General features: G+C 72.3%; 52 protein-coding genes and 3 pseudogenes (1 of these 55 running past the window's edge). 29 read left to right on the forward strand and 26 right to left on the reverse strand.

The genetic code is table 11. The features are described from left to right. From AN216_RS29790 to AN216_RS20750, 4 genes and pseudogenes are all read left to right on the forward strand, one after another. Nucleotides 1–1,519 (forward strand): annotated as a pseudogene (locus AN216_RS29790) (hypothetical protein); the annotation flags it as partial. Nucleotides 1,520–1,742: 223 nt separating this feature from the next. Continuing rightward, entirely contained in the window at nt 1,743–3,212 is a 1,470-nt protein-coding gene (locus AN216_RS20740) for a N,N-dimethylformamidase beta subunit family domain-containing protein (RefSeq protein WP_070198230.1), read from the forward strand. Nucleotides 3,213–3,345: 133 nt separating this feature from the next. Beyond that, on the forward strand, nt 3,346–4,257 hold the full coding sequence (locus tag AN216_RS20745) for a phosphoribosylaminoimidazolesuccinocarboxamide synthase (protein WP_070198231.1): 912 nt from the start codon (nt 3,346–3,348) through the stop codon (nt 4,255–4,257). A gap of 373 nt (nt 4,258–4,630) precedes the next feature. Beyond that, a complete protein-coding gene (locus tag AN216_RS20750; protein ID WP_139140969.1) occupies nt 4,631–5,377 on the forward strand; it encodes an SLATT domain-containing protein in 747 nt (248 codons plus the stop codon). Nucleotides 5,378–5,414: 37 nt separating this feature from the next. Here AN216_RS20750 and AN216_RS20755 read toward each other — a convergent pair whose 3' ends face one another. The 3 genes from AN216_RS20755 to AN216_RS20765 all read right to left on the reverse strand — a co-directional run bounded on the left by AN216_RS20755 (nt 5,415) and on the right by AN216_RS20765 (nt 8,483). Beyond that, on the reverse strand, nt 5,415–6,065 hold the full coding sequence (locus tag AN216_RS20755; protein ID WP_070198232.1) for a hypothetical protein: 651 nt from the start codon (nt 6,063–6,065) through the stop codon (nt 5,415–5,417). A 181-nt stretch (nt 6,066–6,246) separates the two neighbouring features. Further along, nucleotides 6,247–7,095, reverse strand: a complete 849-nt coding sequence (locus AN216_RS20760; protein ID WP_070198233.1) for a GntR family transcriptional regulator — start codon at nt 7,093–7,095, stop codon at nt 6,247–6,249. After that, complete coding sequence (locus tag AN216_RS20765) at nt 7,092–8,483, reverse strand: aspartate aminotransferase family protein (protein ID WP_070198234.1); 1,392 nt, start codon at nt 8,481–8,483, stop codon at nt 7,092–7,094. Before AN216_RS20765 ends, AN216_RS20760 begins: the two co-directional genes overlap by 4 nt. Nucleotides 8,484–8,796: 313 nt before the next feature. Between AN216_RS20765 and AN216_RS20770 the strand changes: the two genes are divergently transcribed. The 7 genes and pseudogenes from AN216_RS20770 to AN216_RS20800 all read left to right on the forward strand — a co-directional run bounded on the left by AN216_RS20770 (nt 8,797) and on the right by AN216_RS20800 (nt 18,924). Further along, complete coding sequence (locus AN216_RS20770) at nt 8,797–10,734, forward strand: serine/threonine-protein kinase (protein ID WP_070198235.1); 1,938 nt, start codon at nt 8,797–8,799, stop codon at nt 10,732–10,734. Nucleotides 10,735–10,994: 260 nt separating this feature from the next. Continuing rightward, on the forward strand, nt 10,995–12,782 hold the full coding sequence (locus tag AN216_RS20775) for a protein kinase domain-containing protein (RefSeq protein ID WP_070198236.1): 1,788 nt from the start codon (nt 10,995–10,997) through the stop codon (nt 12,780–12,782). Between the two features lie 36 nt (nt 12,783–12,818). Beyond that, nucleotides 12,819–13,878: pseudogene (locus tag AN216_RS30345) on the forward strand (serine/threonine-protein kinase); the annotation flags it as partial. Between the two features lie 9 nt (nt 13,879–13,887). After that, on the forward strand, nt 13,888–14,727 hold the full coding sequence (locus AN216_RS31120) for a DUF4328 domain-containing protein (RefSeq protein WP_420855781.1): 840 nt from the start codon (nt 13,888–13,890) through the stop codon (nt 14,725–14,727). A 314-nt stretch (nt 14,728–15,041) separates the two neighbouring features. Then, nucleotides 15,042–16,298, forward strand: a complete 1,257-nt coding sequence (locus AN216_RS20790; protein ID WP_212732736.1) for a macrolide family glycosyltransferase — start codon at nt 15,042–15,044, stop codon at nt 16,296–16,298. A 286-nt stretch (nt 16,299–16,584) separates the two neighbouring features. Beyond that, the gene (locus AN216_RS29795) at nt 16,585–17,877 is read left to right on the forward strand and encodes a TIGR03086 family metal-binding protein (RefSeq protein WP_212732737.1); all 1,293 of its coding nucleotides are present in this window, start codon (nt 16,585–16,587) and stop codon (nt 17,875–17,877) included. Nucleotides 17,878–18,099: 222 nt separating this feature from the next. Next, on the forward strand, nt 18,100–18,924 hold the full coding sequence (locus tag AN216_RS20800; protein ID WP_070198240.1) for a methyltransferase domain-containing protein: 825 nt from the start codon (nt 18,100–18,102) through the stop codon (nt 18,922–18,924). 130 nt (nt 18,925–19,054) lie between these two features. Here AN216_RS20800 and AN216_RS20805 read toward each other — a convergent pair whose 3' ends face one another. The 4 genes from AN216_RS20805 to AN216_RS20820 all read right to left on the reverse strand — a co-directional run bounded on the left by AN216_RS20805 (nt 19,055) and on the right by AN216_RS20820 (nt 23,058). Next, on the reverse strand, nt 19,055–19,288 hold the full coding sequence (locus AN216_RS20805; protein ID WP_070198241.1) for a hypothetical protein: 234 nt from the start codon (nt 19,286–19,288) through the stop codon (nt 19,055–19,057). A gap of 7 nt (nt 19,289–19,295) precedes the next feature. Further along, nucleotides 19,296–20,246, reverse strand: coding sequence for a hypothetical protein (locus tag AN216_RS29390; RefSeq protein ID WP_070198242.1), 951 nt, complete (start codon nt 20,244–20,246; stop codon nt 19,296–19,298). Between the two features lie 101 nt (nt 20,247–20,347). Then, nucleotides 20,348–22,012, reverse strand: coding sequence for an ABC transporter permease (locus tag AN216_RS20815; RefSeq protein WP_070198243.1), 1,665 nt, complete (start codon nt 22,010–22,012; stop codon nt 20,348–20,350). Then, complete coding sequence (locus tag AN216_RS20820; RefSeq protein ID WP_079166798.1) at nt 22,009–23,058, reverse strand: ABC transporter ATP-binding protein; 1,050 nt, start codon at nt 23,056–23,058, stop codon at nt 22,009–22,011. The genes AN216_RS20815 and AN216_RS20820 overlap by 4 nt, the downstream gene beginning before the upstream one ends. Before the next feature lie 92 nt (nt 23,059–23,150). Between AN216_RS20820 and AN216_RS20825 the strand changes: the two genes are divergently transcribed. Further along, the gene (locus AN216_RS20825; RefSeq protein WP_244502561.1) at nt 23,151–23,744 is read left to right on the forward strand and encodes a GbsR/MarR family transcriptional regulator; all 594 of its coding nucleotides are present in this window, start codon (nt 23,151–23,153) and stop codon (nt 23,742–23,744) included. A 38-nt stretch (nt 23,745–23,782) separates the two neighbouring features. On the opposite strand, the gene AN216_RS20830 is transcribed toward AN216_RS20825, so the two are convergent. Continuing rightward, complete coding sequence (locus AN216_RS20830; RefSeq protein WP_070198244.1) at nt 23,783–25,009, reverse strand: hypothetical protein; 1,227 nt, start codon at nt 25,007–25,009, stop codon at nt 23,783–23,785. Nucleotides 25,010–25,321: 312 nt separating this feature from the next. On the opposite strand from AN216_RS20830, the gene AN216_RS20835 reads away from it, so the two are divergent. Then, on the forward strand, nt 25,322–26,608 hold the full coding sequence (locus AN216_RS20835; RefSeq protein ID WP_070198245.1) for an adenylosuccinate synthase: 1,287 nt from the start codon (nt 25,322–25,324) through the stop codon (nt 26,606–26,608). A gap of 93 nt (nt 26,609–26,701) precedes the next feature. On the opposite strand, the gene AN216_RS20840 is transcribed toward AN216_RS20835, so the two are convergent. The 3 genes from AN216_RS20840 to AN216_RS20850 all read right to left on the reverse strand — a co-directional run bounded on the left by AN216_RS20840 (nt 26,702) and on the right by AN216_RS20850 (nt 30,675). Beyond that, nucleotides 26,702–27,625 (reverse strand): aminoglycoside phosphotransferase family protein, encoded by a 924-nt coding sequence (locus AN216_RS20840; RefSeq protein WP_244502562.1) that lies wholly within the window; start codon nt 27,623–27,625, stop codon nt 26,702–26,704. Nucleotides 27,626–27,709: 84 nt separating this feature from the next. Continuing rightward, entirely contained in the window at nt 27,710–29,734 is a 2,025-nt protein-coding gene (locus AN216_RS20845) for an FtsX-like permease family protein (RefSeq protein WP_079166799.1), read from the reverse strand. 140 nt (nt 29,735–29,874) lie between these two features. Then, nucleotides 29,875–30,675 carry an ABC transporter ATP-binding protein gene (locus tag AN216_RS20850; protein WP_079166800.1) on the reverse strand — a complete coding sequence of 267 codons (801 nt, stop codon included), beginning with the start codon at nt 30,673–30,675 and terminating at the stop codon, nt 29,875–29,877. Between the two features lie 118 nt (nt 30,676–30,793). On the opposite strand from AN216_RS20850, the gene AN216_RS20855 reads away from it, so the two are divergent. From AN216_RS20855 to AN216_RS20865, 3 genes are all read left to right on the forward strand, one after another. Then, nucleotides 30,794–32,038 (forward strand): sensor histidine kinase, encoded by a 1,245-nt coding sequence (locus tag AN216_RS20855; RefSeq protein ID WP_244502563.1) that lies wholly within the window; start codon nt 30,794–30,796, stop codon nt 32,036–32,038. Further along, nucleotides 32,035–32,769, forward strand: a complete 735-nt coding sequence (locus AN216_RS20860; RefSeq protein ID WP_070198246.1) for a response regulator — start codon at nt 32,035–32,037, stop codon at nt 32,767–32,769. Before AN216_RS20855 ends, AN216_RS20860 begins: the two co-directional genes overlap by 4 nt. Nucleotides 32,770–32,873: 104 nt before the next feature. Continuing rightward, nucleotides 32,874–33,269, forward strand: a complete 396-nt coding sequence (locus tag AN216_RS20865) for a DUF3592 domain-containing protein (protein ID WP_070198247.1) — start codon at nt 32,874–32,876, stop codon at nt 33,267–33,269. A gap of 38 nt (nt 33,270–33,307) precedes the next feature. Here the strand turns inward: AN216_RS20865 and AN216_RS20870 are convergent, their stop codons facing one another. Together AN216_RS20870 and AN216_RS29395 are read right to left on the reverse strand one after the other, a co-directional pair. Beyond that, nucleotides 33,308–33,850, reverse strand: a complete 543-nt coding sequence (locus AN216_RS20870; RefSeq protein ID WP_070198248.1) for a GNAT family N-acetyltransferase — start codon at nt 33,848–33,850, stop codon at nt 33,308–33,310. A gap of 162 nt (nt 33,851–34,012) precedes the next feature. Continuing rightward, nucleotides 34,013–34,363, reverse strand: coding sequence for a DUF4333 domain-containing protein (locus tag AN216_RS29395; protein ID WP_070198249.1), 351 nt, complete (start codon nt 34,361–34,363; stop codon nt 34,013–34,015). A 171-nt stretch (nt 34,364–34,534) separates the two neighbouring features. On the opposite strand from AN216_RS29395, the gene AN216_RS29400 reads away from it, so the two are divergent. Next, nucleotides 34,535–35,038: a hypothetical protein gene (locus AN216_RS29400; RefSeq protein ID WP_070198250.1), complete on the forward strand. Its 504-nt coding sequence runs from the start codon at nt 34,535–34,537 to the stop codon at nt 35,036–35,038. 115 nt (nt 35,039–35,153) lie between these two features. Here the strand turns inward: AN216_RS29400 and AN216_RS20885 are convergent, their stop codons facing one another. Further along, a complete protein-coding gene (locus AN216_RS20885; protein ID WP_070198251.1) occupies nt 35,154–35,510 on the reverse strand; it encodes a MerR family transcriptional regulator in 357 nt (118 codons plus the stop codon). A gap of 62 nt (nt 35,511–35,572) precedes the next feature. Here AN216_RS20885 and AN216_RS20890 point away from each other — a divergent pair, with 62 nt between their 5' ends. From AN216_RS20890 to AN216_RS20900, 3 genes are all read left to right on the forward strand, one after another. Then, a complete protein-coding gene (locus AN216_RS20890) occupies nt 35,573–36,685 on the forward strand; it encodes an alkene reductase (RefSeq protein ID WP_070198252.1) in 1,113 nt (370 codons plus the stop codon). Between the two features lie 222 nt (nt 36,686–36,907). Beyond that, the gene (locus tag AN216_RS20895) at nt 36,908–37,495 is read left to right on the forward strand and encodes a chloramphenicol phosphotransferase CPT family protein (protein WP_070198253.1); all 588 of its coding nucleotides are present in this window, start codon (nt 36,908–36,910) and stop codon (nt 37,493–37,495) included. 60 nt (nt 37,496–37,555) lie between these two features. Next, nucleotides 37,556–37,987: a PPOX class F420-dependent oxidoreductase gene (locus tag AN216_RS20900; RefSeq protein ID WP_070198254.1), complete on the forward strand. Its 432-nt coding sequence runs from the start codon at nt 37,556–37,558 to the stop codon at nt 37,985–37,987. Between the two features lie 122 nt (nt 37,988–38,109). Here AN216_RS20900 and AN216_RS20905 read toward each other — a convergent pair whose 3' ends face one another. Together AN216_RS20905 and AN216_RS20910 are read right to left on the reverse strand one after the other, a co-directional pair. Beyond that, entirely contained in the window at nt 38,110–38,547 is a 438-nt protein-coding gene (locus AN216_RS20905; protein WP_070198255.1) for an SRPBCC domain-containing protein, read from the reverse strand. A 3-nt stretch (nt 38,548–38,550) separates the two neighbouring features. After that, a complete protein-coding gene (locus AN216_RS20910; RefSeq protein WP_070198256.1) occupies nt 38,551–38,874 on the reverse strand; it encodes an ArsR/SmtB family transcription factor in 324 nt (107 codons plus the stop codon). Between the two features lie 171 nt (nt 38,875–39,045). On the opposite strand from AN216_RS20910, the gene AN216_RS20915 reads away from it, so the two are divergent. From AN216_RS20915 to AN216_RS20930, 5 genes are all read left to right on the forward strand, one after another. Then, nucleotides 39,046–39,270 carry a ribosomal protein L7/L12 gene (locus AN216_RS20915; RefSeq protein WP_079166803.1) on the forward strand — a complete coding sequence of 75 codons (225 nt, stop codon included), beginning with the start codon at nt 39,046–39,048 and terminating at the stop codon, nt 39,268–39,270. Nucleotides 39,271–39,367: 97 nt separating this feature from the next. After that, nucleotides 39,368–40,219 (forward strand): Scr1 family TA system antitoxin-like transcriptional regulator, encoded by an 852-nt coding sequence (locus AN216_RS20920; RefSeq protein ID WP_070198284.1) that lies wholly within the window; start codon nt 39,368–39,370, stop codon nt 40,217–40,219. Then, on the forward strand, nt 40,107–40,421 hold the full coding sequence (locus AN216_RS30355; protein WP_079166804.1) for a DUF397 domain-containing protein: 315 nt from the start codon (nt 40,107–40,109) through the stop codon (nt 40,419–40,421). The genes AN216_RS20920 and AN216_RS30355 overlap by 113 nt, the downstream gene beginning before the upstream one ends. 350 nt (nt 40,422–40,771) lie before the next feature. Continuing rightward, complete coding sequence (locus tag AN216_RS20925) at nt 40,772–40,951, forward strand: hypothetical protein (protein WP_070198257.1); 180 nt, start codon at nt 40,772–40,774, stop codon at nt 40,949–40,951. Beyond that, nucleotides 40,951–41,259 carry a hypothetical protein gene (locus tag AN216_RS20930; RefSeq protein ID WP_070198258.1) on the forward strand — a complete coding sequence of 103 codons (309 nt, stop codon included), beginning with the start codon at nt 40,951–40,953 and terminating at the stop codon, nt 41,257–41,259. The genes AN216_RS20925 and AN216_RS20930 overlap by 1 nt, the downstream gene beginning before the upstream one ends. A gap of 189 nt (nt 41,260–41,448) precedes the next feature. Here the strand turns inward: AN216_RS20930 and AN216_RS20935 are convergent, their stop codons facing one another. Next, nucleotides 41,449–42,123 carry a hypothetical protein gene (locus AN216_RS20935; RefSeq protein ID WP_139140970.1) on the reverse strand — a complete coding sequence of 225 codons (675 nt, stop codon included), beginning with the start codon at nt 42,121–42,123 and terminating at the stop codon, nt 41,449–41,451. 37 nt (nt 42,124–42,160) lie between these two features. Further along, nucleotides 42,161–42,325, reverse strand: a pseudogene (locus tag AN216_RS30360) (IS5/IS1182 family transposase); the annotation flags it as partial. 141 nt (nt 42,326–42,466) lie between these two features. Between AN216_RS30360 and AN216_RS20940 the strand changes: the two are divergent. Both AN216_RS20940 and AN216_RS20945 read left to right on the forward strand, forming a co-directional pair. Next, complete coding sequence (locus AN216_RS20940) at nt 42,467–43,147, forward strand: DUF6585 family protein (RefSeq protein ID WP_070198260.1); 681 nt, start codon at nt 42,467–42,469, stop codon at nt 43,145–43,147. A 149-nt stretch (nt 43,148–43,296) separates the two neighbouring features. Further along, complete coding sequence (locus AN216_RS20945; RefSeq protein WP_079166805.1) at nt 43,297–44,397, forward strand: phosphatidylinositol-specific phospholipase C domain-containing protein; 1,101 nt, start codon at nt 43,297–43,299, stop codon at nt 44,395–44,397. A 35-nt stretch (nt 44,398–44,432) separates the two neighbouring features. Here the strand turns inward: AN216_RS20945 and AN216_RS20950 are convergent, their stop codons facing one another. Both AN216_RS20950 and AN216_RS20955 read right to left on the reverse strand, forming a co-directional pair. After that, the gene (locus tag AN216_RS20950; protein ID WP_070198261.1) at nt 44,433–45,446 is read right to left on the reverse strand and encodes a hypothetical protein; all 1,014 of its coding nucleotides are present in this window, start codon (nt 45,444–45,446) and stop codon (nt 44,433–44,435) included. Continuing rightward, nucleotides 45,446–46,828: an SUMF1/EgtB/PvdO family nonheme iron enzyme gene (locus tag AN216_RS20955; RefSeq protein WP_070198262.1), complete on the reverse strand. Its 1,383-nt coding sequence runs from the start codon at nt 46,826–46,828 to the stop codon at nt 45,446–45,448. Before AN216_RS20955 ends, AN216_RS20950 begins: the two co-directional genes overlap by 1 nt. Before the next feature lie 1,187 nt (nt 46,829–48,015). Between AN216_RS20955 and AN216_RS29405 the strand changes: the two genes are divergently transcribed. Continuing rightward, nucleotides 48,016–48,177 carry a hypothetical protein gene (locus AN216_RS29405; RefSeq protein WP_170843180.1) on the forward strand — a complete coding sequence of 54 codons (162 nt, stop codon included), beginning with the start codon at nt 48,016–48,018 and terminating at the stop codon, nt 48,175–48,177. 676 nt (nt 48,178–48,853) lie between these two features. Next, nucleotides 48,854–49,783, forward strand: a complete 930-nt coding sequence (locus tag AN216_RS20970; RefSeq protein WP_070198265.1) for an SAM-dependent methyltransferase — start codon at nt 48,854–48,856, stop codon at nt 49,781–49,783. A gap of 25 nt (nt 49,784–49,808) precedes the next feature. Here the strand turns inward: AN216_RS20970 and AN216_RS20975 are convergent, their stop codons facing one another. The 6 genes in view from AN216_RS20975 to AN216_RS21000 are tightly spaced (at most 59 nt apart) and all read right to left on the reverse strand, a layout consistent with a single transcriptional unit that may run on beyond the window. Continuing rightward, nucleotides 49,809–50,339 carry a DinB family protein gene (locus AN216_RS20975; protein WP_070198266.1) on the reverse strand — a complete coding sequence of 177 codons (531 nt, stop codon included), beginning with the start codon at nt 50,337–50,339 and terminating at the stop codon, nt 49,809–49,811. After that, nucleotides 50,336–51,277: an STM4011 family radical SAM protein gene (locus AN216_RS20980; RefSeq protein WP_070198267.1), complete on the reverse strand. Its 942-nt coding sequence runs from the start codon at nt 51,275–51,277 to the stop codon at nt 50,336–50,338. Before AN216_RS20980 ends, AN216_RS20975 begins: the two co-directional genes overlap by 4 nt. Before the next feature lie 6 nt (nt 51,278–51,283). Then, a complete protein-coding gene (locus tag AN216_RS20985; protein ID WP_070198268.1) occupies nt 51,284–52,759 on the reverse strand; it encodes an STM4012 family radical SAM protein in 1,476 nt (491 codons plus the stop codon). A 59-nt stretch (nt 52,760–52,818) separates the two neighbouring features. Continuing rightward, complete coding sequence (locus tag AN216_RS20990) at nt 52,819–53,670, reverse strand: STM4013/SEN3800 family hydrolase (protein WP_170843181.1); 852 nt, start codon at nt 53,668–53,670, stop codon at nt 52,819–52,821. 16 nt (nt 53,671–53,686) lie between these two features. Then, a complete protein-coding gene (locus AN216_RS20995) occupies nt 53,687–54,961 on the reverse strand; it encodes an STM4014 family protein (protein WP_079166806.1) in 1,275 nt (424 codons plus the stop codon). A gap of 5 nt (nt 54,962–54,966) precedes the next feature. Further along, nucleotides 54,967–55,730, reverse strand: partial view of an STM4015 family protein gene (locus AN216_RS21000; RefSeq protein WP_070198270.1) — the 3' portion only. It continues 208 nt past the right edge of the window; 764 of the gene's 972 nt are visible here — the last part of the coding sequence; its start codon lies off the right edge, out of view — the gene reads right to left on this strand; the stop codon is at nt 54,967–54,969.

Genomic DNA, 55,730 nt, shown 5'->3' on the forward strand with positions numbered 1-55,730 from the left:
GGTGGCGCGCGCCGACCGGGCCGCTCGGGCCCCAGCCGACGGACCGACGGGCCCGCTGGGCGGGGCACGGCACGCGGGGCTGTGGCTCACCGGCCGGATCGCACGGCTGCTGCTGCGGTTCTGCGGTCCGCACAGCGCGGAGATGGAGCGCGGCGTCGCCGCCGCGGCGGCGGACCGGGCGAAGGACCTCGACCGGGAGCTGCGTACGACGGCTCAGGAGCAGGTCGGGCTGGGATACGCGGGATGGGACCGGCTGCTCACCCGGGTCGCGTTGCCGGCGTGGCGGGCCGGACGCTGGCCGTGTCGGCTGCATGCCGGCATGGTCTCCGCGCTCACCGAGTTGTCCCAGCGGGACCGTATGGCGGACGGGCTGGCCGTACGCCTGGGCGAGCGGCCGGCGTGTGAGCTGCTGATGGACCCTGGAACGATGGACGGCTCGCTCTCCCTGCTGGCCGCCCGGCTCTTCCACGGCGAGCCGCGCGGCCCGGAGGCCGCCGCCGACTGGGGGCCGGTGGACTGGGTGGCGTATCCGGAGCAGGTGGTGGATCGGGGTTGGCGCACGGACGCCTCGCGGCTGTTCGAGGCGCTGGACGCCACGGAGAGACCGGGCGGCCGGCCCCGGACGGAGCGGGACGCCGGGGCTGGCTCGGACGGTGCGGCTGGCGCGGGCGGCCCGGACGGTTCGGGCGGTACGGACGAGGGGCACCCAGGTGCCACGGCACCCGACCGGTCGGGCACGGCGGGCCGTTCGGCTCCCGCCGCGTCCTCTAGGGCGTCCGGGGCGGCGGGGGCCGGCACGACGTCCCGGGCCACTGGTACCGCCGGCGCTGGTGGTGCTGGTGTCCGGTGCGCGACTCCGACGGTCGAGGACGCGTCCCCCGTAGCCGAGTCCCGGGCGGCGGAGCCTGGGCCGGGCGGACCCGGCCCGGACGGCCGGGGGCCGGCGGCAGCGGAGCCGGACCCGCCGTATCCGGAGCAGCGACACTCGGATCACCGGCATCCGAACCAACAGCACCCGGGCCAGCGGCACTTGGACCTACCCGAGGGTGCCCGTGCCGCCCGCGCCAGCCCGCCGTACGCCGCCACGCTGTTGCGGATCCTCGAGCGGCTGACGCACGGCGAGGGGGACAACGACCTGCTCGCGGCCCGGATCAGCGCCGCCGTGACCCGTGAGGACCTCGCCAGGGAGGCCGCGGCCGCCGCGCCGCCCCCATCCGCCGTGCCGGTGGACGGGGTGCCGGCTCCGCTGGGCCCGCCCGTGCGGCCCCGGAGTGACGGCCGTGAGCTGTTGGCCGAGCACGTCGCCGCGGCGGTGTGCTGCGCCGCCGCGGACGACTCCGCTGCCGTGGCGCCCGGCCTTGACTGGCTGGACGGTCCGGTGCTGTTGGTCGAGGGAGTGCGCGCGGCCGATCTGAGCGCCCCCGCGCTGGCGTTGGCGGAGGAGGGGGACCCGGGCCCGTTGCGGGACTGGTTGAGTGAGCGTGGGGTGCCGCTCGAGAAGCCGCTGGCCCTGCGGTAACCGGCCCTGGTCCGCCCTGGTCCCGGGCTCTGCCCGCATTCCACAGTTGCCCGCCCCGTCCGGCCCGCCCGTCCCGATCTTCGGTCCGCCTCGTGCGCGTCCGGCGTACACGCTTGCCGCAGGCAACGACTTGGCCACGGTCGCGACGAACGGTGACGGTGCGCGTGCGTAATGTGATGGTGTGGGGCGGTCAACACGGGGGACGCCTGGGAGGGGAGCAGACGTGGACACCGAGCGGACGGGACGCTGGGAATCCGGTGCGCTGGCGCACGCGGTCACCGACCCGTTCGGCCAGGGCCCGTTGCCCTGGCTGCGCGGCAGCGAACTCTACTTCGAGAACGGCCGGATGATCCCCTGGTACGCCGACCCGAGCCCCGACCGTACCGGCAGCGGCCTGCGTACCGCCGACGACGTCGACCGCCAGATCAAGGGCTTCGCCGGGAGCGAGGGCGGTGTATATCCCGGAGGCTCGATCGACTTCCGCGTCACCGTCAATCCGCCCCAGTCGTTCAGCGTCGACGTGTACCGGATCGGCCACTACGGCGGCGAGGGCGCCACGAAGATCAGCACCAGCCCCCGGCTCTCCGGGATCGTGCAGCCCGAGCCGCTCGCCGCCGGACGTACCGTCTCGTGCCACCACTGGTGGCTGTCCTGGCGCCTACAGATCCCGGACTACTGGTCGACGGGCGCCCATGTCGCAGTGCTCACCACGGCGGACGGCCATCGCTCGCACGTGCCGTTCACCGTGCGGGACCGGGACCCCGCCGACTTCCTGCTGTTGCTGCCGGACATCACCTGGCAGGCGTACAACCTCTTCCCGGAGGACGGACGCACCGGCGCCAGCCTCTATCACGCCTGGGACGAGTCGGGCCGGTTGCTGGGCGAGGAGGAGGCCGCCGTCACGGTGTCCTTCGACCGTCCGTACGCCGGCGCCGGACTGCCGCTGCACGTCGGCCATGCCTACGACTTCATCCGCTGGGCCGAGCGGCACGGCTACGACCTCGCCTACGCCGAGGCCCGGGACCTGCACGCCGGCCGGGTCGACCCGACCCGGTACCGCGCGCTGATCTTCCCCGGCCACGACGAGTACTGGTCCAGCGCGATGCGCCGCGGCGCGGAGCGGGCTCGGCAGGCCGGCACCTCCCTGGTGTTCCTCTCCGCCAACACGATGTACTGGCAGGTGGAGCTGCACGACATGCCGCCCGGTGCCCCCGACCGGCTGGTCAGTTGCCGGAAGCGGCAGGGCGGCGGCCGAGCCGCGCTGTGGCGCGAGCAGGGGGAGCCGGAGCAGCAACTGCTGGGCCTGCAGTACGCCGGCCAGGTCCCTGAGCCCCGCCCGCTGGTCGTACGCAACGCGGGGCACTGGCTCTGGGAGTCGACCGGTGCCGTCGAGGGTGACGAACTGCCGGGTCTGGTGGCCGGGGAGGCCGACCGGTACTTCCCCCGCACCCCGCTGCCGGAGCACGTGAACCGCATCCTGCTGGCCCACTCGCCGTACGAGGCACTCGACGGCGCCCGGCGGCATCAGGAGACCTCGCTCTACGAGGCGCCGAGCGGCGCGCTCGTGTTCGCGTCCGGGACCTTCGCCTGGTCGCCGGCGCTGGACCGGCCCGGGCACGCCGATCCACGGGTGCAGCGGGCCATGGCGAACCTGCTGGACCGGATCTGCGCACGGGAGGGAAACCTGTCCTGAGCTCGCGGGTACGGCGCGGGCGGGCCCACGCGCGCGGCTCGTCCCGGGGCGGATCGGCGGACCCTGGGCGAGCCGTGGCGCGCGTCGTACAGGACAATGCGAGGGTCCACGTCGTGCCGATGGGAGGCAGTCCGTGTCCGGATTCGTCGAGAAGCCCGCCCCCGTGCAGGTGCCCGGGCTGGTGCATCTGCACACAGGCAAAGTGCGTGACCTGTACCAGAACGACGCCGGTGAACTGATCATGGTCGCCAGTGACCGGGTGTCCGCGTACGACTGGGTGCTGCCGACGCAGATCCCGGACAAGGGGCGGGTGTTGACCCAGCTCTCCCTGTGGTGGTTCGAGCAGCTCGTGGACCTGGTGCCGAACCACGTGCTGTCCACCGAGGTGCCGGCGGGCGCGCCGGCGGACTGGGCGGGGCGGACGCTCGTGTGCCGCTCCCTGCGGATGATCCCGGTGGAGTGCGTCGCGCGCGGCTTCCTGACCGGCTCCGGACTGAGCGAGTACGAGCAGAGCCGCACGGTCTGCGGGCTCGTACTGCCGGAGGGGCTGCGGGACGGTTCCGAGCTGCCCGCGCCGATCTTCACCCCGGCCACCAAGGCGGAGGTGGGCGAGCACGACGAGAACGTCGCCTACGAGGAGGTCGCCCGGCGGGTCGGCGCCGAGACCGCCGCGCAACTGCGGCAGACCACCCTGGCCGTCTACCACCGGGCACGGGACATCGCCCGGGACCGCGGCATCATCCTGGCGGACAGCAAGTTCGAGTTCGGCCTCGAGGAGCACGCCGGCACGGACCGGCTGGTGCTGGCGGACGAGGTGCTCACCCCGGACTCGTCCCGGTTCTGGCCCGCCGCCCGATGGCAGCCGGGGCGGGCGCAGCCGTCCTTCGACAAGCAGTACGTCCGCGACTGGCTGGCCGGGCCGGAGTCCGGCTGGGACCGGCAGGGCGATCAGCCGCCGCCGCGACTGCCGGAGGAGGTCGTGGAGCGGACCCGGGAGAAGTACCTCGAGGCGTACCGGCTTTTGACCGGTTACTCGTTCGAGTGAGAGGCCGGTGTGTCGACGGGTGACAGGGTCCCCGTCCGGGCGGAATCCGCCGCGAGGTACCGTCGACTCCCCCTTTCGGCGGTAGAAAGGTCCGGGCGGCGTGTGGCCCGTGGCGCGCGCGTACGTGGGCGTCCGGGGTGTTGAGCCCGTACGGGCACTGCGCGCCCCGGCGGATGCCTCGACGGTGGCGGGTCGGTGACGAGGACCGGCGGCGTGGGGTCCGCGGCGCGGGACCAGCCGTACCACGCTGACGGGCGGCTCTCCGATCGGTCGTGGTGGCGGCCCCGGTCGGGTCGCTCCGGTTGGCCGTGGGTGGGGGCAAGGAGGGGACAAGTCGGCCGCCGTGTGGCGGCCTGTCGTAGGGAGTTGACGGGTGAGTCAACCGGAGAAGGAGCCGGAGAACTCCGGAACCACCGCACGGAAGACCCCACCACCGAGTGGGCGGCGCGGTGACCTGCTGGGGCGGGCGTTTCCGCTCGGGGACTGGGAGGAACCAGCCGCGCGGCTGGACGAGTTGTACCAGTGGGTCGAGCAGGGCGCATTGCGCCAGGTGGACTGGTATCTCGCCGACCGCCGGTGGAAGCGCCGGATCGCCCGGAGCCTCCGGGCCGGCGCGGCGGTCGGGGTGGCCGTGGGGGCGGCCCTGCCGCTGCTGGAGCTCACCGAGGCGTTCGAGGTGACACTCGCGCCCTGGGGCTTCGTGTCCCTGCTCGGTGCGGCGGTGTGTGTGGGCTGTGACCGCTGGTTCGGCCTGACCTCGGGCTGGATGCGGGATGTGACGACCGCTCAGGCGGTCCAGCGGCGGCTGGAGGCGCTGCAGTACGACTGGGCGGCGGAAAGCGTACGCGAGATCCTCGGCCCCACCGAGGGCACCGCGAGCGAGGCGGCGGAGCGCTGCCTCGGCGTGCTGCGTCGCTTCACCGAGGACGTCACCGAGCTGGTGCGTGCCGAAACCGCCGACTGGATCGTGGAGTTCCGCACCTCCACCGCGCCGTTGCGCGCCCAGTCCGGCAGCGTCCGTGGCGGGCGTACGGAGAACCAGCAGCTGTCCCGGTTCCCCGCGCAGCCGAACCCCCGTCCGAACATGCCACGGCAGCGGCCGCCGGACGGGTCCCGCTGACGGCGGCGTGCGGCGTACGCACCTGAGGCGTACGCACTCAGCTGAAGACGATCAGCGAGCCCTGCGCCAGGCTGCGGGTGGCCGCCACCTGCAGGCCCAGCCAGACGTGCCGCTCCTGGGCGAACGGAGCGCCGTCGTCCGCGACCGGTGCCGCCGGCTCCTCCAGCTCCGTGGGGTAGGCGGGAGGCTCGGGAGCGGGCGGCGGATCGTCCGGGTCGATGGCCAAGGACGGCGCGACGGCGCGGAGTTCCCGCAGCAGCGCGTGGCTGGAGCCCAGCGGGCCGCCGCCGGCCAACAGTTCGTCATTGGTCAGCGGGGCGGCGAAGTCGAGCGGTACGTACGCGCCCGCGTGGTCGTAGTGCCAGACCAGGGCGGACCGCTGCGCGCTCTGCTCGAACATCTCCAGCAGCTGCTCGTAGTCCCCGCCGAGTCCGTCCGCCGGTGTGACCTCCAGCCCGGCGAGCTGCAGGAGATAGGCGCGGCGCAGCAGGTGCAGCGCCGTGTAGTCGAACCCGGCGACCGGGGCCACGTCCCCGGCCAGCCCGGCGACGTAGCCGTGCACGGGCACCGGCGGCAGATCGGCCTCCGCCAGCGCTCTGTCGTACGTCTGGATCTCCTCGGCGAACGGATTGTCGGGGCTGTGGCACAGCACGTCGACCAGCGGGACCAGCCAGAGGTCACAGGCCAAGGGTGCGCTCCCATGCACGACGACGATCGGGTCGGAACAGGGTAGTCCCGTATGTCCGGGGCGCGTCGAGGGCGCGTCGACGGAACCTGAGCGTGCGGGTGCGTGATGGGCGGAGACGCCCGACGGGCGGGGCGCCCGGTGGGTGGAACGCCAGACGGACGCGGCGGCCCGCCGTGGCGGCTCAGTCCGCGGCGCTCGCGCCCGGCCCCAGCCCCGGGTTCGCTTCCTCCCGGTCCCTGCTGCGGCCCTCGTTTCCGGTCCCGCTCTCGGCCTGGTGCTCGACCGAGGGCTCGCCCCGGGCCCTCAGCCCGTGTACCAACTCCAGCGCGTGCGCGTCATACGCTTTGATCAGCCGCTCGGCCGTCGCCGCGTCCGCGCGTTCGACGGCGGCCAGCAACTCCTGGTGCCCGGCCCACAGTCGTCCGCGCAGGTCGCGCTCGCGCCGCAGGCGGGACACCGCGAAGGCCCAGCACTGGACGCGTAGCCGGTCCAGGAACTCGGCGGCGTACGGATTGCCGACCATGTTCCCCAGCTCTCGCCAGTACCGCAGGTCATAGCCGATCAGCACGTCCAGGTCACCGGCCAGCGCCGCCCGTTCGGCCGCCTGGGCACGGCGGCGTACGGACGCCAGCGTGGCGGGGTCCGCCAACTGACGGGCCGCCGCCGCGCAGCTCGCCCGGCCCGTACGCGGACCGGGCACGCCGGCGCCGTCGTGCGGGTCGTGCCCGCCCCCGGCCCGGGCGAGGGCCCGCCGGAAGACCCCGTCGAAGACCAGCGAGCGCGCGTCCACCATGGCCCGGAAGTCCGCCAGCGTGAACTCGTGCACCCGGAACCCCCGGTGCTGACGTACTTCCAGCAGCCCCTGCGCGGCCAGGTCGACCAACGCCTCGCGTACGGGCGTCGCGGAGACGCCGTACTGCTCGGCTATCTCCTTGACCGTGAACTCCCGCCCGGTCGGCAGCCGGCCCGCCATGATCTCGTCCCGCAGCGCCGAGGCGATCTGCGCCCGCAGCGTGCTGCGCCGGATCACCGCGCGCGCCCCGCCGTGGTGTGCGCGTCGGCGGCGGCCAGCGCCTCGTCGAGCGCCGCCAGGCCCTCCTTGGCCTCGGCCTCGGTGATGGTGCAGGGCGGCACGACGTGGGTGCGGTTCATGTTGACGAACGGCCACAGCCCGCGGGTCTTGCAGGCCGCCGCGAAGTCCGCCATCGGCTGGTTGTCCGGCCCGCTGGGCTGGTACGGCACCAGGGGCTCGCGGGTGTCCCGGTCGCGTACGAGGTCCAGAGCCCAGAACACGCCCGTGCCGCGCACCTCGCCCACCGAGGGGTGCCGCTCGGCGAGTTCGCGCAGCCCGGGACCGAGGACCCGCTCGCCGATCCGGGCGGCGTTCCCGACGATGTCCTCCTGCGCCATGACGTTCAGCGTGGCGACGGCCGAGGCGCAGGCCAGCGGGTGCCCGGAGTAGGTGAGGCCGCCTGGGTACGGTCGCTGCTCGAAGGTCTCGGCGATCGCGTCGGAGATCGCGACCCCACCGAGCGGCACGTAGCCCGAGTTGACGCCCTTGGCGAAGGTCATCAGGTCCGGCGTGACCTGGAATAGGTCGGCGGCGAACCACGTGCCCGTACGCCCGAAACCGGCCATCACCTCGTCCAGGATGAAGACGATGCCGTGCCGGTCGCACAGTTCCCGGACGCCCGCGAGGTAGCCGGGCGGCGGCACGAGCACCCCGGCGGTGCCCGGGACGGTCTCCAGGATGATGGCGGCGATGGTGTTCGGACCTTCGAAGGCGAGGGTCTCCTCCAGGTGCGCCAACGCGCGTTCGCACTCCTGCGCCTCGGTCTCCGCGTGGAAGTGCGAGCGGTACAGGTGCGGCCCCCAGAACCGTACGACGCCGGCTGAGCCGGTGTCCGAGGCCCAACGGCGCGGGTCTCCGGTGAGGTTGATCGCGGCGGCGGTGGCGCCGTGGTACGAGCGGTAGGTGGACATCACCTTCGGCCGTCCGGTGTGCACCCGGGCCATCCGTACGGCGTGCTCGACGGCCTCGGCGCCGGCGTTGGTGAAGAAGACCCGGTCGAGGTCGCCGGGTGTGCGCTCGGCGACGAGCCGGGCCGCCTCGGCGCGTACGTCCACGGCGAAGCCCGGCGCGAGCGTGCACACGCGGCCCGCCTGCTCCTGGATCGCGGCGACGACCTTGGGGTGTTGGTGGCCGATGTTCGTGTTGACCAGCTGGGACGAGAAGTCCAGATAACGGTTGTCGTCGTAGTCCCAGAAGTACGAGCCCTCGGCGCCGGCCACCGGCAGTGGCTCGATCTGGCCCTGGGCCGACCAGGAGTGGAAGACGTGCGCGCGGTCGGCGTCCCGTACCGCGGCCTTGGTCGCGGGCCGCGTGAGGATGTCGTTTCCGGTGTCGTTGCTGGTCATGCCTGCCTCACTCCTTGTCCGTGCCGGGCGTCCCCGCCTGCCGGGTGGGCGCCGGGCAGCGTGCCCAGCTTACTTAGGGCGTCCGGCGGTAGGGGAGCGGCGTCGGTCGCCGATGCCCGGCGCCCGACCGCGTTGTCGTCCCGGAGCGCGGGCGTGCGCGTGCCGGCGAACAGGCCGGGAAGCGGGGGGCGTTCCCTGTCCGGGTGCCGTTATTCTGTCGCCGTGGGCGTGCTCGGGTCACGGATCAGCGACTGTCCGTCCCCTGTCGCAGCGAGCGCGTACCCTCCGATCCGGGGGAAGGGGCAGTGCAACCATGGAGCAACTCGAGCCGTGGGACCCGCGGGTCATCGGCGGGTATCGGCTGATCGGCAGGCTTGGCGAGGGCGGCATGGGCCGGGTGTACCTCGCGCGCAGCGACCGGGGCCGTACGGTCGCGGTGAAGCTGGTGCGCGAGGAGCTGACCGAACAGGACGAGTTCCGCGCCCGGTTCCGCCAGGAGGTACGCGCCGCGCGGCGGGTCGGCGGCCGGTGGACGGCCGCGGTGCTGGACGACGACACGGAGGCCACGCAGCCGTGGGTGGCCACCGGATACATAGCCGGTCCCTCTTTGCAGCGGGTCGTCGCGGACAGCGGGCGTCCGCTGCCGGCCCGTTCCGTACGGCTGCTGGCGGCCGGTCTTGCGCACGCGCTGCGGGACGTGCACGACGCGGGGATCGTGCACCGGGACCTGAAGCCGTCGAACGTGCTGATCACGATCGACGGGCCGCGGGTCATCGACTTCGGGATCGCCCGTGCGTTGGACACCACCGCTTCCAAGGACGGTCTGACCCGCACCGGCGCGATCGTCGGCACACCCGGTTTCCTGTCGCCGGAGCAGGTGCGGGGCGACAGCCCGACTCCGGCGAGCGACGTGTTCTGCCTCGGCTCGGTGCTGGCGTACGCCGCGACCGGCGAGCCGCCCTTCGGTGGTGCGGACAGCGGGGTGCACGCCGTGCTGTACCGGATCGCGCAGGAGGAGGCGGAGCTGTCCGGGCTGCCGGAGGAGCTGCGCGAGCTGGTGACCGGGTGCCTGGCCAAGAACCCGGACGAACGGCCCACGCTGGACGAGGTGCTGGCGGCCACCGACGAGCCGGAAAGCGCCGACGAGCCCTGGCTGCCGGGCGGGCTGGTCGCTCAACTCGGAAGACACGCGACCGAGTTGCTGGAGGCGGAGAACCCGAGCGGGGACACCGGCGGGCAGGGCGAGCGGCTGTCACCGCAGACTGGTGCCGCCGGTGCCGCTGATGCTGCCGGGGCTGGTGACGAGGCCGGTGTCGATGCTGGCGCGGGTGCCGGTGCCGGTGCCGGTGCGGACGCCGCGGATGACGTGCCCGCGCACGACCCTCCGCCGGGCGACGCGCCCGCCGTACGCTGGACTCCCACCACCGCCGACGCCGGGGCCGCTGGGGTCGCTGGGCCGCCACCGCCGACCGATCCTCCGATGGTGCACGGCATGCGGACGTCCGCCGGTAACCTGCCCAGGCCCGAGCCGCCACAGCCCGAGCCGCCACAGCCCGAGCCGTCCCGAACGCCCGGCCCGGAGCTGCCCGGCCAGCATCACCACCAAGCGCACGTCCTGGGCCCGCCGTCCGCCCAGCAGGAACACCGCACCCCGGTGCACCAGTACCCCGCGTTGGGCGAGCGACGACCGAGTGGCAGTGGCCCGGCGGTGGTGATCGCGGTCCTCATCACGCTGCTGGTGGTGGTCAGCGGGGTGGCGGCGTACCTGGTGTTGGGCGCGGGCTCGGAGGACGACACAGCGGACCCCGGCAGCTCCGCCTCGACCGGCCAGGACTCGCAGGAGAACGCCGACGGGGACGACCCGTCCGACCCGTCCGCGGATGACCCCTCCGATCCGAAGCCCTCCACGGACGGCGCTGGCGACGGCATCCCGAGTGACTTCCTGGGAAGTTGGGAGCGCTCGTCCGGGACCGGTGACGCGAACCGGTACCGCATCCACGTCCAGCAGGGTGAGCTCGGTGACACCGTCGTGTCCATCTCCGCCACCGGCCCGAACTTCGACTGCCGCTTCGAGGCTGACCTGCGCTCCGCCGGCCCGCCGGTGAAGCTCGGCCCGTCCCGGGTCACCTACCAGTCCTCCGAACAGGCGTGCGGCCCCGGCCCCGTGAGCCGCCTGGAGGTGTCCGGCGGCGAGCTGCGCCGCAGCTTCGCGGACGGTCGCCCCACGAAGGTGTTCTCCCGGGCGGGGTGAGCGGACGGGACGGCCGTACGCGCGCCCGGGGACACGGCCGTACGGCGGCGTGCGCCGGTCGGCGGGACCGCGGATCAGCGGAGCACTTCGGAGCACGGCACGGCACTGGACGGCACGGCATGGGGCGGGACTGGACAGGACAGCATCGGACACGCGGACCGCGGGCCACGGAACCGAGCGGTAGCAACGCCCGTCCTCCTGGGCGCGGGTGGTGACCTTTATCCTCGTGGTGGTCGACGAACGGGGGAGGGACGGGCACATTGGACCGGCTGGAGAGCAGTGATCCACGCTCGATCGGCGGGTATCGCCTGCTGGGCAGGCTGGGCGAGGGCGGTATGGGGCGGGTCTATCTGGCTCGTAGCGAGCGGGGCCGTACGGTCGCGGTGAAGTCCGTGAAGGGTGAGCTGGCGCAGCGACCGGAGTTCCGGCGTCGGTTCAGTCAGGAGATCACGGCGGCGCGGCGGGTGGGCGCGGAGTGGACGGCTCCGGTGTTGGACGCTGATCCGGAGGCGGCTGAGCCGTGGGTGGCCACGGGCTATATCGCGGGGCCCTCGTTGGCGGAGGTGGTGGACCGGGACTTCGGTCCGCTGCCGGAGAACTCGGTGCGGGCGCTGACGACGGGTCTGGTGCGGGCGCTTCAGGCGATTCACGGGGCGGGGTTGGTGCATCGGGATCTGAAGCCGTCGAACGTGTTGATCACGATCGACGGGCCGCGGGTGATCGACTTCGGGATCGCCCGTGCCCTGGACAGCGCCATGCAGTCCTCCGGCGGCATGACCCGCACGGGTTCGGTCATCGGTTCGCCCGGCTTCATGTCGCCGGAGCAGGTGCGCGGGAGCGTCGTGACCGCGGCCAGTGACGTGTTCTGCCTGGGCGCGGTGCTGGCGTACGCCGCCACCGGCCGCATGCCCTTCGGTACGGCGGACAGCGGCGCGCACGCGGTGATGTTCCGGATCGCCGAGGAGGACGCGGATCTTCGTGGCCTGTCCGGTCCGTTGTACGAGTTGATCGCGGCCTGTCTGGAGAAGGACCCGGAGCGCCGGCCGGACGTGGACACCCTCGTCGCGCGCACCGAGGGCGAGATCTCCGGGACCTGGCTGCCCGGCCAGGTGCTGGCGCAGTTGGGCCGGCACGCCGTACAACTCCTCGACAGCGAGGACCCGGAGGGCCAGACGGAGAGGCAGGATGCCGCCTCGGCGACCACTCAGCCGCCCTCCATGCCGTCCACGCCGCCCTCCGCCTACCACCCGGCGCTGGCTGGTGGGCCGAACGTCTCGCCGTACCAGGCGGGCCGCGGTCCGTACGGCTATCCGCAGCCGTGGATGGGCGGCGGCCAGCACACCACCTACGGGCCGGCGGGGCCGTACGGACACCCCGGTCGGACGCCCAGACCAGCCCGCCCGGTCCGTACGATCGGCACCCCGACCTGGGTGCTGATCCTGCTGACCCTGGTGTGGACCGTGGCGGCCCTCATCCACTCCATCTCGCTGGATGCCACGCTCTCCAGTCACCCGGAGAGCTGGCTGGTGACCGCGCACCCGGAATACACCGCGCTGAAGGAGCGCAGTCAGATCATCGATGTGTTCGGGGGGCTGGCCTTCCTGGTCACGATAATCCTGTGGCTGATGTGGTTCTGGCGGGTGCGGTTGAACGCGGAGGCGTTCGAGCCGGGGCGGGTGCGATACGACCCGGGGATGGCGCTGGGCGTCTGGTTCATCCCGTTCTGCAACTTCTTCATGCCCAAGCAGATCGCCAACGACGTGTGGAGCGTCAGCCGCGGTGACCCGCCGGAGTGGTACCAGGGCAGGCGGTATCCGCCCCGGCGCGGCCTGGTCTCCGGGTGGTGGACGATGTGGGTGATCTACTTCATCTGGTCCTTCTCGCAGTTCTTCTCCTGGTACGACGAGACCACCATCGATGAAGCCGAGGGGATCATCGCGCTGCAGATCTTCACCCACTTCTTCGCGATCCCGGCGTACATCCTGGCCGTCGTCTTCGTGTCCCGGCTCACCAACATGCAGGACGACCGGATCGCCGCTGGCGCGTGAGGAAGCCTGGTCGACGAACGGGGGAGGGACGGCGCATTGGACCGGCTGGAGAGCAGTGATCCACGCTCGATCGGCGGGTATCGCCTGCTGGGCAGGCTGGGCGAGGGCGGTATGGGGCGGGTCTATCTGGCGCGTAGCGAGCGGGGCCGTACGGTCGCGGTGAAATCGGTGAAGGGTGAGCTGGCGCAGCGACCGGAGTTCCGGCGCCGGTTCAGTCAGGAGATCGCGGCGGCGCGGCGGGTGGGCGCGGAGTGGACGGCTCCGGTGTTGGACGCTGATCCGGAGGCGGCTGAGCCGTGGGTGGCCACGGGCTATATCGCGGGGCCCTCGTTGATGGAGGTGGTGGACCGGGACTTCGGTCCGCTGCCGGAGAACTCGGTGCGGGCGCTGACGACGGGTCTGGTGCGGGCGCTTCAGGCGATTCACGGGGCGGGGTTGGTGCATCGGGATCTGAAGCCGTCGAACGTGTTGATCACGATCGACGGGCCGCGGGTGATCGACTTCGGGATCGCCCGTGCCCTGGACAGCGCCATGCAGTCCTCCGGCGGCATGACCCGCACGGGTTCGGTCATCGGTTCGCCCGGCTTCATGTCGCCGGAGCAGGTGCGCGGGAGCGTCGTGACCGCGGCCAGTGACGTNTGGTTTGACGCGTACGGGTGTGGTGGTCGGTTCGCCCGGCTTCATGTCGCCGGAGCAGGTGCGCGGTAGGGACGTGACGACGGCCAGTGACGTGTTCTGCCTGGGCGCGGTGCTGGCGTACGCCGCCACCGGCCGCATGCCCTTTGACACGCCCCTGGGCAACGCGCACGCGGTGATGTTCCGGATCGCCGAGGAGGACGCGGATCTCAGCGGCCTGTCCGGTCCGTTGTACGAGGTGATCGCGGCCTGTCTGGAAAAGGACCCGGAGCGCCGGCCGGACGTGGACACCCTCGTCGCGCGCACCGAGGGCGAGATCCCCGGGACCTGGCTGCCCGGCCAGGTGCTGGCGCAGCTGGGCCGGCAGGCCGTACAACTCCTCGACAGCGAGAGGCCGGAGAGCGGGACGGACGGTGCGCCTCTCGAAGGTCCCGGGGCCGTCCCCGGACCGCCGGACCACCCGCCGACCGTGAGTCCCACCGTGTCGCTGCGTCCGCCGGAACCCACCCCGAACCAGGTGCCCGCCCCGAACCTGGTGCCCACGGCCCGGCAGGGCGCTCCGTACGGTCACTCGGCGGTGTGGGGACAGGCTCCACCGAGTCCCTACCAACCGTTGCCGCCGTACCGGATGCCGGAGGCGCCCCCGCCCGAAGAGGCCCGCCCGATACGTCTGTTGGGCACGCTCACCTGGGTGATGCTGCTCGTGCTGCTCGCCTGGAGCGCGGTGAGCATCCTCTTCCGCTTCTTCCTGGACGGCGAACTCTCCCGCGAGCCCGATGACTGGCCCCTCGCCACGCACCCCGACTACGCCTCACTGAAGGACAGCAGCCAGTTGGTGGACGGGTTCGGAGGCGTCCTGTTCGTCTGTACGGTCGTCCTGTGGCTGTCCTGGTTCCGGCGGGCCAGGAGGAACGCGGCGGCGTTCGAGCCGGGGCGGGTGCGGTATTCCCCGGCAATGGCGTTGGCTGTCTGGTTCATCCCGATCTGCAACTTCTTCATGCCCAAGCAGATCGCCAACGACGTGTGGGCGGTCACCCGTGCCGAACCGCCGGAGTGGCTGCACGGGGTGCGCTATCCGCCCCGGCGCGGGCTGGTCAACGGATGGTGGAGCACGTGGTTGGTCGGCTTCTACTTCGGGCTGTTCCTCCTGCCCTCCTGGCACGGAGAGGCCACGATCGACCGCGCGGAGGGGCTGGTCTCCGTACAGATCATCAGCGGTTTCGTCACCCTCCCCGCGATCATCGTGGCGGCCGTCTTCGTGGCGCGGCTCACGACCCTGCAGGAGAAGCGCCTACGCGGCGGGAGTTGACCAGGCGCGTCCGGCATGTTCGCGGGAGAAATCCGGCGGCGCCGGTCAGCGCCACCGGTTAGGCTGTACGACATGTTCTTCCAGATCCAGCTGTACGGCTGACGGCCGCGCGGGCAATGCCCCGCGCCCCAGCACCCGCTCCGTCCCCGCACCCCGGCGCGCAGGTCCGTGCGGACCCGCGTGACCCGCGCCGTGCCAGCACGGTGCGGCGCCGACACGTGCGCGCGCCCGCGCGGCTGCGCGCCGTGCGCGGCTGCCGATCGACGCGGCGGGTGCCCGTCTCCGTACGTCCGAACCGGAATCGAGGAACACCCATGTCCGCACACCGTGCCTCCGCACGTCACCGCCCCGCCCACATCGCGATGGTCGGCATCCCCGCCGTCAGCCACGTGCTGCCCAGTCTGGAGATCATCCGGGAGCTGGTGGCCCGGGGCCACCGCGTGAGCTACGCCAACGACAAGGCCGTGGCGCACCTCATCGAGCCCACCGGCGCCACCCTCGTGCCGTACGAGTCCACGCTGCCCGTCGCCGACAACGACTGGCCGGACGACCCGATCGCCGCCATGAGCGTCTTCCTAGAGGACGCGATCCACATGCTGCCGCAGCTGCGCGCGGCCTTCGACGAGGACCCGGCCGAGCTGTACCTCTACGACATCGGTGGTTACGCCGCCCGTGCGCTCGCCGAACGGCAGGGCCGGCCGACGCTGCAGCTCTCCCCCGCCTACGTCCGCTGGGAGGGCGCCGACGCGGACGACGGCCCGGCGGCGCAGATCATGGCGCTGCCGGGCGCGGACGCGTACTACGAACGGTTCGCGGACTGGCTGGCCGAGTGCGGTGCCACCACCACCGAACCGGCCGCCTTCTCCGGCCAACCGGCGCGCGCGGTGGCGATGATTCCGCGCGCGATGCAGCCGTACGCGGACCGGGTGCCGGAGACGGTCACCTTCGTCGGACCGTGCTTCGGGGAGCGTGCCGAGCAGGGCATCTGGAACCGGCCGGCCGGGGCGGAGAAGGTGCTGCTGGTGTCGCTGGGTTCCGCGTACACCCGGCAGCCCGCCTTCTACCGGGAGTGTCTGGCGGCCTTCGGGGACCTGCCGGGTTGGCATGTCGTGCTGCAGATCGGGAAGTACACCGATCCCGCGGAGCTGGGCGAGATCCCGGCGAACGTCGAGGTCCGTTCCTGGGTGCCGCAGTTGGCGATCCTGGCGGAGGCCGACGCGTTCGTGACGCACGCCGGGATGGGCGGTTGTGCCGAGGGGCTGTACCACGGGGTGCCGATGATCGCGTTCCCGCAGGCGGCCGACCAGTTCGGGAACGCCGACCAGTTGGTCGCACTCGGGGTCGCCCAGCGGGTGGACGCCGAGGACGCCACCGCCCGGACGCTGCGTCGCTTGCTGCTGGAACTCACCACGGACGAGGCCGTGGCCAGCCGCAGCGCCCAGCTGCGTGCTGAGGCCCGAGCCGAGGGTGGTACGCGGAGCGCGGCCGACGAGGCGGAAGCGGCCCTGGGCACCGTCGGTACGCATGCCATCGGTGACCGGACGAGGGCGGACGCCGACGGAAACCCCTGACCGAATCAGCGCGGGAGCCCGCCGCGAGGACGTTGACCTCGCTCTCGTACTCGGGGCGGGCCTCGCGCTGCGCCGGGGCGCCGGCCGCTCGGCCCGCCCGGGTCGCCGGAGCCCCTGGCGGCGGTCACCCGCGACGGGTGGGGACCGGTGAGGAACGCGATGGACGCCAGGTGGCCGCACGCCCGTGTGTCGCGGTAGGGGGAAGGCAGCCGTGGGACAACGATGAGTTCGTCCCACCCGGACCGTCGGTACGGGTGTCGAAGACAGGGTGGACCACTGGGGGCAGATGATGGGTGCGACGTTCGTTCTGGTTCCCGGCGCGGGCGGTGCCGGCGCGGTGTACTGGCGCGAGGCCGTGGCCGAACTCGAGAAGCGTGGGCACACCGCGGTCCCGGTCGAGATCCAGGGTGACGATCCGGCCCTGGGGTTGCCCGAGTACGCGGCCCTGACGGACGAGGCGATCGGGGAGCACCGCGACGTCGTGCTCGTCGCGCACTCGTTGGGTGCCTTCACGGTTCCGATGATCGGCAAGCGCGCCGCCGTGTCCCGTGTCGTGCTGCTCAACGCGATGATCCCGGTCCCCGGTGAGACGCCCGGGGAGTGGTTCGCGGCCACCGGCGCGGACGAGGCGCGCCGGAAGGCCAACGAGGCTGCCGGGCGGTCGAACGAGTTCGACCCTGAACTGGTCTTCCTGCACGACCTCCCGGAGGGAGCGCGGGAGGAGATGGCCGAAGGCGATCGCGAACCCGCCGACACGCCTTTCGGACAGCCGTGCCTGTTCGAGGCGTGGCCCGACGTCCCGACCCATGTCCTGGTCGCCCGGGAGGACCGCCTGTTCCCGGCGGAGTTCCAGGCACGCGTCGCGCGTGACCGGCTCGGCGTGGCGGCCGAGATGCTGCCGGGCGGGCATATGGTGGCGAAGAGTCGTCCGGCCGAACTGGCCGTACGGCTGCTCCTGTTGCTGGGTGACAAGGCGTCCCCGGAGGCGCCCGGCCCGTCCGGGGTCGGTTTCGACCTCGTGGACGCCGCGGCCGAGATGCGGCGGATCGCGGCGGGCGTGCGCGACGACCAGTTGGACCTGTCGACGCCGTGTGCCGACTGGACCGTGCGTGATCTAGCCGCTCACGTGTGCGTGCTGACCACGGCTTTCATCCGTACCGCGCGTCACGCGCCTCCGGACGGTCAGGCTCCCGGCGGCGGGGCGAGGTTGTCACCCGACTGGCGCGAGCGACTCGGCCACGACCTCGACACACTCGTCGCGGCCTGGCGGGAACCCTCGGCGTGGCAGGGCGAGGCGGAGGCGGGCGGCGTCACGATGCCCTCGGCCGAACTCGCGACCGTCGTGCTCGACGAGCTCGTCCTGCACGGTTGGGACCTGGCGCGCGCCACCGGCCAACGCTTCACCGTGACCGATCATGACCTCGCGGTCTGCACCGGCTTCGCCGCCGCGATGTCCACGCCTGACATGCTGGACAGCCACCCGGGTCTGTACGGGCCGGTCGTCGACACCGGGACAGACCCGGCCTCACTGGACGTGCTGCTTGGCCTTGCCGGCCGCGATCCGGGCCGGTGGCCTTGAGCCACCTCGGTCACACGGTGGCGTAGCCCGAGCGTGGGCAGCAGGGCACTGACCGCTGATGGCGCAGGGCTGTCGGGCGGCGGCTGAACCCCGGCCGGTCGTGTCGATCCGGCGCGGCGGGTCCCGTGGCGGGCAGCGCGCCACGAGCCTCACGGTCTCGCAGCTGTCCATAAAGCGAGACGTGTGTAGTCATTATGTGGGACGCTGGCGTAGGTTCGGCACATGTCTGAACCATCGACCAGCGACAGTGCCGTCTACACGCACGGCCACCACGAGTCCGTGCTGCGCTCGCACCGTTGGCGGACCGCCGCCAACTCGGCGGCCCACCTGCTGCCCGAACTGCGCCCGGGTCAGCGCGTCCTGGACGTCGGCTGTGGGCCGGGCACGATCTCCGCCGACCTGGCCGCCGCCGTAGCCCCCGGAGCGCTGACCGGCGTGGACGCCTCGGACACGGTCCTCGAGCAGGCCACCGAGCTGGTCGTCGAACGCGGCTTGGACAACGCCCGGTTCCACACCGCCGACGTCCACGCCCTCGACTTCCCGGACGACAGCTTCGACGTGGTGCACGCGCACCAACTGCTGCAACACGTCGGCGATCCCGTCAGCGCGCTGCGCGAGATGCGGCGGGTGTGCCGGCCGGACGGGCTGGTGGCCGTCCGGGAGTCCGACTACGCCGGCATGGCCTGGTATCCACGGCTGCCCGCACTGGACGCCTGGCTGACGCTGTACGAGCGGGTCGCTCGGGGGAACGGCGGCGAACCGGACGCCGGCCGTCAACTGCACGTATGGGCACGCCAGGCGGGAGCGACGGACATCACGGTCACCTCCAGCACCTGGTGTTTCCACACCGAGCCGGAGCGTGCCTGGTGGAGCGGGCTGTGGGCGGACCGCACCCGGGACTCGGACTTCGCACGACGCGCGGTCGACGGCGGGTACGCCAGCACGGCCGAGCTGGAGGAGATCGCCGCTGGCTGGCGCGCGTGGGGAGCGGACCCGGACGGTTGGTTCTCGGTGCTGCACGGCGAGGTCATCTGCCGGGCGGCGTAGGCCGGTTCGTACGCTCGTCAGATGACCTCCCGGGCGCCCGTAACCCGCACGTCGCCGCCCGGGCACCCGCCCGGGGTCCGGTGCGGAACAGATGTCAGCGGGTCACTCCCGGCCCGCTGGCGACGGCCGTTCAGCTGTGGAGCGCGGGTCGGCGGTCCGCCGAGTCCGGCCGGTTCCCCAGGTCAGCCGTCCGCCCGGTTGCCGGCGCGTCCGGAACGGCGCCCGGCGGGCCCGCGCCCTCGGCGTCGGTGCGTCCGTCCGGGGCGAGTTGACACAGGAGGAAGGTCAGCAGCGCCGCTGTGCCGACCGCCATCGCCTCCAGGCGTCGGCTGTGCGTCGCGCGCCGCTCGTGGCGTGTGGTCACCGGTCCCTCACCTGCCTTGGGCCGTGTCGTTCGGATCTCTGCGGGCTCGTGGCCCCTGGCACGCACATCTGCCGCGTTGTCGTCTCAACACGCGGTGACGCCGCGCTCGTCTCCCTCGGCCTCCGGTCTGGGGAGGGCCCAACACCAGACCCCGCTCCCTGAGCCACGAAGATCCAAACGAGTCGGCCTCACCTGCCGCTTCGTGCCGCTCGGCGGTGTCCGTGCCGCTCCCGCGCCGGGCGGCCTGGCACCCGCACCGCCCCCTGCCCCGGCGCAGGGTGAGGAGATAGCCGGCGAGGCCGGCAGTGGCCAGGCCGCCGCCCATGGCCAGGGCGGCGTTGTCCACTTCGTCCTGCTGCCGCTGCCGGTGTGGTTTCGCGTCCCGGGTCGGGCCCGTGCGGTCGGTGCCGTCTCGGCGGGGTGCCCGGTCCGCGCTTCCGGGGGCGCGGCTGTCCCGCTCGGTGACATCGGGCCGCCGTGCCTCGTGGCGTCCGGGTCCCACGCCCGCCCGGGAACGGGCCTCCGGGGGCGCCTCCGCCGCGGGGGCGACAGCCGGGGAGGCGGCGGCTCGTACGGTGAAGGAACTCGTCAGGGACTCGCGGTCACCGCAGTTGGCGGTGAGGACGTACCGCTCGCCGGGCCGCGCCCCGGGCTTCACGGCCGCCTCGGCCGTCCAGGGCGCGGTGCGGTCCCCGAGGGTGCGGAGGCGTGCGGTGTCGGTGAACGCCGGGGAGTACACGGCGCCTTCGCCCGCGCCGCGCGCGCGGTCCGCACGAACCCGCACCCCGCCACCGGGGGCCGCCGGGGCGGGGGCGAGCGTGACACCGTCGCCCGGCCGCACCTCGCCGGGCGCCGCCGCCTGCCCGGCGGCGACCGGAGCGAGCAGCGACACCGCTCCGGTCACCACGCCGGCACAGAGGCCGACGCGGCGGCCGTGCGCACCCGTTGGCGAGGTCATGTCCTCATGGGAGCAGCGCCGTACGTCCTCCGCACGCCCGCCGCCGCCTATCGGGTGCCGGCACCGGACAGCCGGCGTGCCGAGCGGGCATGTCGGGCCGGCTACTTGGTCTCCAGGTCCCGTCGCCGGAAACCGGCCAGGCCGCACGCGACCAGCGCGCCGGCCAGCAGGGTGAGCACCACAAGCGGCGTCCACTCCAACTCGGCGGCCGGCAGCATCGGCACATGGCCGAGCGGCGACAGGTCCCGCAGCCAGTCCGCGAACCCCAGCAACTGCCCCAGATAGCCGACCACGAAGGCGTACCCCGGCAGCACCCAGGACAGCACCGTGGCGCGCGGCAGCCAGCCGTACAGCACCACCGCGACGCCGACGACGAACCACACCGCGGGCGCGTACGCCATCGCCGCACCGGTCAGCTCGACCACCAGCTCGCCGTCCCCGGTCGTGGCGGCGCCGGCGAGGCCGAAGCCGAGTCCGCCGAGCAGCAGCACGCCGAGTCCGCCGGCCAGCGCCACCGTCAGATGGCTGCCCAGCCAGCGGTCCCGGGACAGGCCGGTGGCCAGCAGTGGTTCGGCCCGGCCGGCGGTCTCCTCGCTCTGTGGCCGCAGCGCGGCGAGTACCGCGTAGAGGGCGGCGACGACGCCGAGCAGCGTCATGACGCTGGAGGCGAAGGACTCGGTGATGCTCGCCCCACCCAACTCCTCGAGAGACTCCTGGACTTCCGCGACGTCCTCGATCATCTTCTCGACCTCGCTGAGTACCGAGCCGTACATCGCGCCGAGCAGCAGCAGGCCCGTACCGAAGCCGATCAGCATGCCCAGGTGCAGCCGCAGCGCGAAGCCGACCGGTTGGAGCAGCCCCGCAGAGGCGACCGGGCTGCCGGGGCGGGTCGCCCGCAGGCCGGCGCCCACGTCGCGGCGCACGCTGAGGGCGTACGCCAGCGCGGTCGCGGCGGCGGCCAGGGCGCAGCTGAGCAGCAGGGGCCACCAGCGGTTGTCGACGTAGACGTACGTCCGCTGGCCCCAGCCGATCGGCGAGAGCCAGGAGAGCGCGCCGCTGCCGGCGTCACCGACGGCGCGCAGCGCGAAGGCGGCGCCGAGGGCGGCGAGGGCCATGCCGGACGCGCCCCGGGAGTACTGGCTGAACTGCACCGTGACCGCCGCGATGGCGGCGAAGACGATGCCGGTGGCGGCGTATACGGCGCCGAACAGCAGGGAGCCGTGCCAGCCCACGCCCGCCGCGCCGGAGGCGCCGAGGCCGAGGGCGGTGAGGAGGCCGAGTACGAGGTTGGCGAGCCCGGCGGTGAGCAGCGCCGCGGTGAGGTGGGCGTGGCGTCCGACGACGGTGGCGCGCAGGAGTTCCGCTCGGCCGGTCTCCTCCTCGGTCCGGGTGTGCCGGGTGACCATCAGCACGCTCATCAGGGCGATCAGCACGCCCAGGAAGCTGATCAGCTGGTGGCCCAGCATGGCGCCGTAGGTGTAGTCGTTCAGGTAGTGGGCGGGGCCGGAGAGGGCCAGGCCGGCGGGGCTGTCCAGGGAGTCGGCCGCGGAGGCCCGCTTGGCGGCGGTGTCGTAGCTGCTCTGCAGGCTGGACAGGGTGCCGAGGGTGCCCAGCAGGAGGGCGGCGATCCAGACGGACGTGCGCACCCGGTCCCGGCGCAGGTTGAACCGTACGAGGACCGCCGTGCCGGCCAGGGCGTCGGCGCGGGGACCGGTCGTGCGGCCCGGGGCGCCGGCGGGGGCCTTGGCGGTCGCGGCGGCGGTCATCGGCTGGCTCCGAGGGTGTCGTCGCCGCGGTCGGTGCCGGTGGTGCCGGTGGTGTCGTGGCTGGCGTCTTGGGGGCCGTCGGTGCCGCCGCTGGCCTTGCGAGCGGGTCCGGGAGTGCCGCCGACACCGTCGGTCGTGCTGGGCGGCGCGTCGCCGTAGTGCCGCAGCATCAGCTCCTCCAGCGTCGGCGGATGGCTGGTCAGGCCGCGGACGCCGAAGTCGGTGAGCCGCCGCACGGCCGCGTCCAGGTGCGGCCCGTCCACGGCGAAGCGCACCCGGAGTCCGTCCTCGCCCTCCACGCGTACGTCGTGCACGCCGTCCAGCGTGTCCAGCCCGGTCACCGGGGACGCCGTCTCCGCCTCGACGGTCGTACGCGTCAGGTGCCGCAGTTCGCGCAGCGTGCCGGACTGCACGACCTGGCCGAGGCGCACGATGCTCACCCGGTCACAGAGCTTCTCCACCTGCGCCAGGATGTGGCTGGAGAGCAGTACGGTCTTGCCGGCCGCGCGGGCTTCGCCGATCACGTCCTGGAAGACGACCTCCATCAACGGGTCGAGCCCCGCCGTGGGTTCGTCGAGCAGCAGCAGCTCGGCGTCCGAGGCGAGGGCGGCGACGATGGCGACCTTCTGCCGGTTGCCCTTGGAGTAGGTGCGGCCCTTCTTGGCCGGGTCGAGCGCGAAGCGTTCGATCAGCTCGTCGCGGCGGCGTCGGTCCAGGCCACCGCGCAGCTTGGCGAGCAGGTCGATGGCCTCGCCGCCGGTGAGGTTCGGCCACAGCTCGACGTCTCCCGGCACGTACGCCAACCTGCGGTGCAGGGCGACCGCGTCCTGCCAGGGGTCGGCGCCGAGCACGCTGGCGGCGCCGCGGTCCGAGCGCAGCAGGCCCAGCAGGACGCGGATGGTGGTGGACTTCCCGGCGCCGTTGGGCCCGAGGAAACCGTGCACCTCGCCGGTGCCGACCCGTAGGTCGAGCCCGTCGAGCGCGCGGGTCTGGCCGAAGGACTTGGTGAGTCCGGATACCGAGATGGCAGTAGTGGCCTTCATCATGTTACTGAAATTACGCTTCTTTCAGATACTTGTGAAGATTGCAGTGGACTACGCATGGTGGAGTGGACCTGAACTGGGGAGATGCGGACACAGTGGGCGCAAACGAGGAGAAACGGCGGCCGGGCGCGGCCCCGAGCAGCCGTGCGGACACCGCGACGGCGGAGGACTACGACACCCGGGTCGGCCCGTTCGTCGAACACCTCGCCGCCGACCTCACCGAGGCCGGCATGCAACGCATGGCGGCCCGGGTGTTCGCCTGCGTCCTCGCCTCCGAGGAGGGCGCGCTCAGCTCCGCCGAGCTGGCCGAGCGTCTCCGTTGCAGCCCGGCCGCCATCTCGGGTGCGGTGCGCTACCTCAGCCAGACGCACATGATCCGACGGGAGCGCGAGCCCGGCTCGCGGCGCGAGCGGTATCGGGTGCACGACGACACCTGGATGGAGATGTTCACCCAGCGGGACGACTTCCTGATGAAGTGGGCGAGCACCATGCGGACGGGTGCCCGGCAGCTCGGCACGGATACGGCCGCCGGTCGCCGTATTCACGAGTCGGCGGAGTTCTTCGACTTCCTCAAGACCGAGTTGACCGACCTGCTCGAGCGTTGGCGCGAACGGCAGGCGCAGCGGGATCGGCGGACCGAGGGCTCGTCCGCCTCCGACGTGCCGGGCGCCGGCGAGGGACCGGGCTGACGATCCGGCGGGTTGAGCCGGCGGTGGCCCCCGCCGCGTCAGCCCTCCTCGGGAGCCGTCGGCAACGTCAGTCGCCAGGCCGCCTCCAGCGCCGTCCAGGTGCGCGACCGTACGGGCCCGGACATCAGCGCGTCCGCGCGGTAGTGGAAGTCCGCCCCGCACACGGTGACCGTGCGGGCCCGTGCCCGCACCGGCTCCCCGGCCCGCTCACGCACGACCACCTCCGCGAAGCCGCCGTAGCCCGGTGCCAGCGACACCTGCGTGACGGGCCGGTCCAGGTCGGCGAGCACCGCGCCGTCCGCCTCCACCCGCAGCCGCTGGTCCCACTCCGGCGTGCGGCCCCACCAGGCGGCCGGGCCGCTCGGCTTGGTCAGACCGGTCAGCAGCGGCACCGGGTGGGTCAGGGTACGAAGCAGCGAACGGGCACCGCGTCTCATCGGCCCCGTAGGTCCGGGAGGCCCGGGAGGTCCCGTCGGCCCGGTCGATCCGCCGGTCGCCCCCTCGGGCGGCCCTTCGCGTGGTCGCCCGGTCCCACCGGGCGACTGCTCGCCCAGGGCGGCGGCGGTCGTCCCGTCGACCGCGTCGGCGTCCCCGTCCGACGCCGGCGCGTGCGCTGCGCCGCCGACCGACTCGCCGGGCCGGCAGTCCGGCGCTCGTGCGTCCGGTGCTGGTGCCCGCGCCGGTCCGTCCCGCGCCGGTTCCCCTTCCTCCGGTTTCCCCTCCGCGGGCCCGTCCCGTGCCGTACCGCCGGTCACGGCCGCCCCCCGGCCGCCACCCCGACTCCCGCCCGGGCCGCCGCTCTCCGCACGACCCGGCTTGTCGTACGGACTGGGCCACGCCGGGACGTGCAGCGCGCCCAGCACCACCCCGCCGCTGTCGTCGACCAGCAGGTCCCGCGCCTGCTCCGGCCCGTTCAGCACCGCCCGGGAAGCCGCCACCGGGCCGGCCGGCACGCCCAACGCGCGCAGCAGCGTCGTGTTCGCCGGAGTGCCCACGGGAACCACCGACAGCGCGGCGTCCCCGAGCCCTCGCTCCTGGTGCAACTGCCGCACCGTACGCAGCAACGCCCGGTCGTCGCCGACCACCACCGGGCGTCTGCCGCCGCGCCGGCTCAGTGCCCGCGCCGCCTCCTCCCGGTCCTTCGGCAGGCACACCTTCGTGCCGGGGGCTCCCGCGCACAGCACGTCCCGCGTGATGCGCACGGACTCCCCGTCCGCCTGTCGTGCGGCAGGGTCGATGACGACGAGCAGATCTGGAGCCGACACCTCGTTCCTTTCTCCGGGCCGTACGGGCCGTACGCAGCCGTGCGCGCGGCTCGCGCCCGCCTCGCCCGCCCGCCTCGCGTGGGACCGGTCCCGTACGCCGGTGGCGGCGCCCGCCGCCAGCGCACTCGCCCCGCGGTCCCGCCGGGGAGGTGTTCGCACCCCGGCGACCGGGTCCGGTAATCTCTCGGTGCAAGAGCCCCTGTCGCTGTTGCGCCAGGGGCTGTATCTATCCGGGGCACCGGTGCACGGCTCTCGCGGTGGCGAAACCGCCACGCACCTGGCACATGCCCCGCCCGGAAGGGGTGTACGCCTGTGCCCGCACTTGTGCTGCTCGGTGCTCAGTGGGGTGACGAGGGCAAGGGGAAGGCCACCGACCTGCTCGGTGGCTCGGTCGACTACGTGGTGCGCTACCAGGGCGGCAACAACGCCGGTCACACGGTCGTCGTCGGCGACCAGACGTACGCGCTGCACCTGCTCCCCTCGGGCATCCTCTCGCCCGGTTGTGTCCCGGTCATCGGCAACGGCGTCGTCGTCGACCCGGAGGTCCTGCTCGCCGAACTGAGCGGGCTGGGCGAGCGGGGCGTGGACACCTCGAAGCTGCTGATCAGCGGCAACGCGCACCTGATCACCTCGTACCACGCCACGCTCGACAAGGTGACCGAACGCTTCCTGGGCAAGCGGAAGATCGGCACCACCGGCCGTGGCATCGGCCCCACCTACGCGGACAAGATCAACCGGGTCGGCGTCCGTGTCCAGGATCTCTTCGACGAGTCGATCCTCCTCCAGAAGGTCGAGGCGGCGCTGGACCACAAGAACCAGGTGCTCGCCAAGCTCTACAACCGCCGCGCCATAGTGGCCGAACAGGTCGTCGAGGAACTCCTCGGATACGCCGAGCCGCTGCGCGACCACGTCACCGACACCGCGCTCGTGCTGAACGACGCGCTGGACGCCGACAAGGTCGTCCTCTTCGAGGGTGGCCAGGGCACGCTGCTGGACGTGGACCACGGGACGTACCCCTTCGTCACCTCCTCCAACCCGACGGCGGGCGGCGCCTGTACGGGTTCGGGCGTCGGGCCGACCCGGATCAACCGGGTCATCGGCATCCTCAAGGCGTACACCACCCGGGTCGGCGCCGGACCGTTCCCCACCGAACTGTTCGACGCGGATGGCGAGGCGCTGCGCGACATCGGCGGCGAGCGCGGCGTCACCACCGGACGTGACCGCCGCTGCGGCTGGTTCGACGCGGTGATCTCGCGGTACGCGACCCGGGTCAACGGCCTGACCGACTTCTTCCTGACCAAGCTGGACGTGCTCACCGGCTGGGAGCGCATCCCGGTCTGCGTGGCGTACGAGATCGACGGCAAGCGGGTCGAGGAACTGCCGTACAACCAGACGGACTTCCACCACGCCAAGCCGATCTACGACTACCTGCCGGGCTGGAGCGAGGACATCACGAAGGCGAAGCGTTTCGGCGACCTGCCGAAGAACGCCCAGGCGTATGTCAAGGCGCTGGAGGAGATGTCCGGCGCGCCGATCTCCGCCATCGGGGTCGGGCCGGGGCGGGACGAGACGATCCAGGTCAACTCCTTCCTGGGCTGAGCCTCCTGGAGCCGCCTGGCCGCGTGGTGTCGTCGTCCGGTACGGCAACCACGCGGCCACGCCGGTGGCGGCCCCGCCGTGTCCGGGCGGCGCTCAACCCTCGTCCAGCACCGCCCGGATGACGTGTCGGGCGTTACCCGCCATCGCCTGGTTCGTCTCGCGGTAGTGCGGCAGCGCGATCAGGGCCTGCGAGAGCGTACGTCCCCGCCCACGCGCCCACGTCGCGTCGTCCACGGCCAGCGCCACGCGGAAGACCTCCCGCGCGTCGGCCGGCAGCAGGTTCCACGCCGGGAACAGGTCGCAGGCCGGATCCCCCACCCCCGCGCAGCCGAAGTCGATCACCGAGGCCAGCCTGCCCCCGTCATCGACCAGCAGGTTCCCCGGCATCAGGTCGGCGTGCAGCCACACCGGCCGCCCGTCCGGACCGGGAGTCCGCATCGTCTCCTCCCATACGGCGGTCGCGGCGTCGCAGTCGATGCCCTCCTGCGGGAGTCCCCGCAGCGCCTCGATCGCCGCCCGGGTCTCCGCGTCGAGCGCGGTCACCGGCCCGCCCCGGTGTGCCCGGGGCCCGGCCGGCAGGGTGATGCTCCAGGTCGCCGTCACGAACGCCGCAAGGTCCTCCGCCAGCGCACTCGGCTCGCTGAGTGCCCCTGCCACGGGATGCTCCCCCGCCAGCCATCCGTACACCGACCACGGCCACGGAAAGCCCAGGGCGGGCGCTCCCTCGCCGAGCACCTCGGGGACGCGTGCGGGCAGGTGGGGCGCGAGACGCGGAAGCCACTCCCGCTCCCTCGCCACGTCCTCGGCCCCGCCCTGCCCGAGCGGCAGGCGTACGACCAGCTCGTCACCCAGCCGGTACATCGCGTTGACCGTGCCACCGGAGGGCCACCGCTCCACCGGCAGCCCCGCCCACCGCGGAAACCGTTCGGCGACCAGTCGCCGTACGAGGTCCTCGTCCAGGGCCGGGTCCGGGGGCGGGGCGACGGGAGAGGGCTGCTCCAGGCTCATGGACGTCATGCGACCACCGCGGGCCGACGGGTGACAACCGGATTCCCGTCGGCCTCTCCACGGCCACCGCGGAGAGGCCGGGAGGCCACGCCCCTACTCCGGACGCGGTCCCGCCTCCTGGGCGACGGTGCGCAGCAGTGGGCGGCTCGCCGCGCTCGCCCCGGCCAGCCCGACGAAGCCCAGCGCGAGGCAGCCGGCCAGCAGGGCGGTGCTGCCGGCGTCGAGCTCCGGTTTGCCGCCGGCGAGGGTCAGCGGCGCCGCGCAGAAGATCCCGGTGAGCAGCGACCCGCCCGTCAGCACCACCGCGGGCAGCACCGACTCCGTACGCCTGGCCGCGTCCAGTGTCCGGAGCGGGGTGCCAGCCAGGTGCAGCAGGCCGTACGTACGGCGCCGGTCCAGGACGGTGCCGGCGGCCGAGATGCCCGTCGAGGTGATGGCGATGGCGAAGCTGGCGCCGAGCACGGCGAACGTCGCGTGCTGGTAGTCGCCGCTGAACTGCTGAGACTGCCAGTCCACGTCGTTGCCCGTGACCGGGTACTGGCCGGGCAGCAGGCCGGTCAGTACCTCGCGGGCCGCGTCCAGCTGGTTCGGGTCGGCGACCGTCGCGGTGACCTGGCGCTCGGTGTCCTCGCCGGTGCCGGTGGCGACCCAGTCGTCGTTCGTGCCGACGGTGGCCTCGATGTCCGCCCGTGCCAGCCGTTCGCCCGCCTCCTGCCGTACCTGCGTGATCCGCTCCTCCGGTACGGCCAGCGCGAGTTGGTCCGGGCTGCCCCAGGGCGGGGCGCCGCCGAGACTGAACAGCGCGAAGAAGCCGGCGACGAAGCTCGCGAGCGCCAGCCCGGAGATCGCGCGCCAGGCGGACTTGGGGTCGTCCAGCAGCCGCCGCCCGGCCAGCAGCGTCGCCGGCCGCCGTGCCATCCTGGCGACGAGGGTGCCCAGTTGGCCCACCGCCCACGGCCCGACGACGGACAGCGCGGCGAAGATGACGGCGAAGAAGTACGTCATGGCGTCGACGCTGAGCTCCCGCCTGTCGGACAGTTGCCAGTAGACCAGCAGCACGACGACGAACAGCACGGCGCGCACGATGCTCATCCGGGGCGCGCGGGAGCGGCGCACCACTCCGAGCGGTCCGACGACGACCTGCCGCAGCCCCGCCAGCGCGCTGCCGACCACCATCAGCACCACGCCCACGAGCACTCCGAGTAGCACGGGGGTACCCACCCACAGGTCGCGTACGAACCAACTGCCGCCCGCCACCGGCAGTTGACTCGCGAGCGGCAGCAGCGCCGCGTAACCCAGCGCGCCGGCGACCGCTCCGGCCGCGCCGGTCACCGCCGACTCGGCCGCCGTGATGCCCGCGATCCGGCCGGGCGCCGCGCCCAACAGCCGTAGCGTGGCCAGCCGCACGTCGCGGCGGGAGACCGAGAGCCGGGCCGAGGACGCGCCCAGCACCAGCAGCGGTATGACCACCAGCACCGTGATGATCGTCATGAGGTCCTGGTACGGCGCGTGCGGGCCGCCCGGATCGCGCTCGCCGGTGAAGTCCGCGATGGGCGTGGGCGTGACGATGTCCCCCGCGCGACGCGGGTCGGTGCCGCGTGGCGTGGTCATCTCCGGGTCGTCGGCGTGGTGCCCGACGACGGCCACCCTCTCGCCCGGCCGTGTCAGCGCGTCGGAGCCCAGGGTGCCGGTGGTCTCCTCGCCCGGCAGCTCGCCAAGCGCGGGCGAGGTCCACACTTCGCCCGGGGCGGGGAAGCGCGGCATGCCGGGTGGCGCGGGCGCCTCACCGCGCTCGCCCGGCAGCTCGGCGACATCGATGACGGTCACGGGCTCGCCGTCGCGGAAGGTGGTGCCCGTCGCCTGCACGGCCACCGCCCGCGACTCCGCCACCTTGGCGGGCGTACGCCAGTCGGCGTGCGTGGCGCGGCTCTCGAAGCCGAGGTTGCCCCCGACGCACAGGAGCAGCAGCGTCGTGCAGACGGCGGAGGCCGCGACGGACAGGCCGGCGGTCAGCAGCCCATGCCGCCCTCCGCCGCGCAGCAGCCGCCAGGTCAGCGTCCAGGTGGTCCGGTCTAGGTCGTGTTTTGGAAGTCCCGTCTGCGGGGCGGCGCCATGCACGCACGCTCGCCGCGTTGTCGGTCGTCGGCGCAGCCCGCTGCGCTCTCCTCCCTCCGCCTTGCGACCGCACGCACCTGACGCCGCCCCGCCCTCCCCTTCGGGGGCGGACGACGCTCCTTTCAAAACACTCCCCAGCGCCCTCATCGCGGCACCTCGGCGCGCGCTCCGGCGACGGCGATCCCGTCGGTACAACCAGTGCCGTCGGGCACGTCGATGCCGTCGGCCCCGCTGTGGCCCGCGCCGACGCTCCCGGCGCCGCCGACCTCGTCCACGAGCCGCCCGTCCCGCACGTGCGCCGTACGGTCGCACCAGCGGGCCACCGAGGCGTCGTGCGTGACCACGACCAGGGCCGCTCGCTGCTCCCTGGTGACCTCGGTCAGCAGCCGGATCACCTCCTGGCCGGTGGCCTGGTCCAGCGCGCCCGTCGGCTCATCGGCGAAGACCACCCGGGGGTCCGTGACCAGCGCGCGGGCCAGCGCCACCCGCTGGGCCTGGCCGCCGGAGAGCGCGCCTGGCCGGCTGTCCTCCTTGCCGGTCAGGCCCAGTGGCGGAAACCACTGCCGGGCCCGCTGCTCGGCCGTACGGCGGGGCGTGCCGCCGAGCATCAGTGGCAGCGCCACGTTCTCCACGGCCGGCAACTCCGGTAGCAGTTGGCCGGACTGGAAGACGAATCCGAAGCGGGTCCGCCGCAGCTCGCTGCGCGCTGGTTCGCGCAGCTCGTCGATCCGCTCGTCGGCCAGCAGCACCTGGCCGCTGTCCGGGCGCTCGATGTTCGCGAGGCAGTGCAGCAGTGTCGACTTGCCGGAGCCGGACGGGCCCATCACGGCCACGGACTCGCCCGCGTGCACGGCGATGTCCACGCCGTCCAGCGCACGGGTCGCTCCGTACGACTTGCTCAGCGTCATGCCGCTGAGCACCGGTGGGGAGGAGGTCTGGTTCATGCCACCCACCGTCCGAGTCCGGGACCGCCCGGCGCCTCGGCCGGTCGGCCGGTCCGGCGCCGGTGCCTCGTCCTTTCGGCCGAGCCGGCTCGACGGCACCGCCCGTACGCTGCGAAACGTGCTAACCGCGAGAGACACGAAGGACCAGGCCGCGGGCTCCCCGTGGACCAGCCGCGCCGCCCGTACCGCGCTGTGGACGGGTATGGCCCTGCTGTGGATGATCGACGTGATCAGCGTCCAGGCTTCCGGCTGGGAAGCGGACGCCGGCGCGTGGTGGCTGCTGGCCCCGGGGGTCGTGGCGGCCGTCGCGCTGCTGCTGTCCGACAGCCACGTCCCGCTGCACTGGCGCGCGGGCGTGGCGGCGGTCGTCTCCGGGGCGCTGACGCTGAGCCGACCCTTCGACACGGGGACCGCGTTCGCCGGCTGGGGCATGCTGGAGACGCTGTGCCTGCTGCTCCTGCTGGTACGGGTCGTGCGCGAGGTGGCGGGACCCTGGCGGGCCGTGGCGCTCAGCGCGGCGTTGGCCTCGGCGGTGATCGCGGCGCCGTTCCGGCTGAACGACTTCCACAGCGCACTCCTCTTCGCCTTCCTGCTGACCTTCCTGGCGGGTGGCGCCCTCGGCCTCGGCTGCTACGTACGCGCCCTCGACCACCGCCGGCGGCGCGCCGTCGCCGATGTCCGGCAGAGCGAACGCCTCGCGCTCGCCCGTGAGCTGCACGACTTCGTCGCGCACCACGTCACGGGCATCGTCGTGCAGGCGCAGGCGGCTCGTACGGTGCGGGAGATCGCGCCGGAACAGATGGACGAGCTGCTGCACGGCATCGAGCGGGCCGGCTCCGAGACCCTGGAGTCGATGCGCAAGCTCGTCCGGGTGCTGCGCGAGGACGACGCGGCAGCCGTGCGTCCCGGGGAACTGTGCACGGAACTCGCCGAGCTGGTCGCCGCGTTCTCCGAGCGGGACGCCCCCGCCACCCTCCAGTTCGCGGCCGACGCCCGGCAGTTGCGGCCCGGGCCCGAGGTGGAGACCTCCGTGCGGAACGTCGTGCGCGAGGCCCTGACGAACGTCCGCCGGCACGCGCCCGGCACGCCGTCCGTCACCGTACGGGTCACCGCGCCGGGAACCGGTACGGCGACGGACGGCTCGGGACTGCTGCGGGTCGAGGTGCGCAACGCGCCGCCGGAGCGGCAGCAGACCCCCAGCGCCGAACCGCTCGGCGGTCGCGGCGGCCTCGGCCTCGTCGGGCTCACCGAGCGTACGGAGGCCCTCGGCGGCACCCTGCGGGCGAGCCGGGACGAGGACGGCGGCTGGACCGTGACGGCCGAACTCCCCCTCGGCGCCGCCGTGACAGGATCACCGGCATGACAACCAGCGCGACCTCCGCGGCCCCCGGGACCTCGGTCCGGGTCCTCATCGCCGACGACCAGGAGATGGTGCGCACCGGCTTCCGGATGATCATCCAGGCACAGCCGGGCATGGAGGTGGTGGGCGAGGCGGCCGACGGTGCCGAGTGCGTCGAGCTGGCCAGGCGGCTCCGGCCGGACGTGTGTCTCGTCGACATCCGCATGCCGAAGCTGGACGGGCTGGAGGTGACGCGGCTGTTGGCGGGTCCGAAGGCGGTCGATCCGCTGCGTGTCGTGGTGGTCACCACCTTCGACCAGGACGACTACGTCTACGGCGCGTTGAACGGCGGCGCCTGCGGCTTCCTGCTGAAGGACGCGGGCCCGGCGCTGCTGGTGGAGGCCGTACGGGCGGCCGCGCGTGGTGACGCGCTGGTCTCGCCCGCCGTGACCGTACGGCTGCTGGAGCGGTTCGGCGAGTGGCAGCCGGGAGAGGGGGCGCCGGGCGAGGAGGGGTCGGACGCGCGGGGGACGGCTGGCTCTGGTGCGCCCGCCGGTCTGCTGTCGGGACGTGAGCTGGACGTGGCGCGGCTGGTCGCCGTGGGGCGGACCAACCAGGAGATCTGCGCGGAGCTGTACGTCTCCCTCTCCACCGTCAAGTCCCATCTAGCGAGCATTCAGGCGAAGTTGGAGCTGCGGAACCGGGTGGAGATCGCCGCCTGGGCATGGCGGCACGGCGTGGTGCGGGACGGCTGAGGCAACCGTCCACGGCAGGCCGCCCGGAACCGCCGGGCCCCGGCACGTCGTCCCTGTTCCCGGGGACACGGGAAGAACCGTGCGTGACGGGAGGAAGGCGAACCATGTGGGTGCTGTGGCTGTTTCTGCTGACGAGCCCCGTCATCATCGGGGTCGGTTTCCGTGAAGTGGTGAACCAGCGCCGTCTCCTGCGCGGGGGAGTCCGTACCAACGGCCTGGTGGTTCGGCACCGCGCCAGCTACAGCCAGGGGACCCCCAGCTACTTCGCGGTGGTCAGCTTCCATGACGCGAAGGGCGAGCGGCACGAGTTCGAGGCCAGCTTCTCCGGGGTCAGGGGCCTGCCGGTGGGCGGTCCCGCCCCGGTGCTCTATCTCCCCGGCGACCCGAAGGGCGGACAACTCGACCTCACCTCGAAACGGAGGGGGAGCGTCCTGCTCATCTTCGGGGTAGGCATCGCCTGGCTGGTCATCCCGGCCGGTCTGCTCCTCGGGAACGGCTGAGCCCTCGGCCTGGCGGGGCTCAGCCGCTCCCGTCCGGCTCAGCCCCTCGCCTCCGGCTGCCAGTCCTCGACGAGCAGTCCGAGCAGCACCTCGTCCAGGAACTCGCCCAGCACCCAGGCCGAGGAGCGCATCACGCCCTCCCGCACGAAGCCGTTGCGCTCGGCGGCGCGCAGCATCGGCTCGTTGTCCGCCAGCGTGTCGATCTGTAGCCGCCGCAGGCCGCGTACGACGAACCCGTAGTGGCTGAGCGCCGCGACCACGTCGGTGCCGTAGCCCTTGCCCCGGGCGGCGGGCAGCAGCCCCAACCCGAGGTGAGCGCCCCGGTGGTGGGTGTCGATGCCCCACAGCGTCGCGGTGCCGATCAGGGTGTCGCCCGCCAGCTCCACCACGGAGAAGGGGACGGAGCTCTCCGGCGGGTCATCCACCACGAGGCGCGGATCCTTCGAGCCGGGCGTGACCGGCCGCCACGGCCCGCCCTCGGCCCGCGCGGCGTTGACCACGTCGTTGTACAGCTCGGTCCGCAGGATCGGGATGTCGTCCTCGTACCGGGCCCGGAGTCCGACCTTGCCGCTTCGTATCATGTCGGCTTCCTACCGGAGTTGGCTGACCGGCGGCAAACGAATAAGTCCGGGGGCGCCGGGGCGCCGAGGTGCTGTCCCTTCGGACGACGAAGGCCCGACGAAGACCCGGCGGCGCGTGCCACCGGGTTCGCGACAGGCCACGGGCTTCCGCCGGTCGGCGCACTACTCGCCCTTGCTCGCTCCCAGGCCGCTGTAGTCGAAGCGGACCTCGTCGCCGTTCACTTCGACCACGGAGACCAGCAGCGTCTTGCGTTCGCCGTCGACGGTGGCCTCGCACTCGACGCTGTCGTGCTGCTTCGCGCGCAGCCCGCGCGGGCACTCCACATCCTCCGGGGCGTCCTCCCAGGGGCGGGCGAAGTCGTCCGCCGTCTTCTGCTCGACCTCGTCGCGGGGCACCGTGTGGTTCTTGCCGCTCGCGGTGGCGACGGACTCGTTGTTCATGACGTTCCACCCCACGACGGCGACCGTCGCCAGCACGGCTGCCGCGGCCAGGGCGATGACGATGCGCTTCATTTCGGTGCTCCTCGGATCGCTTCCGGTCGACCCGCTGCCGACCTGCTCCGAGCCTCCACTTCTACCCGAGGCCGGCGCCTCGGCCGCACGGCCGGTTGGTCCGCCGGCACCCTGGCCGAAGGTACGAGAGACCGTGCCCGGCCGCCGTACGTTAGCCCTAAGCTCGGGCGCATGGAGCTTCCCGACGAACAACAGATGATCACCGAGGCCACCGCCCAGCGGGCCGGCGCGGCCTCGGGCACCCGTGGCGCGGCTTCCGGCGCCCGGCGCGGCATGCGCTTCACCAAGCTGGACGCCCGGGAGTTCGACCTGACCAGCGGCCTGGAGCCCAGCGCGGCGCTGGCCCTGGCCCAGCGGGTCCTGGAGCAGGCGGGCGGCGCGGCGCACGCCACGGCTGGTACGAGCGGCACGGCTGGCGCGACTGACGAAGCGGTGGCGCTGCGCGGCCTGTTCGGGGTCGGCATGGGCGGACTCAACCCGGCGGCCGTGACGTTCACGGTGCGCCCGCACGCCGGTGGCCCCGGCGCTCCCGAGAGTGCCGGCAGCGCCGTGCACGTCCGTACGGCCGCGCTGGAGGGCCTGATCAAACAGCGCGGGGCACGGAAGGCCGCCGACCGCGTCACGGAGCTGTGGACGGCGAACGACCCCGGCGCGCGTCTCGACCCGGGCCATTGACTCCGACCGCCGGGTGAGGGTGTCGTGGTCGCCGCGGTGGGCGCGTGCGCTGTGTCGATGATCTGACGGAGCCGTGGCAGGGCTGGCTCGGAGGCAGCCCCCGCTCCCACTGCTGTCAGCCCTCTGCCGTCGCGATGACCTCGTCCAGGATCTCGCGGGTGTAGTGCAGGTCCTTGATCGAGTGGTCGATTCGGGCGCGCTCCCCCTTCAGTTGCTCGACCAGCCACGGAGTCGCCGTCTCCGCTGGGCCCCCGTCGTGGTCGCGCATGCAGGGGAGGACGCTCGCGATCTTGTCACCGCTCAGCCCGGCCGCGAGCAACTGCTGGATGAGGATCACGCGGTCCACGGCCGCCTCCGCGTAGTCCCGGTGGCCGCCGGGCGTGCGATCGGAGGCGAGCATGTGCTTCTGCTCGTAATAGCGCAGGGAGCGCTCGCTCACGCTCGTACGTCGGGAGAGTTCGCCGATCTTCATGCTTCCCCTTGTCACGACTCCGGGTTGAATCTCACACCGGTGTCAGATTCTACGGTCTCCGCATGACGAACACAGCGACTTCCGCTCTCCTCACCCCCTACTCCGCCGGCAGCCTCTCCCTCCCCAACCGTCTCGTCATGGCTCCCATGAGTCGGCATCGCGCGCACGAGGACGGGACGCCGCTCCCGGTGGTCGCGGACTACTACGCGCAGCGCGCTGAAGCCGGGCTCCTCGTCACCGAGGGCATCTGGCCGCACCGTCGGGGCCAGAGCGACTGGCGCATCCCGGGACTGGAGACCGAGGCGCACGTCTCTGGTTGGCGCGCGGTGACTCAGGCCGTGCACGCACGCGGCGGACGGATCTTCGCGCAGCTCATGCACGGCGGACGCCAGGGCCACCCCCGCTCGCGGCTGCTGGGCGACATCCCGGCCGGGCCGTCCGCCGTACCGGTGCCAAGTCCGGTACACGTCAAGGACGGCAAGGCCGAGGCGCCGATGCCGCGCGAGATGACGACGGACGACATCCGCACCGCGATCGACGACCATGTGGCCGCCGCGCGCAACGCGCTGTGGGCGGGCTTCGACGGCGTGGAGATCCACGGCGCCAACAGCTACCTGACCCACCAGTTCCTGGCCGACAACACCAACCTCCGTACTGACGCGTACGGACAGGACAAGACCCGGTTCGCCACCGAGCTGGTCACCGCCGTCGCCGAGGGCATCGGCCCGCACCGGCTCGGGCTCCGACTCTCCCCCGGAAACCCGCAGTTCGGGATGTCCGAGCATGACCCGGCGCCCGCGTACCGCGCGCTGCTCGACACGCTCGACCCGGTCGGCCTGGCCTACCTCCACCTGACCGACAACGACGACTACCCCGCACTGGCCGACCTGCGCCCACGCTGGAGTGGCACGCTCATCGCGAACGTCGGCGAGAACCACGAGCCCACCACCCAGCACCAGGGTGAGCGGGTGCTCACGAACGGCCACGCGGACCTGGTCTCCTACGGGCGCGCGTTCCTCACCCACCCAGACCTGCCCGCGCGTATCGCTGCGAACGACCCGCTTGCCACACCCATCGACATGGAGCACCTCTACACACCCGGTGCCGAGGGCTACACCGACTACCCGACGCTTGAGGAAGAGCGCACCAGGAGGCTCGCCGCCGCGGCACGGTGACCGCCCGCTCAACGGCGCCTCGGGGCGAGGAGGCACCTTCGGCACGGGCGACTTCGCCCGTGCCCGAAGGTCGTACGGGAACACAGCTACGCTCCGGTGTATGGAGCTTCCCGATGAGGAACCGGCCAGGGCTACGGCGCGGTTGGCCAGCGCGACCTCGGGAACCCGTGGCGTGGGCCCCGAACCGTGGGCGGCGGCGAACGATCCAGGCGCGCGCCTCGTATGACGGCCGGCCGGGTCATCTTCCTGAACGGCACGTCCAGTTCGGGGAAGTCCAGCATCGCCCGGGAACTGCTCGACGTCCTGGACGACGACGTCTTCTTCCACCTCGCGGTGGACAGCTTCAACGCGATGCGTACGAAGCCAGCCCTCGCGCCGGCAGACCTCGACGCCGCCCTGCGGCGGACCCGGATGGGCTTCCACCGCTCGGTCGCGGCCATGGCGGAGGCCGGCAACGACGTCGTGGTCGACCATGTGCTCAGCGAGCCGTGGCGGCTGGACGACTGTCTGCGGGTGCTGCGCGCGGAGGACGTGCTGTTCGTGGGCGTCCACTGCGCGCCGGACGAGCTGGCCCGTCGGGAGGAGGGCCGTGGCGATCGTCCCTCCGGTCTCGCGGCGCGGCAGTACGCCCTGGTTCACCGGCATGGCGACTACGACCTCGAGTGCGACACCGGCATCGCGAGTCCGCGCGAGTGTGCCGAGCTGATCCGGGACTTCCTGCCGCACTGGCCGGTGACGACGGCCTTCGCCCGCCTCCGCGCGCGGAGTCTGACACCGGACGGACAGCCGACCGTGGCGGAATTGACTTGAAGTGGAGTTCACCTCCTACGGTCGCCGCACGATCTCAGCCTGCGGAAAGGGAGCGGTGACGTGGTCTTCAACGATGCCGAGCGGCGTTATCTGGCCGGCCAGCTGTTGGGGCGGCTGGCCACCGTCGGGCGGGCCGGTGCACCACAGGTGCGGCCCCTGGGGTTTCGGGTCAACGACGACGGGACCATCGACCTGGGCGGGCCGTGGGTCGCCAGAACCCAGCGGTACCGCAACGTCCAGGAGAATCCCCGGGTCAGCTTCGTCGTCGACGACATGACACCGGCGGAGGGGCCGGAGGCGATCAAGCCTGGCATGGGTCGGGGTGTCGAGATCCGGGGCCGGGCCGAGCCCCTTCGAGTGGATGATCCGCCTGGTCACCCGAGCATGGCGGGCAACGACATCATCCGCGTCCACCCGACAAGGGTGCTGAGCTGGCACATCGACCCCGAGCAGCCGGACGGGCGCTCCCGGGACGTGGGCGAGGCGCGGTGAGCGTACGCCCGCCGTGCCGGCGGAGTCAGGGGCGGGTGCTGATCCGTCGGCCGGGTGGATGGCGCGATCCGCCACCAGCACGGGAGACACCCGGCCTCTCCGGCGGCGTCACGGCTCGGTCGTCACACCCCCGTGTCGAGCAGCGCCACGAGCTGGTCCAGGCATCGCCGCCAGCCCTCGAAGGCGCTGTCCGCGATCGAGGGGTCCGCCATGACGTGCGTGAAGACGAGCAGGCAACCAGCGCCCTCGCCCCGCAGCTCGATCCGGACGTGATCGTCGAACTCCCGCTCCCTGTCCTCCGGGTCGTGCTCGTCGAAGGCGAACAACCGAGGCGGGTCGAAGTGTGTGACGGTGGCGCTGAGGGCCGTACCCTCACCGTCGTCCAGGGCGATCCGTCCGCCGACCCTCGGCTCCAGCTCCGTCACTCGGAACGGATACCACTGGCTCAGGTGGACGGGCTCGGTGACGGCCCGCCAGACCTTCTCCCGGCTGTGTGTCAGGGCACGTTCGAACCGTAGCGCCGGACGGCCGTCCACGGTGACTGTGTTGGTCGTGCTCATCGGTCACTGCTCCTCAGGGGTGTCGGGCATCGTTTCCAGATGCCGTTCCAACTGGTCCAGGTGCTCGGTCCACAGTCGGCGGTACGGCGCGAGCCAGGCGTCCAGGTCGGCCAACGGCTCCGTCCGAATCTGGTACCAACGGCGCTGCGCTTCCGCGCGCACCGTGACAAGCCCGCCGTCGCGGAGCACCCGCAGGTGCTTGGACACCCGAGGCTGGCTCAGCTCCAGGTCGTGGGCGATCTCTCCCACTAGTCGGGGGCGCTCGAGCAGCAGCTCCAGCATCCTGCGCCGGGTGGGATCGGCCAGCACGTCGAACGGCAGGGACATGGCTTCAATATACCTTAACAGTTATATGCCGTCAAGGGCATGCAAGGCGCGCCCTTGCTCGGTGTGAGCGCGCGCCGCCAGACTCAGTACCAAGCACGCGCCGGTCCGCTTGTCGCGGGGCAACTGACTGCGGGGGTACGGCGACGGACGTGGAAGCTAGGATCGCGCGATATGGGCATCTGGAAGTTCAAGGGGCGCAACCGCAAGCGGCAATGCGAGGGTGACCCGGCCACCGACGAGACCCAGACCTTCCAGGCCGGACCCGGGATGGGTCGGGTGATGGACCTGTTGGCGGAGGGCAAGAAGGTGGCGGCGGTCAAGGCGTACCGGGAGTTGACCGGCGCCGGACTGCGCGAGGCGAAGGAGGCCGTTGAGCTGATGGAGGTGCGGCGCTGAGCCGTACGTCCCGGGGGCCTCCAGCCCCGGGCCGCCGAGCCGCCGAGTGAAGTGCCGCCAGGTCGCGGGGTGGTGGGGTGCGGCTACGCTGAGCGGCATGCCCGCGAGGAAGCCCCCGACCGAACGCCAGCGCCGACTGGGCGCGGAGCTGCGCAAGATGCGCGAGCAGGCCGGACTCTCGCTGACCGACGCCGCCAAGCGGCACCAAGTGGACAAGACCGCCATCAGTAACACCGAGTCCGCACGATTCGGAGTGAGTCCTGACAGGGTCCGGGTGTGGGCCGCCAACTACTCCTGTCCTGACACTGCTTACGTGGACGCGCTTGCCGAGGTGGCGGGGGAACGTGGCAAGCAGTGGTGGGATGAGTATCGGGGGACCATGACTGCGAGCGCGCTGGATCTCGCGGATATGGAGCATCACGCCAGGGCGCTTCGATCAGCGCAGCTCATGCACGTGCCTGGCCTGTTGCAGACCGAGGACTATGCCCGGGCGGTCTTCAAGGAGGCGGTGCCAACGCCTGTCCCTGAGGTGATAGATCGTTGTATTGCCTTTCGGCTCCAACGAGCATCGGTGCTCGACACTCCGCACGCTCCGGCATGCACGTTCCTCATCCACGAGGCGGCCCTGCGGATGCGCTTCGGTGAGCCGACGGTGATGCGTGCGCAGTTGGATCATCTGGCACAGCAGTCGGAGAGGGCCGGCGTATCCGTGCGGGTAGTGCCGTTCTCCGCCGGGGGCTTTCCCAACGTCGGGAGTTCAACGCTCTACGCCTGCGGCCCGGTGTGGCAGCTCGACATGGTGCAGTCCGATAACCCCATGGGGTCGACCTTCCTGCATGCGGAGGCGCATCTGTCGAACTACCGTGAGGCTTTGGACCGTATGGAGGGGCTGGCCTGTGGCCCGTCGCGGTCCCGGGACATCCTCCGTGAGGCATCGCAGCGACTGTGAAGGCGGAAGACTAGTGAGCAACCCGTGGCGCAAGTCCTCCTTCTCGACGGACACAGACAACTGTCTTGAGGTCGCGCGGCATGGGCCCAGCGTCCTCTGGCGGGAGAGTGATGCTCCAGATGTGGTGCTTGATACGCCACCGAGCGTGCTTGGTGCGCTCATCCGTGCGGGGAAGACGGGCGCGCTTGAAAGCCTGGCCTGACGTGGTGGCGTACTCGAGGCAGTGAAACTGGCATATGCCGACTTTCTCGTGCGAGCGTATAAATGTTGATGCGGCATCAGTGTTGAGGCTACGGTTCAACTCCTGCCTCATAGCCGCTAGATGGCGTGCGGCAGGGCAATGCCCCGGCGGTGGTGCAACACCCCCGGGGCGCGGCCGACGCCTCAGAGACAGGAAGCGCCAGCATGACCCAGTATCTTCGCCATGCCCTCGTACGCACACTCGCGTGCGTCCGTCCCCGGACGCGGGTGGCCGGGACAACTCCGGTGGCCCCAGAGCCGGTCCGCCAGACCCCCGTCATCCTGCCGCGCCAACGGACAGTCGCTACCCGCGTGTCCACGGAGCGGTCGGTCGTCGACGATCCCGGTCCACTCGTACGCCCGTACCTGCTGGCCTGGGAGCGGCAGGAACGCCGTACGGCTCTCGAACTCGCCCTGGACGGCGTGGATACCGGCCCCTGGGTGATCCACGGTCACCGGGTCGGCTCCCCCGTCGTCGGAGTGGCCGCGTGATGCCCGGCGGCTCTGGTGGCGGTGCCACCGAGCCCGACGCGCGGCCCGTCACCCGGCTGAACCGGGTGCCCAGCAAGCCGGTGCGGCGGGAGGCGGACGGGCGGTACGCGATCGACCTGTGGTTGCAGCGGGACGGCCGGTTCGACGGCGATATCGCGCTCCGACTCTCGGCTGGCGAGGCGGAGTTGCTGCACGCGCAGTTGTGCTACGCGCTGGACGACGAGGCACCGGTGGTGGCCCCGTTCACGTCCCGTACGCCGAACTGCCGCAAGCCGGTGGTCGGTACGCCCGAGGTGCGTTGGCCGTAGGGCGAGCGCTGGCGTCTGCGTCGAAGCGCCGTGCTGATACCGCTCGGTGAGAGCCCATCAGCTTGACGCGTGCGGCCCAGAGTACGTGCGGCCCACGCCCGGTCCGCCCTTGTCGGGTGTGAACGGCGCGGTCGTCCCAACTGCCGTCCACGACAGCGCGAATCAGGCCGTCGCCGCCGTCCCCCGCTGTCATCCGTCACTGGGTCTGGCCGGGCCGGTCACCACTTCTTCAAGCACGAGGTCGACCGAACCGTCCGGCAGCTGTTCGTACACCATGGTGGGGTTGTTCTGCTCACCCTCGTCACCGAACCGGACGCTCTTCGGGCAGCTGCCGGATGACGGGCTCCTCGAATAGGTCTCCACGACGCGGCCAGTGCGCAGCGCGTACACCGTGTACTCGAACTCCTGGTCGTACAGGGGAAGTGTCCGTGACGGCTGGGAAATACCCGTCAACCCGGAGTATGTGCAGGACCGGGTCGGGCTGTCGCCGCGCTTTCCCTCAACGCAGCCCAGCAGGGCCACGTCGGATACGGATGTCTCGGAGAACACCGGTGCCACTCCGTTGAACGCCACCTCGTCCAGGAGCGCGTAACCCGAGGCCGCGTCCTTGTCGTGCCTGTAGGAGTTAGCGAAGACGACGGTGCTGTGCGGGCCGTCACCGGCGTACTTCGCCGCCTTCGGGTGGCCCTTCTTGATCTTCTCGCACAGTGAGTGCAGCTGACCGGCCGTCTTGATGCGCTCACTCCTCGGTCTCACGGAGTCGTTCGCATCCGAGGCGCCGGAGCACGCGGACAGCGTGGCGAGCAGGGTGCCGGCCATGAGAGCGGTGAGTCTTCGTCGTGAACTCGGCAAGATGTCCCCCATGGATGGAATTTGACCCGTGTGAGTTTAGGGGGTCCGTTCAGAATGCTGGGATCTTGCGGGTGAGGTTCATGCAGTGGGCGAGTTGGCGGAATCTGCCGTGGATGGCGGCGCGGGTCTCCCAGCGGATGCGCAGGCGTCGCGGCCTGTGCAGCCAGGAGAGGGCCGCTTCGGCGACCCAGCGGGCGCGGCCTGACCGCCGCTTCGCTCCGACCCGAGCGCGCACGCCGGGGCTGGGCGGCCAGAAACCATGCCGGGCTGCCTCTTTCGCGGGTTCCGTACCGACGTGTGTGCGGGAGGGCCTACCTTGCTCCGAAGCATGTAAGGGAGCCAGGGAGGGAGGCCCATGGATCAGCAGCCGTGCCCCGAGCCCACCGCGTCGGCCTCGGCGCTCGCCGAGCGGCGGGGCCTGGGCGACTGGTCCGGGTACACCGCCTTGCCAAGGAAGCGGATGTTCTCCAGGAAGTGGGAGGACGCGCGGCTTTACCTCTACCAAGGGGGCGTCGTCGTCACGGGTCCTCAGGGGCATGAGGCCGCGTACGACTGGCGGAGCACGCGTGTCCTGATGAACCGCGTGACGGTCAACGGCGGCCTGATGGAGGCGCGCTACACCCTGGTCGACCCGGCGGGCGAGGCCCTGGCCGTCGGACCCGGCGGTCCCGGCCTGCTGAAGAGCCAGATGACCCGCCTCGGGATCAACTCGATGGTCAGCGGTGCCGAGTTCCTCTACCCGGGCGACTGGGGCAACGCCATACAGGAGGCCATCACACGGGCGCAACTGCCCGAAGCGCTCGCGCGTATCCAGCGGGGCGGCGCGGTGGAGTTCGGGGACATCACCGCCGACGGACAGGGCCTGTCGGACAGGAAGCGCACCGCCCCCTGGCCGAGCATCAGCGAGATCGGTCTGAGCAACGGCACGTTCTCCTGCAGTGACTCGCGGGGCAGGGCTCTGCTGTCGATGCATCATGTGCCGCAGATCCCGAACGTCTATCTGCTGCTCAACCTCAGCCAACGTCTCCGGGGGTGACCGTTACCGCCGGAGACGGTCCCGGCCACCAGCCGGTGGGAGAGGCGTGTGACGCAACTCCGAGGCGGGGGCGTTGTCCTGGTGCTCAAGTGGCTCTACTGTGTCGCGCACCCACCCCTCACGACAACCAGACAGGCGGCGCCCCCCACATGCGCGGACCCGGCAGGCACGGCAGGCATGACAGGCACGGCAGACCGCTGCGGGTGCTCCTCGTATCGACCGGGCTGGCGGTGGTGGCGGGCGCGTCCGTGGTGCTGCCCTCCGCGCTGGCCTCGGACCCCCCGAAGGAGCCGGCCGCCGCGCCCTCGTACGCCGAGACCACCGGCGTCGGCGTGCACAACGCCTACGAGAAGAGCACGTACGAGCACTTCGGCGACGCCCTGGACTCCGGCGCCTCGCTGCTCGAACTCGACGTGTGGACAAGCGACTTCGGCAAGGGTTGGCGGGTCTCGCACGCCAACCCGGTCGGCAACGACAACAACTGCGCCGGCGCCAGCAGCGCGTCCGAGCTGCGCGGCGAGGCCGCCGACCAGGACTTCGCCGGCTGCCTCGCGGACATCCGCGCCTGGCACGAGGAGCAGCCGGACCACCGTCCCGTGCTGTTCAAGGTGGAGCTGAAGGACGGCTTCAACGACAAGGGCGGACGCGGCCCCGACGAACTCGACGCCCTGCTGAGCGAACAGCTCGGCGACGCGCTGTTCCGCCCCTCCGACCTGACCGGCACGGAGCACGCCACGCTGGACGAGGCCGTACGGGCTGGTGCCTGGCCGAGTCGCGACGCGATGGCCGGCAAGGTGCTGTTCGAGTTGATACCGGGCACCGTCGAGGAGAACAACCCGGCGGACGACCTGTGGACGGACGAGGAGTACGCCACACACCTGGACTCGCTGGCGGACGCCGGCCGGCTGGACGAGGCGAGCGCCTTCCCGGCGGTGCACGGCGCGGAGGCCGGCGATCCGCGCGAGAAGCGGTACCCGGCCGAACTGCGGCCGTGGTTCGTGGTCTTCGACGGTGCCGCGACGGCGTACGCGAGCGGTGACATCGACACCGGCTGGTACCGCGAGCGCGGCTATCTGCTGGTCGCGACCGGCGCGCACCAGGTCGAGCCGCCCATCGACGGCACCAAGCCGACGGAACAGGAGGCGCGCGACCGGGTGCGGGAGATCGCCGCGCTGGACGCCAGCTTCGGGACGGCCGACTGGTATGCGCTGCCGGAGGTGCTGTCCATGGTGCTGCCGCGCGGGGCGTAGGGCGCGCGGGCCGGGAGTGCGACGGTCCCTCCTGCTCACAGGCCGAACCAGAAGCGCAGGACGCGCGTGGCGATGTCGTGCGTGCGGTGCTCGGAGAACGTGTGATGGGTCCACTCCGGCGCGGCGTTGACCTCCAGGATGGTGACGCTCTCCTCGGGCGGTTCGTGCGGGGCGGCGCACACCGCGTCCAACGCGATGATCTCGGCGTCGAACAGTTTCGCCGCCCCGGCCGCCCACTCGTGGAATCCCGGATGCAGCGAGCCGGTCACATCGATCGCGACGCCGCCCTTGGTCATGTTCGCGGTCTGCTTCAGCCATACGGTCCGGCCGGCCGCTGGCACTTCTCCGAGCGTCAGACCCTGGGCCGCCAGCAGACTCTCGGTCTCGGCGTCCACTCGGAGGGAGTTGTTCGGGTTGTGGCCCTCGACCTGGGCGCGGCGCCGCTCGATGAGCTCGCCCAGGGCGTGCTGGGCGTCGCCGGTGACGAAGGCGGGCCTGCGGGTGCACGCCGCGACCAGTTCCTCGCCGATGAGTTGGATACGTAGATCGGGTCCGTCGACCTGTTCCTCGATGAGCCAGTCGGCGTAGGCGTGCCGCCAGTCGAGCAGGTGCGCGACGGCGGCCTCGGGCGTACGGACGTCGGTGCGTACGGCCTCGCCATGCATCCCGGCCCGCGGTTTGACGACTACCGGACGGCCGTGCAGGGCAGCCATCGTCTCCGTGGCGAAGCGCCACGCACGGTCGGCGTCGGCGGCTTGGTTCGGCGGATCGGGGTCGGTGGACGCGAACATGAAGGCCCCTCCGCGGGGTGTCGTGAACCCCGCTGAGTCGAGCAGGGCCTTCGTGGCCCGCTTGTCCTCCGTGAGGAAGAAGTCCCGTGCCCGGAGGCGGTCGTCGTACCGTCCCTCCAGGACGGTGACGTGCGTGCTCCCGTCGCTGTAGGTCACCAGGTCGCTGCCCGTCTCCGGCATCCGGTCGTGGACCTGGAGCCCCAGGGCGTACGCCGCCCGCATGAGGAGGGTCTGTCGCGTGTACCGCTGGCCGGACACTACGCGGACCTGGTCAGGAGGATGCCGGCGAGCTGGTCCATGTGGTTCTGCATGAAGTCCCGCATCACGCCGACGTGGGCCAGGTGCCCGCGTGCCGCGTAGCTGGCCCCGGCGAGCATGCCGGTCTCCTGACCGAACCACGGCTGTGAGAAGTCCGGATAGAGCGGGTCCGTGTGGAAGGGCTCGTCGTCCAGCGGTCGGAAGTCGTCGTCGAGCCACAGCGCCACGTTGCCGACGAAGTCGACGCCGTCACCGTGACGGCCGAGCGCGGCGTGCGGGTTGAGGACCGGCCGAGGGCTTCCGTGCCGGAGGCCGACGTTGAACTTCCCCAGCTGGTAGGCGACTTCCGCCGGGCCGCCGAACTCCTGGTCGAGCAGCGCGTGGAACTGCTCCTCGGACAGCAGGCCGGCGCCGACCCAGTTGGCGTACGCGACGGCCTCGTGCCGGCTGACCTCGACCGGCCAGTCCCACGGCAGGTCGATGTCCTCGAACGTTCCGCGGTAGCGGTACGTGCCGGCCTCGGTCGCCACCCAGGAGTTCGGACGCCCCTCGCTCACCTGGTCCAGGAACAGGTCGGCGCCGTGCGTCGTCCACAGTTCCCGTCGCTGGTAGCCGCCGGCTCTGAGGAACTCCAGGAACTGTCCGTTCGTCACCGGATGCCGTGCGACGGCGAAGGGGTCGACCTCCGCTTCTCGTAGGCCCCACTCGTTGTCCCAGCGGAACGGTGTCGCCGCTCCCTGCTCGCCGCCGAACCGTACGTGTCCCCCGGGGCAGCGGGTGAACTCCAGCTCTCGGGCACCCGGCGTCGGTGCCGCCTCGCGCTCGCCGACCATGGCCGGCCAGCCCGCCGGGTGCTCCTTACACCGTGGTGGCAACAGGCGGACGAGGGGCAGGGAGGTGTGCAGGTGGATGTTCTCGTGCTCGATGCCCATGAGCAGCGCCCGTACGGGCGATTCCGGCTCGACCGTCGAGCCGAGCGGCACGTTCCGGATGGCTCCCAGCACCGTGTCCCGGACGCTCTTCCGGTACGCCCACACCGTGTCCAGGTCGGGCCACGCGGGGAGTTCGGCGAGTTCGTCGGGGTCCTCGGGAGACACGCCGCGTTCCATGCGCTCGTCCAGCTCGGGCACCACCCCACGCTCCTCCACCAGCCCGACGAGCTTGAGCTTCTGCACGTAGAACGCCGCGGTGTGCGCGAGATAGAAGACCAGGGGCAACCGGAGCGGGTGCACCCGCGTGTGGAAGGACTCCCGGGAGGGGAGCACGCCGCGGAAGAGGGTTTCGTAGGTGTTCCAACCGTCGGTGAAACTCCGCGCGAGCCGGTCCCTGGAATCCTCGCCCAGGAACGGCCCGGCGATGGGCCGGGTGGAAGGGGCACGCATGACGACTCCTCGTCTGGCCGTAGGAGCACTACCGGGCACCGAGGCTGCCACCGGTCGCCACCGGCCGCATGACGCCGGTGTCAGGTGGAGGTACCCCGACCCGTCCGGCGCACGACGACATGCGGCGAGCGGTCGTGCAGGGTACGGTCCGCCGGGCTTGGCGCCGGTGACAGGCGTCGGCGGCGCGCGTGCCGAGCCCTGCCCTGGCACGCGTACGTACGTCCCCGGTGGCTCAGGTCATCCGGCCGGGACCGTCGGGACGGTCGGATCGCTCGACCGCCGCCTCGTCCCGCCCGGCAGAGACGACCCGGGTCCACCTCTCCCCGTGCTTCGCCGGGTCGACCACCAGCTGGTCGGCGCCGAGCGCGATGAGCAGTAGCCGCCGTCGCCGACCCGCCTCCTGGGCGGGTGACTCCGCCCAGTCCTTGCCCAGCGCCTCGTCCTGCGCGGGGAGTTGAGGCGGCCCGGTGGCGCGCCAGCTGATCCGCTCGTCGAGCAGCAGCTCCCAGAGGGCCAGCCGCGCCTCGTGCAGCTCGGCTTCGTACGCGTCGTACGCCCCGCGTCCGCCGAGGGCACGCATCGCCTTGCCCAGGGGAAGCTCGGCCCGCAGCTGGTGCATGGGAAGCAGCTGGTACTCGAACTCCTGGTGGGCTCGCTGGAGTTCCGTACCAGATCGGCCGCTGTCGAGGCCGGACGGTTCCTCGCCGAGCGCCGCCCGCTGGAGAAGGAACTCCACCAGCTCCCGGGCTATCCGGTCGAACCGCAGGAAGCCTGACACCATTGACGCGTGCTTCTCCAGTGGCGTGTGCACCCCCAGCTTGCGTCCCAGCCGTGCGCACCGTCCTCGGTCGCGCCCCCAGGGGAGGATCGCGCGGGCCTTCGCGATGTCGGAGTCGAGCGCGGCGAGCCGCTCGGCGCGCCACCTGGCGGTGACGGCCGGGTCGTCCAGCCGCTCCTGGGTCAGCGCTCGCAGTTCCCGGTGCACGGCGCGCACGGGAGCGCGGACCTTCCCACACCCGGGGCAGCGGTAGGCGGCCGAGCGGGGGTCGGGATACCAGCCTCCCTTGGCGTGACCGGCGGTCACGGGCGTGTCGCAGCCCGCGCAACGCAGCAGGGCCTCGCCCGGGGACGTCCNGTCCGCCGAGGGCACGCATCGCCTTGCCCAGGGGAAGCTCGGCCCGCAGCTGGTGCATGGGAAGCAGCTGGTACTCGAACTCCTGGTGGGCTCGCTGGAGTTCCGTACCAGATCGGCCGCTGTCGAGGCCGGACGGTTCCTCGCCGAGCGCCGCCCGCTGGAGAAGGAACTCCACCAGCTCCCGGGCTATCCGGTCGAACCGCAGGAAGCCTGACACCATTGACGCGTGCTTCTCCAGTGGCGTGTGCACCCCCAGCTTGCGTCCCAGCCGTGCGCACCGTCCTCGGTCGCGCCCCCAGGGGAGGATCGCGCGGGCCTTCGCGATGTCGGAGTCGAGCGCGGCGAGCCGCTCGGCGCGCCACCTGGCGGTGACGGCCGGGTCGTCCAGCCGCTCCTGGGTCAGCGCTCGCAGTTCCCGGTGCACGGCGCGCACGGGAGCGCGGACCTTCCCACACCCGGGGCAGCGGTAGGCGGCCGAGCGGGGGTCGGGATACCAGCCTCCCTTGGCGTGACCGGCGGTCACGGGCGTGTCGCAGCCCGCGCAACGCAGCAGGCCCTCGCCGGGGTACGTCCATCTGGCACCGGCTCGGGTAGTGACGAACTCCAGCTGGCGAAGCTGGTTCACCATGTCGTCCAGCCGAGTCGCGTCGTCGTCCGCCACAGGGATCGTCACCTTCGTCGGGAGTACCGCGGCACGACCGTGGGCGCGGCACAGGGTGTGGATGAACGCTACCCGACCGCGCGGGCCGCACACGGGGTCGGGCGTCCGGCGTCGGGCGGCACGTACGGCGCGTGTGTACGCACCCCTCGATGGCGGAACCCATCGCCAGGCGGGCGGCGCCCGAGCTAGGTTGGTCGGCGTACACGTCGTCGAGTCACAAGGATGTCCGATGGGGGAAACGGTCGGCGGTTACGACTCAGCTGAGCAGCTGAGCAGGAGACTTGAGACCCACAGGGCGCATCCGGCGCGGGTGTACGACGTGTTCCTCGGCGGCAAGGACAACTACCCGGCGGACCGGGAAGCGGCGAAGGCCGGCCTGGAGTCCAACCCGCGCGGCTACTGCGACGTCCGGCACAACCGTGACTTCGTGCGCCGCGCGGTCAGCTTTCTCGTGGAGGAAGCGGGCATCCGGCAGTTCCTGGACATCGGCACCGGTCTGCCCACCCAGCAGAACGTCCACCAGATCGCTCAGGGCATAGCCCCGACCTCCCGGGTCGTCTACGTCGACAACGACCCGGTCGTCCTCATGCACGCCCGTGCGCTGCTCACCAGCGGTCCGGAGGGCATGACCGACTACGTCGACGCCGACCTGCACGATTCGGGGCGGATTCTGGCCGCCGCCGCGGAGACGCTGGACTTCGAGCAGCCGGTGGCGTTGGTGCTCGCGGCGATCCTGCACTTCGTCGAGGACGACGCGGCGCACGACGTCGTCGCGAGACTGCTGAACGCGCTGCCCTCCGGCAGCTATCTCGTCCTGAGCCACCTCAGCGCGGACATGAACCCCGAGCGGATCACCGAGGTCGCCCGCACCTTCCAGGAGCGCGGTTTCACCTGGGTGCTGCGTCCGGCGAGCGAGCTGACCCGGATGGTGACCGTGAACCAGCTGCGGGAAGTCGATCCCGGCCTCACTCCCGTGCACAGGTGGCGCCCGTCCTGCTTCGCGCGTAGTGAGGAGATGATCGGAGCCTCCGAGACCTCGAGCGAGGACCCGGAGCAGCTGGCGGGCATGGAACTCGTGGACCGGATGAACCTGCTGGGGATCGACGACGTCACGGACGAGGACATCAACATCTACGGCGTGGTGGCGTACAAGCCCTGAGGCCGCCGGCCGGCGCGTGTACCGGTCAGGAGCCCGTCGTGCCGTCGACTCGCTCCCGGAGCAGGTCGGCGTGCCCGTTGTGCCGTGCGTACTCCTCGATCAGGTGGGTCAGAATCCAGCGCAGCGACACGCTGGAGCCCAGTGCCTGGGCGTCCGTCCCGGTCAGCGTCCCGGGCGCGTCCAGCGAGTCGGCGGTCGAGGTCGCGTCCCGGCTCGCGGCGACCTCCGCGCGCCAGGCGGCCAGCGCGTCCGCCATGCCGACCTCGGGGGACAGCGCGAAACCGTCCTCGCCCGCCGTCCCGTACGCCGGCGGCAGCTCCTGCCGGCCGGCGAACACCCGCTGGCACCACTTGCGTTCCACCTCGGTCAGGTGCTGCACGAGCCCCAGCAGCGTCATCGTTGAGGGTGGTACGGCGGCCTCCCTGGCCTGCGCGTCGTCGAGCCCCGCGCACTTGAGCGCCAGCGTCTCCCGGTGGAAGTCCAGCCAACCCTCCAGCACGTGGCGTTCCTCGGCGTGTGGCGGTGGGATGGGGCGGCCGTCCGGCATGGTGGTCATGTCTCGATCCTTTCAGAGTCGGTCACCGGGGGAGCGTGCGGTCCGGTCGTACGCGGCGTCGCCCCCGGCGACCCGGCCCGGCGGAGTGCCGGCACCTCGGCGGCGGGCACCCGCTCCAGCACCCCGCCGGCGAACACGTCGTACAACGGCAGCGTCTCCAGGTGCACGTAGCCGATGTGGCAGTCGCAGACGGCCAGCGGGCAGGCGCGTGGCGCGAGCGCCCGGCGGTAGCTGCCGTCGTAGAGGTTGCCCAGCTCGGTGCGTACGAAGTGGCAGCGGCGGACCGTGCCCGCGCCGTCCACGGACAGCACCGACTCGCCGGTGCGGCAGGGCAGTCCGGCCGAGCGGTGCGGCCGGCGGCTGTACGGGAAGAGCGGGTCCAGGTCCGTCCATCGCTCCGCCTCCGGGTCGGCGTACGAACGCCCCTCGGCGGCGTTCACCCAGAGGTACACCCGTTCGGGCAACTCGGCACGCAACCGCTGTGCCGCTTCCAGGTGTTCGGGCAGCCCGACGATGCCGACGCTGTAGCGCACCCCCATCCGCGTCAGCTGGTGACACTTGGCGAGGAAGCGGTCGTACGGCGTCTGGCCCGGGTGGTAGGTGCACCACAGGGCGAGCCGGTCCAGATCGGCCGCCGCCAGCCAGTCCGTACGGCAGCTGAGGTTCGTCTGGATGGCGACCCGGCGCACGTGCGGCAGCCGGGACAGCTCGACCAGCGCCCGGCGGTACCAGGAACGCACCAGACCCTCGCCCCAGGGCGTGCACAGCACCGACAGCTCGTCGCCGGTCTGGGCGGCGACCCAGCCGGTGAAGCGCTCCAACGCGGCCCGGTCGGCGCGCAGTCGCTCCGGCGAGTCCCGGCGCTTGGCGAACGGGCAGTACGGGCAGTCGTAGTCGCAGGACTCCAGCGGGCCGCGATACAGCAGCGTCAGGTCCATCGGCCGTCACCGGGGCGCGTATTCGGCCATCGCGGCCCGCACGGCGGGAGAGAAGAGCAGCGGGCCCACCGCGTCCGAGTGGGCGAGGCCCTCCGGGGACAGCCGCAGCAACTCGCCGCCCTCGGGCGTACGGGCGTCGGTGTCCAGCCAGCCGTACGCCGCCAGCCGGGCCAGCTCGGTCGGGTAGTCGGCGGCCGGGGTGCTGCCGAAGCGGGCGCGGTACTCGGCGATCGGCAGCCCCGCGGCCTGCAGCAGCGACTGCAACAGGTGGCGGCGGCGGGCCTCGTCGGCGTCCTGGTAGCGGCCGACGGTGGCGTGCGAGAAGTCGCGGGTGGCGGTGAAGTCGTCGATGATGCCGCGGATCTCGCGCATGTCGACCGCGTAGTCGAAGGAGTAGTGCAGCGCGGCGGTGTACGAGCGGGCGCCGCAGCCGAGGCCGATCATGCCGTCGGTCTGGCAGGCGTGGTCGGGGGCCGGCCCGCCGGGCGGCGCCGAGGAGGCGGACCGTATCGAGGAGCTGGACGGCGGCGCCGAGGAGTTGGGCGGCGTTGCGGAGGCGGCGCGGCGGAACATGCGCATCGACACCTGCTCGTAGCCCTGGGCCAGCAGGTGGTCCCGGCCGGCGCGGTAGAGCCGCAGCCGCCGCGCGTCCCACTCCGGGTCGGACCCCTCGGCCCGGCCCGCCCCCGAACCGGCCGCGCCGTCACGCCGGTCCAGGCCGGTGAGCGGGCGTACGTACAGCGGATAGAGATACAGCTCCTCCGGGCGCCAGGCCAGCGCGGCGTCCAGGGAGGTGCGCCAACTGCGCTCGGTCTGCCCGTCGATGCCGTAGATCAGGTCGATGTTCAGCACGGGCACGCCGCTGGCCCGGATGTGCCCCAGCGCGGCCTCCACCTCCGAGCGGCGCTGGGGGCGTACGGCCGCGCGCGCCTCGCTCGGCACGAAGCTCTGCACGCCGATGCTGATCCGGGTGGCGCCGCGCTCGGCGAGTACGGCCAGCCGGTCGGGGGTGGCGGTGGACGGCGAGGTCTCCACGGAGAGCGGTACGGCGCGCAGGTCGGTGCCCATCCGTAGCTCCGCTATGTCGCACAGCCGGGTCAGCTCGGCGGCGCTGAGGTAGGTGGGGGTGCCGCCGCCGAAGGCCGCGCTGGCGAACCGGAGGGGCCGCGCCGGGGTGTCTGCCTCGTCCAGGGCCCGGCGTACGGCGGTCGCCTGCCGCTCCAGCGCGTCCAGATAGCGGGTGGTCAGCTCGCCGGGGGCGCCGACGCGGGTGAAGAGGTTGCAGAAGCCGCAGCGGACCTCGCAGAAGGGGACGTGCGCGTAGAGCGCCAGGGCGTCCTTCGGCTCACCGGCCCACAGCTCGCGCAGTGCCGGGCGGTCGGCGAGCGGACGGTAGGCGGTCTTGTGCGGGTAGGCGTACACGTAGTGCTGGTACGGGCTGACGCCCGGTTCGGATGGGCCGCCGACGCCCGGATCGGGCATCCCTGTGGGCGTCGCTGCGGGTGTGGCGGATGTGGCGGATGTGCTGGTGGTGGTCCCGTTCAGGAAGGGCATGCGGCGGCTCCGGTCGGGGCGGGCTCCGCGGGTGCTGTGGACCCGGGAAGGATGAAGTGGGCGTACGGCACGGTCCACACGGTCTCGTGACCGATCCGGTGACCGGTGTGACCGTCCTCGCCGTAGGCGGTCCCGTGGTCGGAGCAGACGATCGTGAAGCAGGGACAGCGGCTGCTCGCCGCGGCGAACAGCCGGTCGACGTGCTGGTCGACGTACTCCAGGGCGGCGGCGTGCGTGGCGGGCGAGTCGCCGGTCTCGGCGGTGGCGCCGGGCAGATGGAACCAGTTCGGCTGATGCAGCGCCGAGACGTTGACGAACAGGAACAGCCGTCGGTCCGCCGGGAGGCCGGCGACGACCTCTTCGACGCGATCGATCTGCGCCTCGAAGGAGCGCTTGGAGGTCACCCCGAACTCCGGCTCCCAGTACGACTCCTGGAAGAGTCCGGGCAGCACCGCGCCGAGCGGGCTCCGCTCGTTGAAGAAGCCGACGCCCCCGACACAGACCGTGTGGTAGCCGGCCGCCGCCAGGCCGCCCGGCAGGTCGGGCGCGTCGAAGACGTATGTGCCCTGGGCCGTGGTCTCGCTGCCGGGGAAGCGGGCGGCGAACAGCCGGGGGTGCGGACCTGGTTCGGCGGGCGTGGGCAGGAAGCCGGCGAAGATCGCCTGGTGTGCGGCGTAGGTGAAGCTGGCCGGGGCGTGCCGTCGCTCCCACCGGCCGTCGGGCAGCCGACGCGCGAGGTTCGGGATGCGCCCCTCGGCGGCCAGCCGGGCGGCGATGTCGTACCGCAGGGTGTCCAGGGTGACCAGCAACACGTCGTGGTCGCCGATGAGTCGGGCCATGTCGGGCTGCGGGGCCTCAGCGTGCGGGGGCATACGCGCCTCCGGAGACGGGCACCGGCGCCGCGTGACGGAGCGCGCTGGCGCGTACGGGGCGGCCCGCGCTGGCGCGTACGGGGCGGCCCGCGCTTGCGCGTACGGGATGGCCCGCGCTTGCGCGTACGGCGTCGAGCTGCGCGGCGTACGTGTCGCGGCCCTCGGCGGGTCCGTCCGGCAGCCCGAGCAGGCCGGGCAGCAGGTCACCGAAGGCGTTGACCTCGCACACGGCGAACCGCTTCCACCGGGCCACCGGCAGCAGGTCGACCGCCACGCACAGCGTGCCGGGGAAACAGGCGGCGGCCCGCTCGCACAGCGCCAACGCCTCGGACCAGTCGCCGCCGGCGGCCCGCACCGCCGTCGCCGCCTCCGCGAGATCACCGCGCCGACCGCCCAGATGGAGGTTGGTCATCGGCGAGGGACTGGTGCGTACGACGGCGTGGGTGGCGCGCCCGGCGACCACCACGACCCGCAGGTCGGCCGCGCGGCCGTGCTGGCTGGCCTTCGGCAGCCAGCGCTCGAGGTGCAGCCCGTCCGGCGCCAGGGTGTCCACGAGGGCCGCCACCTCACGCTCCGTCGCGTAACGCCGCACCCGAAGCGAGTTGAACAGCCGGCCGTCCGCGCCGCGTTCGACCGAGGTGTCGGCGCGTATCCGGCCCGGTCCCGCGAGTTGCACGGCCAGCACCCCGGAGGCGGAGGAGCCGTGCGCCAGCTTGACGAAGGCCCGTGACAACCTGGCGTCCCGCAGCAGTCGGCGTGCCTCGGACCAGTCGCGTACGGGCGTCGCCCCGCCCGAGGTGGGGGACTCCGGCACCGGCACGCCCGCTGCCGCCAGCACGCCGTGGCAGCGCCGCTTGTCGAACAGCACGGCCAGCTCTGCCGGGTCATCGAGCAGCGTGCCGCCCGCCTCCGCCACGCCCGCGGCGACCTCGTGCGCCGCCGAGAGGAAGCGGGCGTACCAACGGCCCGTGCCCTCCACCCGGGTCGGCTCGGACACGTCGCGTAGCAGCCGGTCCACCTCCGGGTCCTCTCCCGGCGAATCCAACCGCACCGTCTCGCCAGCCCGGAAGCGGGCGGTGCCGCGCAGCACCTCTGCCCACGGCACGACGCGGGCCGCGGGCAGACCCGCCTGCCGCAGCGCCGCCTGGAAGCCGCGCACACGCCGGTTGCCGGGGATGCCGACGACGGCGAAGCGGGGCTCCGGCACGCTTCGGGAAGAAGCCGAGGCGGGGTACGTACGGGGGCTGGTGACCGTCATGCCGGCTACTCCGCGACGGCCGTGAAGCGGAACAGCTCCCCGTCGCCGAAGTCGTCCTCGTCCTCCCGACCGGGCATCACCTCCACGCCGTGCGGGCTGAGGGTGTCGATGAGGCGCTGCTCCATCGCCTCGCTGAGGAAGTTGTGATCCAGGTCGAGCTTCGTCAGGTGGGTGAGCGGCTGGCCTTGGACGAGCGCGGTGGCGCCGTCGTCGCCGAGGGTGCCCTTGGAGATGTCGAGGGTGTCGAGTTGGGCGACGACGGGTGCGGTGGCGAGGGCGGCGGCGACCTCGTCCTGGATCTCGCTGTTGCACAGCGCAAGATGTTTCAGCGCGGGCAGGCCCTTGCCGGCGAGGACGCCCTCGAGGTCGGACGGCTCGGTGTCGCCGCTGTACTCGGAGACGCCCAGCCAGAGGTCGAGCCGCTCCAACGCGGGGAGTTGACTGTCGCCGATGCCGCGCACGACCTGGCGGGGTATGCCGCCGGCGACGATGACCAGGCTGCGCAGCCGCTCGTGGGTGACTGGGGGGAACTCCAGCTTGGTGCCGCCGCGCACGCGCAGCTCGGTCAGTTGGGGGAAGGCGGTGAGCAGCTTGGTGACGTCCGACTGCTCGATCCAGCTGATCTCGGCTTCCTCCGGGGAGATATCGCCGACGAACACCGCCTCCAGCTCGGGCAGTCGCGCGGCGACGGCCGTGATCGCGTCGATCGGCTCGGACGAGTCGTGGGCGTAGGGCGCGCCCCACTGTCCGATGACCAGGGCGCGCACGC

The sequence above is a fragment of the Streptomyces oceani genome (genome assembly GCF_001751245.1).
GTDB classification, from domain to species: domain Bacteria; phylum Actinomycetota; class Actinomycetes; order Streptomycetales; family Streptomycetaceae; genus Streptomyces; species Streptomyces oceani.

Excerpts from the sequence above, each read along its gene's own strand:
- AN216_RS20765 (WP_070198234.1), bottom strand. The coding sequence starts at position 8,483 with ATGACCAGCAACGACACCGGAAACGACATCCTCACGCGGCCCGCGACC.
- AN216_RS20770 (WP_070198235.1), top strand. The coding sequence starts at position 8,797 with ATGGAGCAACTCGAGCCGTGGGACCCGCGGGTCATCGGCGGGTATCGG.
- AN216_RS20790 (WP_212732736.1), top strand. The coding sequence starts at position 15,042 with ATGTCCGCACACCGTGCCTCCGCACGTCACCGCCCCGCCCACATCGCG.
- AN216_RS29795 (WP_212732737.1), top strand. The coding sequence starts at position 16,585 with ATGATGGGTGCGACGTTCGTTCTGGTTCCCGGCGCGGGCGGTGCCGGC.
- AN216_RS20800 (WP_070198240.1), top strand. The coding sequence starts at position 18,100 with ATGTCTGAACCATCGACCAGCGACAGTGCCGTCTACACGCACGGCCAC.
- AN216_RS29390 (WP_070198242.1), bottom strand. The coding sequence starts at position 20,246 with ATGACCTCGCCAACGGGTGCGCACGGCCGCCGCGTCGGCCTCTGTGCC.
- AN216_RS20815 (WP_070198243.1), bottom strand. The coding sequence starts at position 22,012 with ATGACCGCCGCCGCGACCGCCAAGGCCCCCGCCGGCGCCCCGGGCCGC.
- AN216_RS20820 (WP_079166798.1), bottom strand. The coding sequence starts at position 23,058 with ATGATGAAGGCCACTACTGCCATCTCGGTATCCGGACTCACCAAGTCC.
- AN216_RS20840 (WP_244502562.1), bottom strand. The coding sequence starts at position 27,625 with ATGACGTCCATGAGCCTGGAGCAGCCCTCTCCCGTCGCCCCGCCCCCG.
- AN216_RS20850 (WP_079166800.1), bottom strand. The coding sequence starts at position 30,675 with ATGAACCAGACCTCCTCCCCACCGGTGCTCAGCGGCATGACGCTGAGC.
- AN216_RS20860 (WP_070198246.1), top strand. The coding sequence starts at position 32,035 with ATGACAACCAGCGCGACCTCCGCGGCCCCCGGGACCTCGGTCCGGGTC.
- AN216_RS20865 (WP_070198247.1), top strand. The coding sequence starts at position 32,874 with ATGTGGGTGCTGTGGCTGTTTCTGCTGACGAGCCCCGTCATCATCGGG.
- AN216_RS20870 (WP_070198248.1), bottom strand. The coding sequence starts at position 33,850 with ATGATACGAAGCGGCAAGGTCGGACTCCGGGCCCGGTACGAGGACGAC.
- AN216_RS29395 (WP_070198249.1), bottom strand. The coding sequence starts at position 34,363 with ATGAAGCGCATCGTCATCGCCCTGGCCGCGGCAGCCGTGCTGGCGACG.
- AN216_RS29400 (WP_070198250.1), top strand. The coding sequence starts at position 34,535 with ATGGAGCTTCCCGACGAACAACAGATGATCACCGAGGCCACCGCCCAG.
- AN216_RS20885 (WP_070198251.1), bottom strand. The coding sequence starts at position 35,510 with ATGAAGATCGGCGAACTCTCCCGACGTACGAGCGTGAGCGAGCGCTCC.
- AN216_RS20890 (WP_070198252.1), top strand. The coding sequence starts at position 35,573 with ATGACGAACACAGCGACTTCCGCTCTCCTCACCCCCTACTCCGCCGGC.
- AN216_RS20895 (WP_070198253.1), top strand. The coding sequence starts at position 36,908 with ATGACGGCCGGCCGGGTCATCTTCCTGAACGGCACGTCCAGTTCGGGG.
- AN216_RS20905 (WP_070198255.1), bottom strand. The coding sequence starts at position 38,547 with ATGAGCACGACCAACACAGTCACCGTGGACGGCCGTCCGGCGCTACGG.
- AN216_RS20910 (WP_070198256.1), bottom strand. The coding sequence starts at position 38,874 with ATGTCCCTGCCGTTCGACGTGCTGGCCGATCCCACCCGGCGCAGGATG.
- AN216_RS20915 (WP_079166803.1), top strand. The coding sequence starts at position 39,046 with ATGGGCATCTGGAAGTTCAAGGGGCGCAACCGCAAGCGGCAATGCGAG.
- AN216_RS20920 (WP_070198284.1), top strand. The coding sequence starts at position 39,368 with ATGCCCGCGAGGAAGCCCCCGACCGAACGCCAGCGCCGACTGGGCGCG.
- AN216_RS30355 (WP_079166804.1), top strand. The coding sequence starts at position 40,107 with ATGCGGAGGCGCATCTGTCGAACTACCGTGAGGCTTTGGACCGTATGG.
- AN216_RS20930 (WP_070198258.1), top strand. The coding sequence starts at position 40,951 with ATGCCCGGCGGCTCTGGTGGCGGTGCCACCGAGCCCGACGCGCGGCCC.
- AN216_RS20935 (WP_139140970.1), bottom strand. The coding sequence starts at position 42,123 with ATGGGGGACATCTTGCCGAGTTCACGACGAAGACTCACCGCTCTCATG.
- AN216_RS20940 (WP_070198260.1), top strand. The coding sequence starts at position 42,467 with ATGGATCAGCAGCCGTGCCCCGAGCCCACCGCGTCGGCCTCGGCGCTC.
- AN216_RS20945 (WP_079166805.1), top strand. The coding sequence starts at position 43,297 with ATGCGCGGACCCGGCAGGCACGGCAGGCATGACAGGCACGGCAGACCG.
- AN216_RS20955 (WP_070198262.1), bottom strand. The coding sequence starts at position 46,828 with ATGCGTGCCCCTTCCACCCGGCCCATCGCCGGGCCGTTCCTGGGCGAG.
- AN216_RS20970 (WP_070198265.1), top strand. The coding sequence starts at position 48,854 with ATGGGGGAAACGGTCGGCGGTTACGACTCAGCTGAGCAGCTGAGCAGG.
- AN216_RS20975 (WP_070198266.1), bottom strand. The coding sequence starts at position 50,339 with ATGACCACCATGCCGGACGGCCGCCCCATCCCACCGCCACACGCCGAG.
- AN216_RS20980 (WP_070198267.1), bottom strand. The coding sequence starts at position 51,277 with ATGGACCTGACGCTGCTGTATCGCGGCCCGCTGGAGTCCTGCGACTAC.
- AN216_RS20985 (WP_070198268.1), bottom strand. The coding sequence starts at position 52,759 with ATGCCCGATCCGGGCGTCGGCGGCCCATCCGAACCGGGCGTCAGCCCG.
- AN216_RS20990 (WP_170843181.1), bottom strand. The coding sequence starts at position 53,670 with ATGGCCCGACTCATCGGCGACCACGACGTGTTGCTGGTCACCCTGGAC.
- AN216_RS20995 (WP_079166806.1), bottom strand. The coding sequence starts at position 54,961 with ATGACGGTCACCAGCCCCCGTACGTACCCCGCCTCGGCTTCTTCCCGA.